Source organism: Citrobacter sp. C348, assembly GCF_047467975.1.
GTDB classification, from domain to species: Bacteria; Pseudomonadota; Gammaproteobacteria; order Enterobacterales; family Enterobacteriaceae; genus Citrobacter; species Citrobacter gillenii.
On the sequence record NZ_JASJUJ010000018.1, the window covers coordinates 1 to 48,256 of the forward strand.

At 52.8% G+C, this 48,256-nt stretch carries 37 protein-coding genes, 1 other RNA gene, 1 pseudogene and 1 other annotated feature; of the genes and pseudogenes, 21 read left to right on the forward strand and 18 right to left on the reverse strand.

Annotated features, from left to right (window positions below):
• Positions 1-303: 303 nt before the first annotated feature.
• From clpB to rluD, 3 genes are all read right to left on the reverse strand, one after another.
• Positions 304-2,877 carry an ATP-dependent chaperone ClpB gene (gene clpB / locus QNN86_RS23000; RefSeq protein WP_096756110.1) on the reverse strand — a complete coding sequence of 858 codons (2,574 nt, stop codon included), beginning with the start codon at positions 2,875-2,877 and terminating at the stop codon, positions 304-306.
• 129 nt (positions 2,878-3,006) lie between these two features.
• The gene (gene yfiH, locus QNN86_RS23005; RefSeq protein ID WP_115257743.1) at positions 3,007-3,738 is read right to left on the reverse strand and encodes a purine nucleoside phosphorylase YfiH; all 732 of its coding nucleotides are present in this window, start codon (positions 3,736-3,738) and stop codon (positions 3,007-3,009) included.
• Positions 3,735-4,715 carry a 23S rRNA pseudouridine(1911/1915/1917) synthase RluD gene (gene rluD / locus QNN86_RS23010; RefSeq protein WP_096756108.1) on the reverse strand — a complete coding sequence of 327 codons (981 nt, stop codon included), beginning with the start codon at positions 4,713-4,715 and terminating at the stop codon, positions 3,735-3,737. The genes yfiH and rluD overlap by 4 nt, the downstream gene beginning before the upstream one ends.
• A gap of 131 nt (positions 4,716-4,846) precedes the next feature.
• Here rluD and bamD point away from each other — a divergent pair, with 131 nt between their 5' ends.
• From bamD to pheA, 4 genes are all read left to right on the forward strand, one after another.
• Complete coding sequence (gene bamD, locus QNN86_RS23015) at positions 4,847-5,584, forward strand: outer membrane protein assembly factor BamD (RefSeq protein ID WP_096756107.1); 738 nt, start codon at positions 4,847-4,849, stop codon at positions 5,582-5,584.
• 269 nt (positions 5,585-5,853) lie between these two features.
• Positions 5,854-6,192, forward strand: coding sequence for a ribosome-associated translation inhibitor RaiA (gene raiA, locus QNN86_RS23020; RefSeq protein WP_096756105.1), 339 nt, complete (start codon positions 5,854-5,856; stop codon positions 6,190-6,192).
• Between the two features lie 103 nt (positions 6,193-6,295).
• Positions 6,296-6,421: a sequence feature (Phe leader region), on the forward strand.
• Positions 6,297-6,344 carry a pheA operon leader peptide PheL gene (gene pheL, locus QNN86_RS23025; protein WP_101706155.1) on the forward strand — a complete coding sequence of 16 codons (48 nt, stop codon included), beginning with the start codon at positions 6,297-6,299 and terminating at the stop codon, positions 6,342-6,344. It overlaps the preceding feature by 48 nt.
• Before the next feature lie 22 nt (positions 6,422-6,443).
• Positions 6,444-7,604: a bifunctional chorismate mutase/prephenate dehydratase gene (gene pheA / locus QNN86_RS23030; protein WP_117343908.1), complete on the forward strand. Its 1,161-nt coding sequence runs from the start codon at positions 6,444-6,446 to the stop codon at positions 7,602-7,604.
• Between the two features lie 47 nt (positions 7,605-7,651).
• Here the strand turns inward: pheA and tyrA are convergent, their stop codons facing one another.
• Together tyrA and aroF are read right to left on the reverse strand one after the other, a co-directional pair.
• A complete protein-coding gene (gene tyrA, locus QNN86_RS23035) occupies positions 7,652-8,773 on the reverse strand; it encodes a bifunctional chorismate mutase/prephenate dehydrogenase (protein WP_096756103.1) in 1,122 nt (373 codons plus the stop codon).
• A gap of 10 nt (positions 8,774-8,783) precedes the next feature.
• Positions 8,784-9,854 carry a 3-deoxy-7-phosphoheptulonate synthase AroF gene (gene aroF / locus QNN86_RS23040; RefSeq protein WP_096756102.1) on the reverse strand — a complete coding sequence of 357 codons (1,071 nt, stop codon included), beginning with the start codon at positions 9,852-9,854 and terminating at the stop codon, positions 8,784-8,786.
• A gap of 215 nt (positions 9,855-10,069) precedes the next feature.
• On the opposite strand from aroF, the gene QNN86_RS23045 reads away from it, so the two are divergent.
• The 4 genes from QNN86_RS23045 to QNN86_RS23060 all read left to right on the forward strand — a co-directional run bounded on the left by QNN86_RS23045 (position 10,070) and on the right by QNN86_RS23060 (position 12,835).
• Positions 10,070-10,444: a DUF2799 domain-containing protein gene (locus tag QNN86_RS23045; RefSeq protein WP_096756101.1), complete on the forward strand. Its 375-nt coding sequence runs from the start codon at positions 10,070-10,072 to the stop codon at positions 10,442-10,444.
• 158 nt (positions 10,445-10,602) lie between these two features.
• Positions 10,603-11,121: a YfiR family protein gene (locus QNN86_RS23050; RefSeq protein WP_096756100.1), complete on the forward strand. Its 519-nt coding sequence runs from the start codon at positions 10,603-10,605 to the stop codon at positions 11,119-11,121.
• Entirely contained in the window at positions 11,114-12,340 is a 1,227-nt protein-coding gene (dgcN, locus tag QNN86_RS23055; RefSeq protein ID WP_115257739.1) for a diguanylate cyclase DgcN, read from the forward strand. The genes QNN86_RS23050 and dgcN overlap by 8 nt, the downstream gene beginning before the upstream one ends.
• 12 nt (positions 12,341-12,352) lie before the next feature.
• Entirely contained in the window at positions 12,353-12,835 is a 483-nt protein-coding gene (locus QNN86_RS23060) for an OmpA family protein (RefSeq protein WP_096756098.1), read from the forward strand.
• 4 nt (positions 12,836-12,839) lie between these two features.
• Here QNN86_RS23060 and QNN86_RS23065 read toward each other — a convergent pair whose 3' ends face one another.
• From QNN86_RS23065 to ffh, 7 genes are all read right to left on the reverse strand, one after another.
• Entirely contained in the window at positions 12,840-14,201 is a 1,362-nt protein-coding gene (locus QNN86_RS23065) for a PepSY-associated TM helix domain-containing protein (RefSeq protein ID WP_414212378.1), read from the reverse strand.
• Positions 14,202-14,264: 63 nt separating this feature from the next.
• Positions 14,265-14,675: a DUF2946 domain-containing protein gene (locus QNN86_RS23070; RefSeq protein ID WP_371414754.1), complete on the reverse strand. Its 411-nt coding sequence runs from the start codon at positions 14,673-14,675 to the stop codon at positions 14,265-14,267.
• A 135-nt stretch (positions 14,676-14,810) separates the two neighbouring features.
• Positions 14,811-15,158: a 50S ribosomal protein L19 gene (gene rplS / locus QNN86_RS23075; RefSeq protein WP_002914145.1), complete on the reverse strand. Its 348-nt coding sequence runs from the start codon at positions 15,156-15,158 to the stop codon at positions 14,811-14,813.
• A 39-nt stretch (positions 15,159-15,197) separates the two neighbouring features.
• Positions 15,198-15,965 carry a tRNA (guanosine(37)-N1)-methyltransferase TrmD gene (gene trmD / locus QNN86_RS23080; protein WP_115257737.1) on the reverse strand — a complete coding sequence of 256 codons (768 nt, stop codon included), beginning with the start codon at positions 15,963-15,965 and terminating at the stop codon, positions 15,198-15,200.
• 44 nt (positions 15,966-16,009) lie between these two features.
• A complete protein-coding gene (rimM, locus tag QNN86_RS23085; protein ID WP_115257736.1) occupies positions 16,010-16,558 on the reverse strand; it encodes a ribosome maturation factor RimM in 549 nt (182 codons plus the stop codon).
• Positions 16,559-16,576: 18 nt separating this feature from the next.
• Positions 16,577-16,825: a 30S ribosomal protein S16 gene (rpsP, locus tag QNN86_RS23090; protein WP_003031228.1), complete on the reverse strand. Its 249-nt coding sequence runs from the start codon at positions 16,823-16,825 to the stop codon at positions 16,577-16,579.
• Between the two features lie 252 nt (positions 16,826-17,077).
• Positions 17,078-18,439 carry a signal recognition particle protein gene (gene ffh / locus QNN86_RS23095; RefSeq protein ID WP_096756094.1) on the reverse strand — a complete coding sequence of 454 codons (1,362 nt, stop codon included), beginning with the start codon at positions 18,437-18,439 and terminating at the stop codon, positions 17,078-17,080.
• A 165-nt stretch (positions 18,440-18,604) separates the two neighbouring features.
• Here ffh and QNN86_RS23100 point away from each other — a divergent pair, with 165 nt between their 5' ends.
• Both QNN86_RS23100 and QNN86_RS23105 read left to right on the forward strand, forming a co-directional pair.
• Positions 18,605-19,396 (forward strand): inner membrane protein YpjD, encoded by a 792-nt coding sequence (locus QNN86_RS23100; RefSeq protein ID WP_181617627.1) that lies wholly within the window; start codon positions 18,605-18,607, stop codon positions 19,394-19,396.
• An 18-nt stretch (positions 19,397-19,414) separates the two neighbouring features.
• Positions 19,415-20,707 carry an HlyC/CorC family transporter gene (locus QNN86_RS23105; RefSeq protein WP_181617628.1) on the forward strand — a complete coding sequence of 431 codons (1,293 nt, stop codon included), beginning with the start codon at positions 19,415-19,417 and terminating at the stop codon, positions 20,705-20,707.
• A gap of 49 nt (positions 20,708-20,756) precedes the next feature.
• On the opposite strand, the gene grpE is transcribed toward QNN86_RS23105, so the two are convergent.
• The gene (gene grpE, locus QNN86_RS23110; RefSeq protein WP_181617629.1) at positions 20,757-21,350 is read right to left on the reverse strand and encodes a nucleotide exchange factor GrpE; all 594 of its coding nucleotides are present in this window, start codon (positions 21,348-21,350) and stop codon (positions 20,757-20,759) included.
• Between the two features lie 121 nt (positions 21,351-21,471).
• Here grpE and nadK point away from each other — a divergent pair, with 121 nt between their 5' ends.
• The 3 genes from nadK to bamE all read left to right on the forward strand — a co-directional run bounded on the left by nadK (position 21,472) and on the right by bamE (position 24,591).
• A complete protein-coding gene (gene nadK, locus QNN86_RS23115) occupies positions 21,472-22,350 on the forward strand; it encodes an NAD(+) kinase (protein WP_096756091.1) in 879 nt (292 codons plus the stop codon).
• Between the two features lie 85 nt (positions 22,351-22,435).
• Positions 22,436-24,097 carry a DNA repair protein RecN gene (recN, locus tag QNN86_RS23120; RefSeq protein WP_414212379.1) on the forward strand — a complete coding sequence of 554 codons (1,662 nt, stop codon included), beginning with the start codon at positions 22,436-22,438 and terminating at the stop codon, positions 24,095-24,097.
• A 149-nt stretch (positions 24,098-24,246) separates the two neighbouring features.
• Positions 24,247-24,591, forward strand: coding sequence for an outer membrane protein assembly factor BamE (gene bamE, locus QNN86_RS23125; RefSeq protein WP_115257734.1), 345 nt, complete (start codon positions 24,247-24,249; stop codon positions 24,589-24,591).
• Positions 24,592-24,642: 51 nt separating this feature from the next.
• On the opposite strand, the gene QNN86_RS23130 is transcribed toward bamE, so the two are convergent.
• Together QNN86_RS23130 and ratA are read right to left on the reverse strand one after the other, a co-directional pair.
• Positions 24,643-24,921: an RnfH family protein gene (locus QNN86_RS23130; protein WP_217439082.1), complete on the reverse strand. Its 279-nt coding sequence runs from the start codon at positions 24,919-24,921 to the stop codon at positions 24,643-24,645.
• A 1-nt stretch (position 24,922) separates the two neighbouring features.
• Positions 24,923-25,366 carry a type II toxin-antitoxin system toxin RatA gene (gene ratA / locus QNN86_RS23135; RefSeq protein WP_115257733.1) on the reverse strand — a complete coding sequence of 148 codons (444 nt, stop codon included), beginning with the start codon at positions 25,364-25,366 and terminating at the stop codon, positions 24,923-24,925.
• 154 nt (positions 25,367-25,520) lie between these two features.
• On the opposite strand from ratA, the gene smpB reads away from it, so the two are divergent.
• The 8 genes from smpB (at position 25,521) to QNN86_RS23175 (ending at position 45,595) form a co-directional block, all read left to right on the forward strand.
• Positions 25,521-26,003 carry an SsrA-binding protein SmpB gene (gene smpB, locus QNN86_RS23140; RefSeq protein ID WP_096759347.1) on the forward strand — a complete coding sequence of 161 codons (483 nt, stop codon included), beginning with the start codon at positions 25,521-25,523 and terminating at the stop codon, positions 26,001-26,003.
• 577 nt (positions 26,004-26,580) lie between these two features.
• Positions 26,581-37,785, forward strand: a complete 11,205-nt coding sequence (locus QNN86_RS23145; protein ID WP_414212380.1) for a BapA/Bap/LapF family large adhesin — start codon at positions 26,581-26,583, stop codon at positions 37,783-37,785.
• Positions 37,786-37,878: 93 nt separating this feature from the next.
• The gene (locus tag QNN86_RS23150) at positions 37,879-39,288 is read left to right on the forward strand and encodes a TolC family outer membrane protein (protein WP_414212381.1); all 1,410 of its coding nucleotides are present in this window, start codon (positions 37,879-37,881) and stop codon (positions 39,286-39,288) included.
• Positions 39,285-41,471: a type I secretion system permease/ATPase gene (locus QNN86_RS23155; RefSeq protein ID WP_414212382.1), complete on the forward strand. Its 2,187-nt coding sequence runs from the start codon at positions 39,285-39,287 to the stop codon at positions 41,469-41,471. Before QNN86_RS23150 ends, QNN86_RS23155 begins: the two co-directional genes overlap by 4 nt.
• A 7-nt stretch (positions 41,472-41,478) precedes the next feature.
• On the forward strand, positions 41,479-42,642 hold the full coding sequence (locus QNN86_RS23160) for an HlyD family efflux transporter periplasmic adaptor subunit (protein WP_181619508.1): 1,164 nt from the start codon (positions 41,479-41,481) through the stop codon (positions 42,640-42,642).
• Between the two features lie 72 nt (positions 42,643-42,714).
• Positions 42,715-43,077, forward strand: a transfer-messenger RNA (tmRNA) gene (gene ssrA, locus QNN86_RS23165).
• Positions 43,078-43,261: 184 nt separating this feature from the next.
• Complete coding sequence (locus tag QNN86_RS23170; RefSeq protein WP_414212383.1) at positions 43,262-44,449, forward strand: integrase domain-containing protein; 1,188 nt, start codon at positions 43,262-43,264, stop codon at positions 44,447-44,449.
• Between the two features lie 159 nt (positions 44,450-44,608).
• Complete coding sequence (locus tag QNN86_RS23175; protein ID WP_000653385.1) at positions 44,609-45,595, forward strand: hypothetical protein; 987 nt, start codon at positions 44,609-44,611, stop codon at positions 45,593-45,595.
• Positions 45,596-45,724: 129 nt separating this feature from the next.
• On the opposite strand, the gene QNN86_RS23180 is transcribed toward QNN86_RS23175, so the two are convergent.
• From QNN86_RS23180 to QNN86_RS23190, 3 genes and pseudogenes are all read right to left on the reverse strand, one after another.
• Complete coding sequence (locus QNN86_RS23180) at positions 45,725-47,296, reverse strand: LA2681 family HEPN domain-containing protein (protein WP_414212384.1); 1,572 nt, start codon at positions 47,294-47,296, stop codon at positions 45,725-45,727.
• A 269-nt stretch (positions 47,297-47,565) separates the two neighbouring features.
• Complete coding sequence (locus QNN86_RS23185; RefSeq protein ID WP_414212385.1) at positions 47,566-48,132, reverse strand: phage polarity suppression protein; 567 nt, start codon at positions 48,130-48,132, stop codon at positions 47,566-47,568.
• A 15-nt stretch (positions 48,133-48,147) separates the two neighbouring features.
• Positions 48,148-48,256, reverse strand: a pseudogene (locus QNN86_RS23190) (hypothetical protein); the annotation flags it as partial.

The following is a 48,256-nucleotide window of genomic DNA, read 5'->3' on the forward strand; positions in this document are numbered from 1 at the left end:
CGCTTCGCTTTTTCTCAGCGGCGCGGGGTGTGCATATTACGTCATCCCGCTACGAAGTCAAGCTTTTATTTTGCTTTCCTCCGGGAAGTTCTCAGTGGAACCCCACTGACCCGGCGGCTTGTAATCCGTTGTTCCGTGTCAGTGGAGGCGCATTATAGGGAGTTATTTCAGGCTGACAAGGGGAAAATACAAAAAACTTATCAACCGATTACTTTTCCATCAAAACTAGTAATGGAAAGTTATTTTCGCCTGGTTTTTAAACAAAAACGAGCCCCGCAGGGCCCGTTTTTAGTATTTTGTGACTTACTGCACTGCCACAATGCGATCGTCATTCACTTCCAGACGAATCGTTTTGCCAGGAACCAGCTCACCCGACAGGATTTGCTGGGCCAGCGGGTTTTCGATCTGTTGCTGGATAGCACGTTTCAATGGACGCGCCCCGTAGACAGGATCGTACCCATTCGCGCTCAGCAGTTTAAGCGCCTCGTCAGAGATGTGGATTTCATAGCCACGATCTTCCAGACGTTTGTACAGACGCTGCAGCTGGATCTGGGCAATAGACGCAATGTGTTGTTCACCCAACGGATGGAAGACAACAACTTCATCTATACGGTTAATGAATTCCGGACGGAAGTTTTGGCTGACCACGCCCAGCACCATGTCTTTCATGTGTCCGTAGTCCAGATCGCCAAAACGTTCCTGAATGAGATCGGACCCCAGGTTAGAAGTCATGATGACCACCGTATTACGGAAGTCGACCGTTCTCCCCTGCCCGTCAGTCAGTCGACCGTCATCCAGCACCTGCAACAGAATGTTGAACACATCCGGATGCGCCTTTTCCACTTCATCCAGCAGGATGACGGAATAAGGGCGACGGCGCACCGCTTCTGTCAGGTAGCCGCCCTCTTCATAGCCAACGTATCCCGGGGGCGCACCGACCAGACGAGAGACAGAGTGTTTCTCCATAAACTCGGACATATCGATACGCACCATCGCGTCGTCGCTGTCGAACATAAAGTTAGCCAGCGCTTTACACAGTTCGGTTTTACCGACACCGGTTGGCCCAAGGAACAGGAACGAACCGATTGGGCGATTAGGATCGGATAGCCCTGCACGGCTACGGCGAATCGCGTTGGATACCGCTTCAACCGCTTCGTTCTGACCAATGACGCGGTTATGCAGATCCTGCTCCATACGCAGCAGTTTTTCACGTTCGCCTTCCAGCATACGGGCGACCGGGATCCCCGTCCAACGCGCCAGTACTTCGGCAATTTCCGCATCCGTCACTTTATTACGCAACAGGCGCATGGTTTTGCCTTCAGACTGAGTGGCTGCTTCCAGCTGTTTTTCCAGCTCAGGAATTTTGCCGTACTGCAGCTCAGACATCCGCGCCAGGTCACCCACCCGACGAGCCTGTTCGATAGCGATTTTCGCCTGCTCCAGTTCAGCCTTAATCGTCTGCGTACCGGAGAGTGACGCTTTTTCCGCTTTCCACTCTTCTTCGAGCTCAGAATACTGACGCTCTTTGTCATCCAGCTCTTCATTAAGCATATCGAGGCGCTTTTTACTCGCCTCGTCAGACTCTTTCATTAACGCCTGCTGTTCCAGTTTGAGCTGGATGATTCGGCGATCGAGTCGGTCCAGTTCTTCCGGCTTGGAGTCAATCTGCATACGAATGCTGGACGCCGCTTCATCGATAAGATCGATGGCTTTGTCCGGTAACTGACGGTCAGCAATGTAACGATGAGATAGCGTCGCTGCCGCGACAATTGCCGGGTCAGTGATCTGCACGTGGTGGTGCAGCTCATAGCGTTCTTTCAACCCACGCAAAATGGCGATGGTGTCTTCCACGCTCGGCTCGGCAACAAACACTTTCTGGAAACGACGTTCCAGTGCCGCATCTTTTTCGATGTACTGGCGGTACTCATCAAGTGTTGTAGCCCCTACACAGTGCAGTTCGCCACGAGCCAGTGCCGGTTTCAACATGTTCCCGGCATCCATGGCACCATCGGCTTTACCTGCGCCAACCATAGTATGCAGCTCATCGATAAACAGAATGACATTGCCTTCCTGTTTCGACAGATCGTTCAGCACACCTTTTAAACGTTCTTCAAATTCACCGCGATATTTCGCCCCGGCCACCAACGCGCCCATATCCAGCGCCAGTACACGGCGGCCTTTTAAACCCTCCGGCACTTCGCCATTAATGATGCGCTGCGCAAGCCCTTCAACAATGGCCGTTTTACCGACACCAGGCTCACCAATTAATACCGGATTGTTTTTAGTACGGCGTTGCAGCACCTGAATGGTGCGACGAATTTCTTCATCACGACCGATAACCGGATCGAGCTTACCCTGCTCGGCACGTTCCGTCAGGTCGACGGTGTATTTTTTCAAGGCCTGACGTTGGTCTTCAGCCCCTTGGTCGTTCACGCTTTCACCTCCACGCATCTGTTCAATTGCCTGAGTGATATTAGCGGTCGTCGCCCCCGCTGATTTTAATAAATCGGTCAGCGTACCGCGTGACTCAAGCGCCGCCAGAACGAACAGTTCCGACGAAATAAAATTGTCCCCACGTTTTTGCGCCAGCTTGTCGCAAAGATTCAGTACACGCACCAGCTCCTGAGAAGGCTGCACATCACCGCCGGTGCCTTCTACCTGCGGCAAGCGGCTCAATGCCTGATCAATGGCTGTGCGTAACTGGCCGGCGTTAATGCCAGCAGACGTTAACAAAGGACGGACCGATCCCCCTTCCTGATTAAGCAGGGCGCTCATTAGATGAAGTGGTTCGATAAACTGGTTGTCGTGCCCCAGTGCGAGTGACTGGGCATCGGCGAGTGCAAGCTGGAATTTATTAGTAAGACGATCCAGACGCATAACTCCTCCCATAACAGGTCAAAATTGCTACTGGAGATTAAATGAGGTCATCCCTCAATTATTCAAGGTGAATGACCTGAATTATGTGAAAAGAAAATTACGCGTACCGGATCGTCTTGATTCTTTAGGTTATATCAGCCAAATAAAACTTGCCATACGACCGGTGGTTTTGTCGCGACGATAAGAGAAGAAAGTCTCACTTTCGCTGAACGTACAGCGGTCACCGCCGTAGAGGTTCTCAACCCCAACATGTGCCAGACGCTGGCGAGCAAGCTGATAAATATCTGCCAGGTACTTTTCACCACGTGGCACAAATGCGCTGTCTGCTTGTGGATCTTTGACCATAAACGCGTCACGCACTTCAGGCCCCACTTCAAATGCACGGGGACCAATTGCCGGGCCTAACCAGGCAATAATGTTTTCGGGTTTATCAGCAAAACACGCAACGGTCTCTTCAAGCACGCCTGCACATAACCCGCGCCAGCCCGCATGAGCCGCCGCGACTTCCGTGCCAGCACGATTACAAAATAACACGGGCAAACAGTCTGCCGTCATCACTGCACACACGGTGCCCGGCGTATTGCTGTAGGACGCATCCGCACGCTTAGAAGAATAAGGCTCGCCGGTAAGTTTCAGAACCTCTTTACCGTGCACCTGTTCGAGCCAGACCGGTTTTGAAGGCAAATTGCCCGCAGCAAAGAGTCGTTTGCGGTTCTCTTCAACATGTTCCAGGTTATCGCCGCAATGGGCCCCCAGATTCAGCGAATCGTACGGCGGCAAACTGACGCCACCAATACGGGTAGAACTACAGGCCGCGACGCCTTGCGGCAGCGGCCACTGCGGGACAATTAGCTTACTCATAGCCAGGCCACATCATCCTTATGCTCTTCGAAATCGGCACGCATCACGGCAATCAGATCAACCATATCTTGCGGAATTGGCGCATGCCATTCCATTTCGATACCTGTGATTGGGTGATACAAGCGCAGCATGGTGGCATGCAGCGCCTGGCGGTCGAACTTACGCAGCGTAGAAATAAATTCATCCGATGCGCCTTTCGGTGGACGTGGACGGCCGCCGTAGACCTGGTCGCCCACCAGCGGATGGGTAATATGCGCCATGTGCACGCGGATCTGGTGCGTACGTCCGGTTTCCAGACGCAGCCTAAGGCGCGTGTGTACACGGAAGTGCTCCATAATGCGGTAATGCGTCACCGCAGGTTTCCCCATGGGATGCACGGACATATGCGTACGTTTGGTGGGATGACGGCTGATAGGCTCTTCTACAGTGCCACCGGCTGTCATATGACCAATCGCTACGGCTTCGTACTCACGCGTAATTTCACGCAGCTGTAGCGACTCGACCAAACGCGTTTGCGCCGGAACCGTTTTTGCTACCACCATTAATCCGGTGGTGTCCTTATCCAGACGGTGCACGATACCTGCACGAGGAACATCCGCAATCGGCGGGTAGTAATGCAGTAACGCATTCAATACCGTGCCATCAGGATTACCGGCGCCCGGATGTACCACGAAATCACGTGGTTTGTTGATGACCAGAATATCGTCATCTTCATAAACGATATCTAGCGGGATATCTTGCGCTTCAAAACGAATTTCTTCGTCAATTTCAGCATTGATGGAGACACGTTCTCCACCCAAAACTTTTTCTTTCGGTTTATCGCAAAGATTCCCGTTTACCAGCACGCGCTGATCGAGGATCCATTCTTTTATGCGAGAACGCGAATAATCAGGGAACAATTCGGCCAAAGCCTGATCTAAGCGTTGACCGAGCTGATTATCGGAGACTGTTGCGGTGAGTTCTACTCGTTGTGCCATAAACTGCTTCTTCGTTTAACGTTGGGTTTTACGGCTTTGCCGTTTAATATAGTGTGCTATTGTAGCTGGTCTTAACCGGGAGCAGGAACAGAGAATCTCCCGTAAAACATTTTGAGGAAAGTCAAAACGTCATGACGCGCATGAAATACCTGGTGGCAGCAGCCACGTTGAGCCTGTTTTTGGCGGGTTGCTCTGGTTCAAAGGAAGAGGTGCCCGATAACCCACCAAATGAAATCTACGCGACTGCTCAGCAAAAGCTGCAGGACGGTAACTGGAAACAGGCAATAACGCAATTGGAAGCGTTGGATAATCGCTATCCATTTGGACCTTATTCTCAGCAGGTGCAATTAGATCTCATCTACGCCTACTACAAAAATGCCGATCTGCCGCTCGCTCAGGCCGCCATCGATCGTTTTATCCGTCTGAACCCGACACACCCTAACATTGATTATGTCATGTATATGCGTGGCCTGACCAATATGGCGTTGGATGATAGCGCACTGCAAGGATTCTTTGGTGTTGATCGCAGCGATCGCGATCCACAGCACGCCCGAGCTGCGTTTAATGACTTTTCCAAACTGGTACGTGGCTACCCGAATAGCCAGTACACAACGGACGCCACCAAGCGCCTGGTATTCCTGAAAGATCGCCTGGCGAAATATGAGTACTCCGTTGCTGAGTACTACACCGCACGCGGCGCGTGGGTTGCTGTGGTGAACCGCGTAGAAGGTATGCTGCGTGACTTCCCGGATACCCAGGCAACACGTGATGCTTTACCGCTGATGGAAAACGCCTATCGCCAGATGCAGATGACTGCACAGGCCGAAAAAGTGGCGAAAATTATTGCCGCCAACAGCAGTAATACCTGATTCCTCGCTGAATGCAAAACGGCAGCCCTCGGGCTGCCGTTTTTTTATCCGTTTACGCCGTAACTGAAGCGGTTTAGCTGCAACGCATCCTATCAAATATGGCCTGCTTTCAGGTATTCCTCAAGTAAAAGATCGCCTGTTCCTGCGGTGCTTCACAAAAAGGTTTTCTTGACAAAAAGCGACAAAATAATGTGATTTAGATCACATATTTTGACATTAGGAAAGGTATGCTGGAATCACCAAGACGGGAAAGACAAGAGGTAAAATTTATGACAATGAACATTACCAGTAAACAAATGGAAATTACTCCGGCAATTCGCCAGCATGTCGCAGACCGTCTCGCCAAACTTGAAAAATGGCAAACTCATCTGATTAATCCACATATCATTCTGTCCAAGGAGCCACAGGGTTTCACTGCTGACGCCACCATCAATACACCGAACGGACATTTGGTTGCCAGCGCTAAGCACGAAGATATGTACACCGCTATTAACGATTTGATCAACAAGCTGGAACGGCAGCTCAATAAAGTGCAGCACAAAGGCGAAGCCCGTCGTGCAACAACTTCAGTAAAAGACGCCAACTTCGTCGAAGCAGAAGAAGAGTAGTCCCTTACATTGAGTGTATCGCCAACGCGCCTTCGGGCGCGTTTTTTGTTGACAGGGTGAAAACAGTACAGGTACTTTAACTGACGTAGCCAAAGGAAATTGACATGAAACTTATTCCGTTCTTCTTCGCATTCTTTTTTACCTTCCCCTGAATGGGAGGCGTTTCGTCGTGTGATAAATAATGCGAAGACGAACAATAAGGCCTCCCACAACGGGGGGCCTTTTTTATTGATAATAAAAAAGGCAACACTATGACATCGGAAAACCCATTACTGGCGCTGCGCGATAAGATAAGCTCGCTGGATGAAAAATTACTGGCCCTGCTGGCTGAGCGTCGTGGTCTGGCCGTCGAAGTCGGTAAAGCAAAACTGCTTTCTCATCGTCCGGTGCGCGATATTGACCGCGAGCGCGATTTGCTGGACCGACTGATCCAGTTGGGTAAAGTGCATCACCTCGATGCCCACTACATCACACGCCTGTTCCAGCTCATTATTGAAGATTCCGTTCTCACCCAGCAGGCGCTCCTGCAGCAGCATCTGAATAAAATCAATCCGCACTCCGCACGCGTCGCGTTTCTGGGGCCAAAAGGTTCGTATTCGCACCTCGCTGCACGTCAGTATGCCGCTCGCCATTTTGAGCAATTTATTGAAAGCGGTTGCGCCAAGTTTGCCGATATCTTTAATCAGGTCGAAACCGGACAGGCGGACTACGCGGTCGTGCCGATTGAGAACACCAGCTCTGGCGCGATCAACGATGTTTACGACTTGCTGCAGCACACCAGCCTCTCCATCGTCGGCGAGATGACCATTATTATCGACCACTGCGTGCTGGTTTCCGGTACTACGGACCTGAATAGCATCGAAACCGTGTACAGCCATCCGCAACCGTTCCAGCAATGCAGCAAATTCCTCAATCGTTATCCGCACTGGAAGATCGAATATACCGAAAGCACCTCTGCGGCAATGGAAAAGGTCGCCCAGGCGAACTCACCGCGCGTGGCAGCGTTGGGCAGCGAAGCCGGTGGCGTGCTGCACGGTCTGCAGGTACTTGAACATATTGAAGCGAATCAGACGCAAAACATTACCCGTTTTGTCGTGCTGGCACGCAAGGCTATTAATGTTTCCGACCAGGTTCCGGCGAAAACCACGCTGTTGATAGCGACAGGGCAACAGGCGGGTGCGCTGGTTGAAGCGCTGCTGGTGCTACGCAACCATAATCTGATTATGACCAAGCTGGAATCGCGCCCGATTCACGGTAATCCGTGGGAAGAGATGTTTTATCTCGATATTCAGGCCAACCTGGAATCGCCGGAAATGCAAAAAGCATTGAAGGAGTTGGGTGAAATTACGCGTTCGATGAAGGTACTGGGATGTTACCCAAGTGAGAACGTGGTGCCGGTCGATCCGAGCTAACGTATGACAATACCGGATGGCGTAGGCATCGCCATCCGGTATCGACGCTACTGGCGGCTATCGTTGGCCTGACGCAGTAGCGTACGGCTTTCGCTCTGGAAGCGTTTGGCATAATCGCCAAACCAGTGCTCAACCTTACGGAAGCTGTCGATAAACGCCTGCTTATCGCCCTGCTCCAGTAAACCAATCGCGTCACCAAAACGCTGATAATACCGTTTGATCAACGCGAGATTACTTTCTGACGACATAATAATGTCGGCATACAGCTGCGGATCCTGGGCAAACAGGCGTCCGACCATGGCCAGCTCAAGACGGTATATCGGCGAAGAGAGTGCCAGTAACTGTTCAAGTTGGACATTCTCTTCTGCTAAGTGCAACCCGTAAGCAAAAGTCGCGAAGTGACGTAATGCCTGGATAAACGCCATATTCTGATCGTGCTCGACGGCACTGATCCGATGCAGCCGCGCCCCCCAGACCTGAATCTGTTCCAGGAACCATTGATAGGCTTCCGGCTGGCGTCCATCGCACCAGACAACCACCTGCTTTGCCAGACTGCCGCTATCCGGACCAAACATCGGATGCAATCCAACTACCGGGCCATCGTGCGCCGCCAGCATCGCCTGTAATGGGCCGTTTTTCACCGAGGCCAGATCGACCAGGATACAGTCAGCAGGCAAGCGCGGTAATTTCGCGATCACCTGCTCGGTAACGTGAATCGGCACGCTAACGATCACCATTCCGGCATCCGCCACAATCTCCTCGGCACGATCCCAGTCCTGCTGTTCAAGAATACGCACCTGATAACCTGACAGCGTAAGCATCTTCTCGAATAGCCGTCCCATCTGACCGCCACCGCCGACAATCACCACCGGGCGTAACGTTGGACAGAGCGTTTTAAATCCTTTGTCATTCTCGCTAGAGTACGACTCACGCATTACCCGACGTAATACATCTTCAATCAGATCAGGCGGTACGCCCAGCGCTTCCGCCTCTGCACGGCGAGAAGCCAGCATAGACGCCTCCCGCTCAGGCACGTAAATCGGTAACCCAAAGCGGCTTTTTACTTCACCAACCTCGGCAACCAGTTCAAGACGGCGCGCCAGCAAATCCAGCAACGCCTTATCCACTTCATCAATTTGATCGCGTAATGCGGTCAATTCAGCCACCATAACCCACCTCTTAAGCCAGGCGCGTCGCCAGCTGGCCGTTCAAGTCTTTATTAATTTCACGCAACAACGCATCCGTCATTTCCCAGCTAATGCAGGCATCTGTTACGGACACGCCGTATTTCATTGCACTGCGCGGCTGCTCGGAAGACTGGTTGCCTTCGTGAATATTGCTTTCAATCATCAGGCCGATGATTGAACGGTTGCCATCTTTAATTTGTGCAACCACTGACTCTGCCACGGCAGGCTGGCGACGGTAATCTTTGTTGGAGTTACCATGACTGCAATCTACCATCAGTGACGGTCGCAGTCCCGCCTGCTCCATTTCTTTTTCGCACTGAGCAACATCTGCCGGACTGTAATTCGGTGCTTTACCGCCGCGCAGGATCACATGACCGTCCGGATTACCCTGCGTTTGCAGCAGTGCCACCTGTCCTGCCTGGTTAATACCCACAAAGCGGTGAGACTGAGCTGCTGCGCGCATAGCGTTAATCGCTGTCGCCAGGCTGCCGTCAGTGCCATTTTTAAAACCAACCGGCATCGACAGACCCGACGCCATTTCACGGTGAGTCTGCGATTCAGTCGTACGCGCACCGATAGCGGACCAGCTAAACAGATCGCCCAGGTACTGCGGGCTGTTGGGATCCAATGCTTCTGTCGCCAGCGGCAGCCCCATATTCACCAGTTCAAGCAACAGCTGACGCGCAATTTTCAGACCGGCTTCAACATCAAAAGAGCCATCCATATGAGGATCGTTAATTAACCCTTTCCAGCCGACGGTGGTACGGGGTTTTTCAAAATAGACACGCATCACCAGATAGAGGCTATCGCTGACCTCTGCGGCAAGGGTTTTAAATCGACGGGCATATTCCAGCGCCATTTCAGGATCATGAATAGAGCAAGGACCACACACTACTAGCAAACGCGGATCGCGACCGGCGATGATGTCAGAAATGGTTTTGCGCGACTGCGCAATTTGCGCCTCTTGCGCCAGACTCAACGGGAATTGCATTTTAAGTTGTTCCGGAGTCATCAGAACCTGTTCATCAGTAATGTGTACGTTGTTCAGCGCGTCTTTTTGCATGGTGGTGATCCTGTTTAGCTCGTTTGCGATAGTTGTTCCTCAGCGAGGAGGTAATTACGATAACACAACGGGTAAAGATTTCAATCCATGTATCGTAAATTTTTATTTACAGCCAGTATAAACAGGCCTAACACGCGCGGAATGTCGTAAACTTAAATTTACATACGCCGTTTAAGAGATCCGCTATGCTTTAAAAAAACTAGGGAGTATCAGCAATGAAGCGACTTATCAACACGGTACTGGTGTTACTGCTAAGCGGATGTCAGATAGATCCCTATACCCATGCCCCCACCTGGACCGGCACCGACTGGTACGATGCCGGGATCCAGGATGCTATTTCAGGGTATGTCATTAAAGATAATGAAACTCTTGCCGACAACTACAATGACCCCGAAATCGATCGTACGGAATATCTTAAGGGTTACGCTGAAGGACAACGTAAAACCTGCCAGCAGGATTTTGTTTACGCCAGGGGACTGGCCGGGAAAACCTTCCCTCCAAGCTGTGATACCGTTGAAAATGTCGACCAATTACACAGTGCCTGGCAAAAAGGTTCAAATGAAGGCGCAGCCTCTATAAGATTAAATTAAACAAGAAGTTATATCCGATAAATCAATAAGATTTAACTTAAATCGATAATGTTATTCATCCAGATATAATGACGCTCTGGTAAAATAATGTTACTTTGTTGCGAACAATCGTGAGTGTATTTCGACGTATTACGGCTAACGCTGGTAGGTACCTTTTCATGAGCTTTTCTTATCGACTCATACTTCTACTGGCACTGCTATTGTCCGGATTACCGCTGTATGCCCAAAACGCTACGGAAGAGGCGAAATCCGTACGCGCCATGGTTTCCGGCATCGTCAGCTATACGCGCTGGCCAGCGCTTTCCGGTCCGCCCAAACTGTGTATCTTCTCTTCATCACGTTTTACCAGTGTGCTGCAGGATACCCATGCCGGAGCGTTACCCTATCTTCCCGTCATCGTTCATACGCAACAAGACAGTGTCGTAGCTCAGTGTGACGGTTTTTATTTTGGCACTGAATCCCCGACATTTCAGGTGGAATTAAAGAGTCAATTTCCAACTAAGGCATTGTTATTAATTGCCGAACAGAATACCGAATGCGTTATTGGTAGCGCTTTTTGCCTCATCATAAATAATGAAGAAGTGAGGTTTTCGGTAAATATGGATTCCCTGTCACGCAGTGGTGTAAGGGTCAGTCCAGACGTATTGATGCTTGCACGGAATAATAAGGATGGATAAGGGTATTTCTCCCATAACACGCCCAACGTTCAAACGGACACTACGGCGTATCAGCATCGTCAGCGTTCTGGTCACTATGACGCTGATCTGGCTGCTGCTGAGCATTTCTTCCGTGCTGGCACTCAAACAATATGCGCAAAAAAACCTCGATCTGACCGCCGCGACCATGACCCGATCGCTGGAAGCCTCGCTGGTGTTTTCTGATAGCGTTGCAGCAAACGAAACGTTGGCTGCGCTAGGGCAACAGGGGCAATTCTCCGTTGCCGAAGTACGCAATAAAAATCAAAAGGTGATCGCCACCTGGCGCTATGACGCCCAGGATACAACAGAAAAGATTAGCGGTCTGATCAGTCACTGGCTATTCCCACAGCCGGTGACAAAGCCTATTTTGCACAATGGCAACGTCATTGGGGAAGTGCGCCTGACAGCCCGCGACAGCGTCATTAGCCATTTCATCTATCTGTCACTGGCTGTGCTTACCGGATGCATTTTACTGGCCTCCGGTATTGCATTAATGCTCACCCGCTATTTGCACAATGGCGTTGTTGAAGCGCTGCAAAATATTACCGAGGTGGTGCACGACGTTCGCACCAACCGCAACTTCTCACGCCGCGTGTCTGAAGAACGCATTGAAGAGTTTCATCTGTTTGCCCAGGACTTTAATAGTCTGCTGGATGAGATGGAAGAGTGGCAACTGCGCCTGCAAGCCAAAAATGCTCAGTTGTTGCGCACCGCGCTGCACGATCCCCTGACCGGACTTGCTAATCGCGCCGCATTTCGTAGCAGCATTAACGCGTTGATGAACGACGAATCCGCTCACAGCAGCTCGGCGTTGTTATTCCTTGATGGCGATAATTTTAAATTTATTAATGATACCTGGGGGCATGCAGCAGGAGACCGGGTATTGATTGAAGTTGCTAAAAGGCTGGCCGAGTTTGGTGGCAATCACCATCAACCGTACCGGCTCGGAGGCGATGAGTTTGCGATGGTGCTATACAGCGTGCATTCGGAGAATGAAGTTCAGCGTATCTGCGCGGCACTATCGCAAGAGTTTAACCGTCCATTTGACCTTCACAATGGTCATCTGGCAAGCATGACGCTAAGCATTGGGTTTGCGCTGACGTGGGAACATGCCTCTGCCGAGAAATTACAAGAACTCGCCGATCACAATATGTATCAGGCTAAACATTTGCGTTCTGAACGCATTATTAAAAAATAAGGAATTACACACATGCTGAAACGTCTATTATCGCCATTTATTCTTATCATACTGATTCTGGCTGGCTGTCAGGCCCCTCAGGGTAAATTCACCCCTGAGCAAGTTGCAGCCATGAAATCATACGGCTTTACCGAAGCATCTGGCGACTGGTCGCTGGGTCTGTCTGATACCATTTTGTTTGATAAAAATGACTATAAGCTGCGTCCTGAAAGTGAAAAACAGATCCAGGAAATGGCAGCTAAACTGGCGGCTACCGGCCTGAATCATGCGCGTCTGGATGGTCACACCGATAACTACGGCGAAGACAGCTATAACGAAGCACTGTCGCTTAAGCGAGCTAACGTCGTGGCAGATGCCTGGGCTCAGGGTGCCAACATCCCACGCACCAATCTGACAACTCAGGGATTAGGCAAAAAATACCCGATTGCCAGTAACCAGAGCTCAAAAGGCCGTGCCGAAAACCGCCGCGTTGCGGTCGTCATCAGCACGCCTTAATGTCTTACTCGGCTGACTGCGCCAACAGATTTTGCGACATTTTGTACCAGCGCAGCCAGTCAATCATCATAAACAGCAGCAGGCTTACGCCCGCTACCGGCATCGCCATCCCCAGCACGCCAGCCACTACCAGCACCGCACATCGCCCCTTCCCGTTGAGCATCAGCCAACACTGCACCAGCGTTTGTGCCGGATTCACCGCCGGTCCGGCGGGTCGGCGTATCCACCATAGCCGATAGCCCAGCACGATCATCAGGCACAGGCCTACACCAAAGACGATCAGCAGCCCCTGATTGAGTACGCCAAACAGAATCCCCATATGGAAATCAACGCCCCAACGCGTCAATTTCGCCATCAGTGGGAAATCGACAAAGCGCGTCTGGTCAATAATCCGCATCGTGGTTGTATCAACAGACACCGCATCCACCTGGGTTGGCCAGCGGCGGTCAATCTCGGTGACAGTCCAACCATGCTGCGCATCTTTCGCCGGGCGGATCTCCAGCTTCCTGGCATCAATCCCCGCCGCCTGCGCCGTGCGTAATACCGCATCAAAAAGCCCGCCGTCAACCACGCTTGCCGATGGCATTACCATGCCAGCGTGATGTCCGGAATGCTCATCATGAATTTGCTGGACGCCATCGAGCTGTGTATTTACCTGCGGCGTCAGCCAGCCAAAGGCTGCCCGCATGCTATCCACATTGCCCCCTGCCCATTGCGACCAGGTTAAACCGGTTGCGGAAAAAAGTAACATCCCGCCTAGCAGAATCCAGCCCAGCGTAACGTGCAGACGACGGCTTTTTTGCAGTCGATTATTCAGACGACGCCTGGGTCGAGTGTAAAACCAAAGCACAATACCGCCCAGCGCCGCTACCCACATCCAGGACGCCGCCAGTTCGCTATAAAGCCGCCCAATATCCCCCAACAGCAAGGAACGGTGCGCATAGTCGATCCACTGGCGCAGAGGCAAGATCCCGCTGGTGCCATAGACAGTCATATCGCCTGTTACCGTAAGCGCAACCGGGTCGATAAAAATCGCCCGATGTTCAGACGGGGCCAGTACAGGGTCTGCAAACATTACCCGGGTCGTCTCTCCTGGCTCAAGCGCAGGGCGTACTGCATACACCGGCAAATGATTGCCGACGACCTGCTGCGCGAGCGCAATTTGAGCAGCCAGCGATTGTGGTTCTCCTTGCTCGGTTCCCTGTAGCGCCTCAGAGTAAAGCGCCTCTTCCAGTTGCGGTGTGGCAACGTAGAGCGTACCGGTCAGTGCCGCGACAAAAATAAAGGGACCCACGAACAGGCCGATAGAGAAATGAAGGCGTCGCAGCAGGGTTACCCATGCCGCACGCGGGGTGCAGGTGGTCATACTTTTCCTTAGAAAAAGCCAAAGAGCGTCATCACGCTAACGCGTACAGACGTATTTTTAGGATCAGGAAAAAGCAGACCGGTACGGTGGTGCACGGGTATTGGGATACAGCCAGGGGAAGTAGAGCCAGAACGTCAGCGTAGGATGTAGTGGCGTTTTTTTCTGTAGCCGCAGCACGCCGCGCAACAGAATAACCAGAGTCAGTATCAGCCCGGGCACGTGCGCCAGCAGCACACAGTAGCCGCATGCTTCGCCGTGATCGACGGGCATCGTCATCGAGGCGCCGTCACCATGTTGTTCAGCATGTTCCACCATCATGCCCATATCATGATGCATACCCGGCATCGCATTCATAGGATCGTGTTGCAAAGAAACAGAGATAAGCGGCGCGATGACGATCAGCAGGATCGCAAACAACGCGAGCCATGCCGCGCAGCGCTGATGACCAAACCGAAAGATTGCACCAATAACCACTGCCCCTCCAATAACGACAGGGCATTGTAAATGATTTATGAATTAATAGTTAATGATGTGAGTTTTATGGCGATAAAAAAAGGGGCCAGCCTTATTGGCCAGCCCCTTCTGACAGGATGTCGCCTGAGCGATATCTTAGTTAAGACGCTCTTTGATACGAGCAGACTTACCAGTGCGCTCACGCAGGTAGTACAGTTTAGCTTTACGAACAGCACCACGACGTTTAACAGCAATGCTGTCAACTACCGGAGAGTGAGTCTGGAAGACACGCTCAACGCCTTCGCCGTTGGAGATTTTACGAACAGTGAATGCAGAGTGCAGACCGCGGTTACGAATAGCGATAACCACGCCCTCGAATGCCTGCAGACGTTTTTTGGAACCTTCAACAACCCATACTTTCACTTCCACGGTATCACCCGGACGGAAGGAAGGTACGTCCTGCTTCATCTGTTCTTGTTCAAGTTGCTTAATAATGTTGCTCATAATTTAATCTCTTATCCTGGGTAAACTGATATTGGGGGCTTACGCCTGCCCATCATGTTTATGTTGCTGTTGTGCGTGTTCCTTTTTGAACTCCGCCAGCAACCTTGCTTGCTCTTCAGTCAGAGCCAGGTTTTCCAGAAGTTCAGGTCTTCTAAGCCAGGTACGGCCCAGCGACTGCTTCAAACGCCAGCGACGTATCTCAGCGTGGTTCCCCGACAGCAAAACTGCCGGTACTTCCATCTGCTCTAACACTTCAGGTCGGGTATAGTGCGGGCAGTCCAGCAACCCATCGGCAAAGGAATCCTCCGTTGCCGATGCTTCATGACCCAGTACCCCCGGAATAAACCGGGAGACGGAATCAATCAGCGTCATCGCTGCTAATTCTCCACCGCTGAGAACGTAATCGCCGATTGACCATTCTTCATCAATTTCGGTTTGAATTACGCGCTCATCTACGCCTTCATAGCGACCACACACCAGAATCAGCTTTTGATTCGTTGCCAGTTCGCTCACGCCCGCTTGATCAAGCTTGCGTCCCTGAGGTGACAGATAAATCACCTTCGCGCCTTCACCTGCCGCGTCTTTTGCTGCATGAATGGCATCCCGTAAAGGTTGCACCATCATTAACATCCCCGGTCCGCCGCCGTAAGGACGATCGTCCACGGTACGGTGCCGGTCATGAGCAAAGTCACGAGGACTCCAGCTCTGGATGTTCAGCAGGCCATTTTTTACTGCCCGGCCAGTTACCCCGTAATCGGTAATTGCGCGGAACATTTCTGGAAACAGGCTAACGATACCTATAAACACAAGCCAATCCCCATCACGCCGACTTTTACCGTTTATCCGGTGGTTTAAAAACCAGGATCCCAATCTACTTCGATAGTACGAGTAGCGAGATCGACTTTCTTGATAACCTGCCCATCGAGGAACGGCACTAAACGTTCCTTGATACCAAACGCATCTTTCAGGTTTGCCTTGATGACGATGACGTCATTCGATCCGGTTTCCATCATATCGACGACTTTACCGAGTTCGTAGCCTTCAGTGGTCACTACCTGGCAACCCATAAGGTCTTTCCAGTAGTAAGTGCCATCATCCAGCGCTGGCAACTGCGAGGAATCTACGACAATTTCACAATTCGTCAGTACATTCGCCGCATCCCGATCCTCAATACCTTTCAGCTTGATGATCAGATCCTGATTGTGGTGCTTCCAGCTTTCCAGCTGTACTTGCTGCCACTGACCCGCCTTCTGGATAAACCAGGGCTGATAGTCAAAAATGCTTTCGGCGTCTTCAGTGGAAGAAAACACTCTGAGCCAACCACGGATACCGTAAGGAGACCCCATTTTCCCCAGAACTATGGGTTCTACGGGCGCCTGTGCGGCGAGTTGCTTGCTCATCATGACCACCGTGACAGATTAAGCTGCTTTGTTTGCTGCTTTGATCAGCGTAGCTACGCGATCAGAAATAGTCGCGCCCTGGCCAACCCAGTGAGCGATGCGATCCAGATCCAGGCGAGTGCCTTCTTCTTTTTCGCTAGCGATTGGGTTAAAGAAGCCAACGCGCTCGATGAAGCGACCGTTGCGTGCATTACGGCTGTCAGTAACAACAACCTGGTAGAACGGACGCTTTTTAGCGCCGTGACGAGCTAAACGAATAGTAACCATAACATCCTCTTGTGTGAATAAAACACCGGGCCCCATCGAGGGAAGGGACCCGGTGTCATATTAAAAGCCCGAAAATTTTACTGATTTCTGAGAAAAAAGCAATCAACAGTTAATAAATCTGCCGTAGAAGGCCGTCGGCGGCGCAGCGAGTTCGGTGCCGGCGTGCGCGCAGCCACCGCAGCGTACACGCAGTACGTGAGGATGGCGAGCACACCCCGGTGCCGAAATAGCCAGTGAGCCAGGCCGGAAAAATTAGCGCCCAGGGAAGCCTGGCGGCATCATGCCCTTCATATTCCGCATCATCTTGGCCATCCCGCCCTTCTTCATTTTCTTCATCATGCGCTGCATGTCGTCGAACTGTTTCAGAAGGCGGTTAACGTCCTGTACCTGCATACCGCAGCCCTGAGCGATACGGCGCTTACGCGAACCTTTGATGATTTCCGGCTTGGCACGTTCTTTCAACGTCATCGAATTGATGATCGCTTCCATACGCACCAGCACTTTGTCATCCATCTGCGATTTCACGTTGTCAGGGATCTGCCCCATGCCCGGCAGCTTGCCCATCAGGCTTGCCATGCCGCCCATGTTTTTCATCTGATTAAGCTGTTCTAAGAAGTCGTTCAGGTCAAAACCATCGCCCTTCTTCAGCTTGGTCGCCAGCTTCTCAGCCTGCGCGCGGTCAACCTTGCTTTCGATATCTTCGATCAGCGACAGTACGTCGCCCATGCCGAGGATACGCGAAGCAATCCTGTCCGGATGGAATGGCTCCAGCGCTTCGGTTTTCTCGCCAACACCGAGGAACTTAATCGGCTTACCAGTGATATGACGAATAGAGAGTGCGGCACCGCCGCGGGCGTCACCGTCGACTTTCGTCAGCACGACACCGGTTAACGGCAGCGCTTCGTTGAAGGCTTTTGCGGTATTCGCGGCATCCTGACCGGTCATGGCATCGACAACAAACAGCGTTTCTACCGGATTGATAGACGCGTGGACCTGTTTGATTTCGTCCATCATCGCTTCGTCAACGTGCAGACGACCGGCGGTATCCACCAGCAGCACGTCGTAGAATTTCAGCTTCGCTTCTTTCAGCGCAGCGTTAACGATATCGACCGGCTTTTGGCCGACGTCAGACGGGAAGAAGTCGACTTCAACCTGCTCAGCCAGCGTTTCCAGCTGTTTGATCGCCGCCGGACGATAAACGTCGGCAGAGACGACCAGCACTTTCTTCTTGTGCTTCTCGCGCAGGAACTTACCCAGTTTCGCCACGCTGGTCGTTTTACCGGCACCCTGCAGACCCGCCATCAGCACCACGGCCGGTGGCTGAGCGGCCAGATTCAGGGTCTGGTTCTCTTCGCCCATCGCCGCAACCAGTTCGCTGCGAACGATTTTGACGAACTCCTGACCCGGGGTCAGGCTTTTGTTAACTTCATGACCAACCGCTTTCTCTTTTACGCGATTGATAAACTCACGCACTACCGGCAGCGCAACGTCAGCTTCCAGCAGCGCCATGCGCACTTCGCGCAGCGTTTCTTTAACGTTGTCTTCAGTAAGGCGTCCACGGCCACTGATATTGCGCAGCGTGCGCGACAAACGATCGGTTAAATTATCAAACATTGTCTCTCGCCTGGGGTGGAAACGGTCGGTCGCTTGCACGACACATCAACAGAATTTTGTCGCAGTATAACATGAAGCCGCCTTTGTTGTTATGCAACGGTTGGAGCAGCGGTCACGTAACGCTATACTGCTTTTCTTTATCACTGGTCAACTGTCGACGCTTATATGCCCGTTTTTGCTTTGTTCGCCCTTGTTGCCTATTCCGTCAGCCTTGCGCTGATCGTTCCCGCTCTGCTGCAAAAGAACAGCGGCTGGCGGCGTATGGCCATCCTTTCTGCGGTTATCGCGCTGGTGTGCCACGCTTTCGCCCTGCAAGCACGTATTTTGCCCGGTGGCGAGAGTGGACAAAACCTGAGCCTGCTGAACGTCGGTTCTCTGGTTAGCCTGATGATCTGCACGGTAATGACCATTGTGGCTTCGCGCAATCGCGGCTGGCTACTGCTGCCGATTGTATATGCGTTTGCATTAATCAATCTGGCCTGCGCCACGTTTATGCCCAACGAGTACATCACCCACCTTGAAGCCACGCCGGGCATGATGATCCACATCGGACTCTCGCTCTTATCCTATGCCACGCTGATCATTGCCGCCCTGTACGCGCTGCAGCTGGCGTGGATCGATTATCAGCTGAAAAACAAAAAACTGGCGTTCAACAATGAAATGCCGCCGCTGATGAGCATTGAACGCAAAATGTTTCACATCACTCAGATAGGCGTGGTTCTGCTGACCCTGACCCTGTGCACTGGCCTGTTTTACATGCACAACCTGTTCAGTACCGAAAATATTGATAAAGCCGTGCTCTCTATCGTGGCATGGTTTGTCTATATCGTTCTGCTGTGGGGGCATTACCATGAGGGCTGGCGCGGACGTCGTGTCGTCTGGTTTAACGTCGCAGGTGCAGGCATTTTGACACTGGCCTATTTCGGTAGTCGTATACTGCAGCAGCTTGTGAGTTAAGTCTTTAAGGAACCCTACGTGGAACACATCTCCACCACCACGCTCATTATTACGCTCCTCATCATGGTGGTTATTTCTGCCTATTTTTCCGGCTCCGAAACCGGAATGATGACCCTGAACCGCTACCGCCTGCGCCACCGGGCCAAGCAGGGAAACCGTCAGGCGAAGCGTGTTGAAAAATTGCTCCGCAAGCCGGACCGCCTGATAAGCCTGGTGCTCATCGGCAATAACCTGGTCAACATCCTCGCCTCCGCGCTTGGTACCATCGTCGGTATGCGTCTGTATGGCGATGCGGGCGTGGCGATTGCCACCGGGGTGCTGACCTTTGTGGTGCTGGTTTTTGCTGAAGTGCTGCCAAAAACCATCGCCGCGCTGTATCCCGAAAAAGTCGCCTATCCCAGCAGTTTCTTACTGGCACCACTCCAAATTCTGATGATGCCGCTGGTGTGGTTGCTGAACACCATTACCCGTCTGCTGATGCGCATGATGGGCATCAAAACGGATATCGTGGTAAGTGGTTCACTGAGTAAAGACGAACTGCGAACGCTGGTGAATGAATCACGCTCGCAAATCTCACGTCGCAATCAGGATATGCTGCTGTCGGTTCTGGATCTGGAAAAAATCAGCGTCGACGACATCATGGTGCCGCGAAACGAAATCATCGGGATTGATATCAACGACGACTGGAAATCAATCGTACGTCAACTATCACACTCACCGCACGGCCGCATTGTGCTCTACCGCGACTCGCTGGACGACACCATTAGTATGCTGCGCGTACGCGAAGCCTGGCGTCTGATGGCAGAGAAAAAAGAATTCACCAAAGAAACCATGCTGCGCGCCGCTGATGAGATCTATTACGTCCCGGAAGGCACGCCGCTCAGCACCCAGCTAATCAAATTTCAGCGCAATAAAAAGAAAGTTGGCCTGGTGGTTAACGAATATGGCGACGTTCAGGGCCTGGTGACGGTCGAAGATATCCTGGAAGAGATTGTCGGCGACTTCACCACCTCCATGTCCCCCACGCTTGCCGAGGAAGTCACCCCGCAAAATGACGGTTCAGTGATTATTGACGGCAGCGCCAACGTGCGCGAAATCAACAAAGCCTTTAACTGGCACCTGCCGGAAGACGATGCGCGAACCGTGAACGGGATTATTCTTGAAGCGCTGGAAGAGATCCCGGTGGCCGGTACGCGGGTGCGCATTGGCCAGTACGATATCGATATTCTCGACGTACAGGATAATATGATTAAACAGGTGCAGGTCTTGCCGGTAAAACCGCTGCGGGAGAGCGTGGCGGACCAGAGATGATAATATCGCGCCGGGTAACGCATCTGCATGACCCGGCGCGACAGGCTGATTAGCCCTTGGCTTTCGCCACAGACACCATCGCCGCGCGGATGGTACGTCCGTTCAACGTATAGCCTTTCTGCATTACCATCAGAACGTTACCGGCCGCAACGTCGTCAGACTCAACCATGGCAATCGCCTGATGCACGTTCGGGTCCATCGGCACATCGATATCCGCAACCACTTGTACGCCAAACTTCGCCACCACATCCAGCATCGACTTACGGGTCAGTTCGATACCCTCGATCATCGCCGACATGGCATCGTTCTCTTTGTCCGCTACTTCCAGCGCACGGTCCAGGCTATCAAGCACCGGCAGCAGTTCGTTAACGAATTTTTCCAGCGCGAACTTATGCGCCTTTTCTACGTCCAGTTCGGTACGACGACGCAGGTTTTCCATTTCAGCTTTCATACGCAACACGCTGTCACGCTCGCGCGTTTCGGCTTCAGTAAGCTGAGCTTCCAGATTCGCAATTTTTTCATCGCGCGGATCCACCTGCTCAGCAGAAGCGTCTGGTTCAACCGCCTCAACTTCTTCGTGCTGATCCATGATAATTTCTTCCGGGGCTTGCCCCTCAGGCGTTTTCTGTTCTTTACTACTCATGAATTTCTCCGCGTTTTTTCGCATTCATCTCGCTAACTTGGCTTATTATGGGGATAAGATTCAGGGATTCAAGGGAAGTACTCACATTGTCACTCATCTTCGCTACAAGGACCTCGAGAAAATGAACAAACATTTCAAGTGTATTGGCATTGTGGGGCATCCACGCCACCCCACTGCACTGACCACACATGAAATGCTTTACCGCTGGCTGTGCACAAAAGGGTATCAGGTTATCGTGGAGCAACAAATTGCCCGCGAGCTGCAGCTGAAAAATGTGCAAACCGGCACGCTGGCAGAAATTGGTCAGCAGGCGGACCTCGCGGTCGTGGTTGGCGGAGATGGTAATATGCTCGGCGCTGCGCGCACCCTGGCACGCTATGACATTAAGGTCATCGGGATCAACCGTGGCAACCTGGGCTTTCTCACCGACCTTGACCCGGACAATGCCCATCAGCAATTAGCCGACGTACTGGAAGGCCATTACATCAGTGAAAAGCGCTTTTTACTTGAAGCCCAGGTGTGCCAGCAAGATTGCCAGAAGCGTATCAGTACCGCGATCAATGAAGTAGTGCTGCACCCGGGTAAAGTCGCGCACATGATTGAATTTGAAGTCTATATCGACGAAGTCTTTGCGTTTTCGCAGCGGTCCGACGGGCTAATTATTTCCACGCCAACCGGCTCTACCGCCTACTCGCTCTCCGCCGGCGGTCCCATCCTGACGCCTTCTCTGGATGCCATTACGCTGGTGCCGATGTTCCCGCACACGCTCTCAGCGCGACCGCTGGTGATCAACAGTAGCAGCACCATTCGCCTGCGCTTCTCGCATCGCCGCAGCGATCTCGAGATCAGCTGCGACAGCCAGATTGCCCTGCCTATCCAGGAAGGTGAAGACGTGTTGATTCGCCGCTGTGATTATCATTTAAACCTGATTCACCCTAAAGACTACAGCTATTTCAATACATTAAGCACCAAACTAGGCTGGTCAAAAAAATTGTTTTAATTTAACGCCAGCCTCTTTACTGTATAAAAAACCAGTTTATACTGTATGTAATTACAGTTATGGTTTTTCATACAGGAAAACAGCTATGTTGGCACAACTGACCATCAGCAATTTTGCTATCGTTCGTGAACTTGAGATCGATTTTCAGAGCGGAATGACCGTCATCACCGGTGAGACCGGGGCGGGTAAATCCATTGCCATTGATGCCCTCGGTTTGTGCCTTGGCGGACGCGCCGATGCCGACATGGTGCGCATTGGCGCCACACGTGCCGATCTATGTGCCCGTTTCTCCCTGAAAGATACACCCGCGGCGCTGCAATGGCTCGAAGAGAACCAGCTTGAAGAAGGCCGTGAGTGCTTGCTACGCCGCGTTATCAGTAGCGACGGGCGTTCCCGTGGTTTTATCAACGGCACAGCAGTACCGCTGTCGCAGCTTCGCGAGCTCGGTCAGTTGCTGATTCAAATCCACGGCCAGCACGCGCATCAACTGCTGACGAAATCTGAACACCAAAAATCCCTGCTGGACGGCTATGCCAATGAGGCATCTCTCATTCAGGAAATGGCGACGCGCTATCAACTGTGGCATCAGAGCTGCCGCGACCTGGCACATCATCAGCAGCAAAGCCAGGAACGCGCTGCCCGGGCAGAGCTGTTGCAGTACCAGTTGAAAGAGCTAAACGAATTTAACCCGCAGGCGGGCGAGTTTGAGCAGATTGATGAAGAGTACAAGCGTCTGGCTAACAGCGGACAGTTGCTCACCACCAGCCAACAGGCGCTGGCTATCATGGCAGACGGCGAGGACGCTAATCTGCAAAGCCAGCTGTACACGGCAAAGCAGTTGGTCAGCGAACTGGCGGGTATGGACAATAAGCTTTCCGGTATTCTGGACATGCTCGAAGAGGCAACCATTCAACTCAGCGAAGCCATCGACGAGCTGCGCCACTATTGTGACCGGCTGGATCTGGACCCTAACCGGTTATTCGAGCTTGAGCAGCGCATCGCAAAACAAATCTCTCTGGCGCGCAAACACCATGTCGCGCCTGAAGCGCTCCCGCAGTTCTATCAGTCCCTGCTGGACGAACAGCAGCAACTTGACGATCAGGCTGATTCACTCGAAACCCTCACTCTGGCGGTGAACACTCATCACCAGTTGGCACTGGAAACAGCAAAGACGCTGCACCACCAGCGCCAACACTATGCTCAGGAGTTAGGGCAGCTCATTACAGAGAGCATGCACGCACTTTCTATGCCGCACGGACTCTTTTGCATTGAGGTGAAGTTTGATGAACACCATCTGAGTGTAGACGGTGCCGATCGCATTGAATTTAAGGTCACCACCAACCCAGGCCAGCCGCTGCAGCCTATCGCAAAAGTCGCATCTGGTGGGGAACTGTCGCGTATCGCACTGGCTATTCAGGTGATCACCGCGCGTAAAATGGAAACCCCGGCGCTGATTTTCGATGAGGTTGACGTCGGTATTAGCGGTCCAACAGCCGCGGTCGTCGGCAAACTACTGCGCCAGCTCGGTGAATCGACGCAGGTTATGTGCGTCACGCACCTGCCGCAGGTTGCCGGTTGCGGACATCAACACTTCTACGTCAGCAAAGAAACCGACGGCGCGATGACCGAAACACATATGCAACCACTGGATAAACGCGCGCGCCTGCAGGAGCTCGCTCGCTTACTTGGCGGTAGCGAAGTGACGCGCAATACCCTCGCAAATGCAAAAGAACTGCTGGCAGCATAAACTTTTTTCTCTTGTAACGGTCTGAGTTCAACATAAAATCGCCGTCCGACCCGACAGCAAAAGGTTTTAAAGTGGTGAAAGGTCTATTATCATCGGCATATTACATATGAGCCGCGTACTGCTCGGGCCCGAAAAGGAATCAAATCACTATGCGCTGTAAAACGCTGACTGCTGCTGCAGCAGTACTACTGATGTTGACCGCAGGCTGTTCCACTCTGGAGCGAGTGGTTTACCGTCCTGACATCAACCAGGGAAACTATCTGACCGCTAACGATGTGTCCAAAGTTCGTGTCGGTATGACGCAACAGCAGGTTGCTTATGCTCTGGGTACACCGATGATGTCCGATCCTTTTGGCACCAACACCTGGTTCTATGTGTTCCGTCAGCAACCGGGACATGAAGGCGTAACGCAGCAAACGCTGACGCTGACCTTTAACAGCAATGGTGTATTGACCAACATTGATAACAAGCCCGCATTGACCGGTAATCAATAAGTAGGTCTTCAGATAACAAAAAAAGGTGCTCGCTGAGCACCTTTTTTATTGCTATTTGTTGGCAGACTTCTCCGCCCGCTTCCTGCGCAACTCTTTCGGATCGGCAATCAATGGCCGGTAAATTTCTACCCGATCCCCATCATGCACAGCATCAGCAAGTTTTACCGGGCGGCTGTAGATCCCCACTTTGTTTTTGCTGAGGTCGATATCAGGGCGCAATTCCAGTAATCCAGACGCGCGAATGGCCTCTTCAACCGTCGCGCCCTCTTGCAGCGTCACGCGCTGTAAATATTGCTTTTCGGGTAGCGCATACGCGACTTCGACGACCATTTTAGCTGACACTGACACTGTAAACCTCTTTCGCACGCACCGTGAAGGCTTGCACCATGTTCGACGCCAGCTCTTTAAAGATACGGCCAAACGCCAGCTCAATGAGCTTATTAGTGAACTCAAAATCAAGCTGAAACTCAATACGGCACGCTTCATGACTGAGCGGCGTAAACTTCCACCCGCCAATAAGTTTTTTGAAGGGGCCATCGACCAGATGCATCAGAATGCTCTGGTTATTAGTCAACTGGTTGCGCGTGGTGAACGTTTTGCTGATCCCTGCTTTAGACACATCCACCGCTGCCGTCATCTGTCCAGGAGTCGATTCCAGTACGCGGCTTCCGGTGCAACCCGGTAAAAACTGGGGATAGGATTTCACATCATTCACTAGCTGATACATCTGTTCCGCACTGTAAGGTACTAAAGCGGTCCGGCTAATCTGAGGCATAACAATTTCCATCTATATCAATCGAACAAATAATACCATTTATCATCCGCTAAAAAAAACGCTATAGCCCAACTCGTGCTAAGATAGCGCCTTGCGCCCCGCTGGATGAAATGGGGTGTTTTTCGATTCCAGATTACCTATACTGAGCGGCATTATGACGAAGAAAAAAGCACACAAACCTGGCTCAGCCACAATCGCGCTTAACAAGCGTGCACGACACGAATACTTTATTGAAGAAGAGTTCGAAGCTGGACTTGCTCTGCAGGGCTGGGAAGTCAAATCCCTGCGCGCGGGTAAAGCCAACATCAGTGACAGCTACGTTATTCTCAAAGACGGTGAAGCTTATCTGTTTGGCGCCAACTTTATCCCGATGGCAGTTGCCTCAACGCACGTGGTCTGCGATCCCACTCGTACCCGTAAACTGCTGTTAAACCAGCGCGAGCTCGACTCGCTGTATGGTCGAATGAACCGCGAGGGTTATACCGTAGTTGCGCTGTCACTGTACTGGAAAAATGCCTGGTGCAAAGTGAAAATTGGCGTCGCTAAAGGTAAGAAACAACACGATAAACGCTCCGATGTGAAAGAGCGTGAGTGGCAGGTGGACAAAGCACGTATTATGAAAAATGCTGGCAGATGACACCTTTATTTTGTGACCAGTCTCTCATTATGGGACTGGTCCTTATTATTTAGTTATTGAAGCCCCATCAATATATTCACCGCACTTATAGTTAAATACTGCTAAATCGTTCAAATATTAATAAAACCACCATGTTATTTCATGATGTCTGTAGTCCAATAAAAATAAAACTTCAAGAATAACCACCATCTATTTCACCTCGTTTTAATAACATTATTATCACTAATGTTTATTATGTACTCACGCCAGAAATTAAAAACAAAACACATAAAATACAATAGGTTAATCAAGTCCTCATTTTGTAGCGGTGTTTTACACGAACCTATCTAAAATATCACTATGTATTTTTAACAGGCAGAAGTTGCAGAATACTTTCTTTCTGACTATATCATCTAATACGAAAGAACTATTCGCGTCGAGGCCAAATTTTATTTGATAAACAAACCGGCATCTCTGTGACCTAATCAATAAAACCACATGTGTAAATTCATCTTCAGGATGAACGGGGCATCTGTCTGCTCGTTTTCCCGGAACGTTGTTGCGGATTAATCCCCGACAAGCCATCAGGAGTGAACATATGCGTCATATCGCCGTTGTATCAAAGTTGACTGGTGTATCTACGAATATTGAAACCTCCGAAGTGAGGCTCAGTACACCGTCCATCGTAAAGCTCTCCGTTTCTCGTGAAGACATCAGCCAAATGACCCGTATTAACCAGGATCTGGTGGTCACGCTCCGTTCAGGCGATGTAATCACGATTAAAAACTTCTATGTCGCAAACGGCAGTGATAAAAGCCAACTCGTTCTCGAAGACAGCAACGGTGCTCTCTGGTGGGTTCAGGATACCGACGGCGCGTTCCACTTCCAGCACCTGGACGATCTCACACCGCTGATGGCGGCTGAAGGCAGTCATGACGGTGGCGCAGTCTGGCCGTGGGTTCTCGGCGGCGTGGCAGCGGCGGGCGGAATTGCCCTCGCGGCGGGTGGCGGTGGTGGTGGTGGTGGTGGTGGTGGTGGTGGTGATAATCCCGGGAACGGGAATGGAAATAATCCGGGAAATGGCAACGGCAACGGTAATAACCCCGGCGGTGGAAATGGCGATGGCGACGGTGGAACCCCACCAACAACGCCAGCGCTCCCCGGCGTTCCCGTCATCACCAGCGTAGTCGATAACCAGGAGCTGATTACTGGCATTGTCAATCAACAGGAGTCCACCAACGACAATACCCCTACGCTTCAAGGGACGGGAACGGCGAATACCACGTTGCATATTTTCGATAATGGCAAAGAGATTGGCCAGATCACCATCGATGCCAGTGGTAACTGGTCATTTACACCATCTCCCCCTCTCGCGGATGGTACCCACCAGTTTACAGTCAGCGCGTCGAACAGCGCGGGCAGCAGTGGCATGTCAAACAGTTGGGTTATTATCATTGATACCCTCGCCCCTGATGCGCCTGCTCTCTCTCAGGAACTCGATGATGTCGGATCCATTCAAGGTTTTATCGCCAGTAACGCCGTGATCGACGATGACACGCCGACGCTCTCTGGTATCGGTGTTGCCGGCAATTTCATCAGCGTCTACGACAACGGTATCCTGATTGGCATGACGCAGGTTGATGAGAATGGTAACTGGACATTCACACCGGATACGCCGTTGAGCGAAGGCGTTCACAATCTGACGCTGACGCAAACCGACCCTGCAGGTAACGTCAGTGCAAAAACCACCGTGCCCAGCTTCACTGTCGATATCACCCCGCCTCCGGCGGCAGCGATTACCAACGTCAACCCGGAAGGGACAACGGTCACCGGCAGCGCAGAGCCAGGCAGCACGGTCAGTATTATCGGCAGTAATAATCTGCTGCTGGGTTCGGCCGTTGTAGGCCAGGACGGCACTTTCAGCATCGCGATTTCACCGTCGCAGACCCACGGTGAATCACTTACCGCAAAAATTCATGACGAAGCCGGCAACGTCGGGCCAGACACCCCATTCAACGCTCAGAACTCAGGCTATCCTGGCGTACCGGTTATCGTCAGCGTGATGGATGACGTCGCCCCGTCAACCGGGCCGTTGAGCAATCATCAGGCGACTAACGATAACAAGCCCACGCTTTCCGGTACCGCTGACGCCAACAGCACGGTGAATATTTACGACAACGGCGTAGCGGTCGACAGCGTACAGGCTGACGGCAACGGCAACTGGAGCTGGACATCAAGCTCACCGCTGGATGACGGCCCGAACGCCTTTACCGTCACCGCAACCAACCAGTCGGGTACCGGGGGAATGTCGACCGCATTCAACATTAATATTGATACTCTGCCGCCGTCTGCGCCTGACGATCTCAACGTCTCGGCAGATGGTGCTGTCGTAACCGGGAAAACCGAGCCCGGCAATACCGTGGTGATCACCGACAGTAAAAATATCCCCATTGGCAGCGGCGTCGCCGGGCCGGATGGTTCATTTACCATTACCATCAAACCGCCGCAGACCAATGGCGAAACGCTTACAGCCATCTCGACCGATCCCGCAGGAAACTCAAGTCCGCCAGAAACGGCAGTTGCGCCGGACATCACCGCCCCACAACCGCCTACAAACCTGGTGATTAATGGCGCGGGCAACGAGGTCACCGGCAAGGCCGAGCCTGACAGTACGGTCAATATTCTGGATCCACGCGGCAATATCATTGGCACAACGACAGCCACTGCAGAGGGGGACTTCACCGCAGCGCTGGTACCGCCGCAGACGAATGGTGAGATCCTGACGGCAAACGCGACCGATGCAGCAGGTAACAAAGGGGGCAATGCCTCCGTCACCGCGCCGGATACCACGGCACCGGATGCACCGACAGATGTTATCGTCGCTGGAAATGGAGGGTCGGTGAGCGGCCACGCCGAGGCCGGAAGTACCGTCACCGTCAAAGACAGCGATGGTCATATTATTGGCAAGGGCCAGGCGGACAGCGGCGGCAACCTCACCGTGTCAATCGCACCGGCGCAAATCAACAGTGAGACGGTTACCGTCACCGCCACGGACGGCAAAGGCAACGAAAGTCTGCCAACTTCAGCAATAGCACCAGATCTCACTGCACCCGAACAGCCGATTATTATCGCCGTCACAGACGATGTTGCGGATTACACTGGCCGCATTGATGACAATGGATTGACCAACGACGATAAACCCAAAATTGAAGGCACTGCCGAGGCCAACTCTCAGGTTAAGATTTACGATAACGGTAACCTGATCGCGACCGTCACCGCCGATCTCAACGGCAACTGGAACTATACGCCCACCACCGCGCTGGCGCAGGGTGCGCACGTCTTTACGGTGACAGCTACCGATGCCGCCAGTAACACCAGCAGTGCCGCCAGCTGGAAAATCATTGTCGACAGTATCGCCCCCACCGTGCCGGCCATTACGCTTATCAACGATGACGTCGGCAGCATCACCGGTAACGTCGCGAACAACGGGGTCACCAATGACAAAACCCCAACGTTCTCGGGAACCGGTGAACCCGGCTCGCTGGTGACGCTGTATGATAATGGCCTGCAGATGATGGTTATTCTTATCGACAGAACAGGCACCTGGAGCCATAGCGTGCCAGCCAATGAGGCCCTTAGCGAAGGCACCCACCGTTTTACGCTGACCGCAACGGATGCCGCCGGTAACGTCGTCACCGCCCCCCCTGTCATCATAACGGTCGACACCAAAGCGCCCGATGCCCCCATTATTTCGAGCGCCACGGACGACGTAGGCAGTCTGCAAAGCGACCTGGCCAATGGCGGACGTTCAGACGATACCCTGCCGCTGCTGAAAGGCACCGGAGTCGCAGATTCCACGATCACAATTTACGATGGGGCTACCCCCATAGGCACTGCCACAGTGACGCCGGAAGGAAGCTGGAGTTTTCAGGTCACTCAACCGCTGAGTGAGGGTCCACACGCGCTGTCAGCTATTGCGACAGATAAAGCGGGTAACGCCAGCAGTGCCGGTAATTTCACGCTGACGATTGATACCACGCCGCCAGCCGCCCCTGTTATCACCTCGGCGGAAGGACTTATTGGCAGTGAGACAAAACTGCTGGCTAACGGCGGGAGCACCAAAAGCGACAACCCCAAGCTGTCAGGCACCGGCGAGCCGGGTGCGACAATTACCGTTTTTGATAATGACGTCCGTCTGGGTACGGCCACCGTGCAGCCAAACGGCACCTGGACCTTTACTCCAACGTTGCTTACAGACGGTCCACACAAATTCACCGCCACAGCGACGGACATGGCTGGCAACACGGGGATCCCGTCCGCCGGCTTTACGCTGACGGTAGATAACCTGCCGCCCACGAAGCCAGAGCCGCCAACCATCACTGATGATGCCAATCCGATAACGGGCATTATCACTAACGGCATCACCAACGATACCACGCCAACCTTCAGCGGAACCGGGAGTGCCGGAGATGTTATCGCCATCTATCTTGACGGCAGAACAGAACCGCTAGGCACGGCGACGGTCGGGGCGGATGGCACCTGGAGCTTTACGCCAACCGACCCGATTAATCCGGACAGCTATCAAGTCACCCTCACCGCCACCGATCCGGCGGGCAACGTCAGCCCGCATTCGGATGCCGTCACCCTGGGCATCGATACGACGCCGTCCGCGCCGCCGGTTATCACCGCGGTTAATGATGACGTCGGCGATGTCAGAGGCGATCTCGCCGCCGGCGCGGTGACGGATGACACCACGCCGACCATCCGCGGAACCGGCTCCAACGGTGACATCATCACCCTGTACAATGGCAGTACGGTAATTGGCACAGCTACCGTCGCAGGCGGCATCTGGAGTATCACGCCCAGCCCGGCGCTAACCAACGGCAGCTACACGCTGACCGCCATCGCCACCGATGCGGCAGGAAATGCCAGCAACGCTTCAAACAGCGTCTCGTTTACGGTAAACAGCACCCCACTCATCGTGACCAATATTGAGGACGATCACGGTGTCATTACCGGGGTATTGAGTACCGGTAGCGTAACGGACGATAACTCTCCGGCTATCAGTGGAACCGGTATTGCTGGCAGTACCATTTACATCTATAGCAATGGGCTACCTGATGCCATAGCGTTCGTTCAGGTCGGCGTCGACGGATCATGGAACATAAATGTACCGCTTAGTGAAGGTGAAAATACGCTCACTTTTGTTGCGAAAGACAGCAACGGAAACAGTATTTCCACTACGACCCCCGTCACGCTAAACCTTGATACCCTGGCCCCAAATGCACCATTAATTACACTCATTGACGCAGATGGAACGCGCGTCAGCGGAACAGCTGAACCCGGTAGTACCGTCATTATTTCAAGTGGGTCGACGGTATTAGGCAGCGCAACTGCCGATGCTATAACGGGACAATTCACCGTCACCCTTTCTCCAGCACAAACATCAGGGGCGTCGCTGACCGCTATTGCACAGGACCCCGCCGGAAATCAAAGCGATGAAACGTCATTTTTAGCATCGAACTCAGGACAGCCGATTCCTCCGACCCTTGAGATCGTTGATGACGTCGCGCCCATCATGGGGGTGATTGGCAATGGTAAAACCACCAATGACACCCTGCCACTGTTGCAAGGAAAAGCCACCGCGGGGGCAACGGTAAATATCTATCAAAATGGAACCCTGCTCGATACGGTGACCGCCGACGCCACCTCCGGCGCATGGAGTTATCAGTTGTCCACGCCACTGACAAACGGTACCGGGTATAACTTCACCGTGTCGCAAACTGTGGGGGTCGCAGAGAGCGGCCAGTCGCCCAATTACACCATCACCATCGATACCGACGCCCCGCTGGCACCCACCATCACCAGCATCATCGACGACGTGTCGCCCGGCACGGGCTCGCTGGATAAAGGGCAAATAACTAACGACTCGCGTCCAACCTTCAACGGTACCGGTGAACCGGGCGCAACCATCACGCTCTACGATGGCAATAATATTTACGCCACCACTACGGTCAACAGCAGCGGACTCTGGAGCTATACCCCGACCAACGCGCTGGGCGAGGGCCCGCATGACTTCACCGTGCGCGCAACGGACGCCGCGGGCAACCAGAGCGCGGCCTCCGACAATTTCCGCATCATTGTTGATACTTTACTCCCGGACGCGCCGTCCATTGTGACGGTGACGGACAACGTCGGCGGCGCTCAGACGCTCACCTCCGGGCAGTCAACCAACGACAACACCCCAACACTGGAAGGCGTGACCGAGGCGAATTCGGTCGTCACTATTCTTGATAAAGGTACGGTAATCGGCACCACCACCAGCGACGCAGAAGGCAACTGGAGCTTTACGCCCGATCCTGCTCTTGGTGAAGGCAGCCACTCGTTAACCGCAACCGTCACCGATGGCGCGGGCAACATCAGCCCGGCAACGCCACCGTTCTTGCTGGTTGTCGATACACTGGCGCCAGCCGCGCCAATCATCACCTCGGTGATTGACGACCAACCAGGAAATACCTCACTGACGAACGGGCAACTGACTAACGACGCGCAGCCAACACTGAACGGTAAAGGGGAAGCCGGGGCGACTATCTCGATAAAAGATAAGGGTGTCGAAATAGGTACCGCGCGGGTAGACGAATCCGGTAACTGGACCTTCACACCGGAAAACGCGCTGGGTCAGGGGCAGCATGTCTTCACCGCAACAGCCACAGACCAGGCCGGTAATACGGGTGGGGCCTCCTCCGCCTTTACCCTTGAACTGGATTCCGTTGCCCCACTGGCACCGGTCATCAGCGTGGTGCAGGACAATACGGCGCCCACTACCGGCCCAATCAATAGCGGTCAGGCAACCAACGAAACCCGTCCAGCACTGAGCGGAACAGGTGAAATTGGCGCAACCATTACCGTCCTGAGCGACGGTCAGCCCATTGGCACCACCATTGTCGGCGCAGGCGGTACATGGAGCTTTACCCCAACGAATGCGCTGAGTAACGGTCCGCATACGCTGACCGCCACTGCCACCGACAGCGCGGGCAATACCAGCCCGGCCTCCAGCGGCTTTACGTTCACGGTTGATACGGTATCACCGAACACGCCGGTTATTACCCAGGTCAGCGATGATGTCGGCCCACTAACAGGAAATCTGAACAACGGTCAGGCGACAAACGATGCGCGCCCTACCCTTAACGGCACAGCGGAGGCCAATTCAACGGTTAAAATCTACGATAACGGTGCGCTTATCGGCACGGTTTCCGCAGACGGAAACGGCGCATGGAATTTCACACCGGAAAACGCGCTGGGTAACGGCAATCACGCGTTGACGGTGACATCCACCGACGCGGCCGGCAACGTCAGCACGTCATCTGCCGGGTTTGCCTTGATTGTGGATACCGTCGCCCCGCTGGCACCCACCATTATCCAGGCCTTTGATGACGTACAACCGGGCACAGGCACGCTGTCAAGCGGTGCCTGGACCAACGATATCCGCCCCGTGCTGAGCGGTTCTGCGGAGGCCAACGCCCGGATTGCCATTTACGACAACGGCACGCTGCTGACAACAGTTACTGCAACAATAGACGGTACCTGGGAGTTTATGTCCACTACGCTGGGTAACGGCCAGCATGTCTTTACCGCCATCGCCACTGACGCGGCCGGAAACGTCAGCGCCTCCTCAAGCGGATTTATTCTCAACGTTGATACCGTTGCACCATCAACGCCGATCCTGACCTCAGTGATGGATGACATCACTGGCGGCGTGTTTAATGCCGCACTGAGCAACGGGCAACTGACCAATGACGCCCGCCCTACGCTTAACGGTACCGCCGAAGCGGGCAGCACCGTCAATATTTATGACGGCAGCACGCTGCTCGGCACCGCCCTCGTGCAAAGTAACAACAGCTGGTCGTTTACCCCAACGACGCCGCTGGGGAATGGTTCGCACACCTTTACCATCACCGCCACCGACCCCGCGGGCAACACCAGCGGTGCAACGGCGGGCTTTACGATTAACGTGGACACCACCGCCCCCACGCTGCCATCGATTAGCAGCATTATTGATGATGTCGGTCCCAATACCGGGTCGATTGGCAACAACCAGCCCACCAATGACGCGCGCCCCACGTTAAACGGCACCACGGAGGCCAATGCCCGGGTTGATATTTATGACAACGGCAACTTTGTCATCAGCGTGACGGCGGATGGCAGCGGCAACTGGAACTACACCCCGCCTGCCGCGCTGGGTCAGGGCACGCATACCTTTACTATCAGCGCAACGGACAGCGCGGGGAATACCAGCGGCATGTCGGCTGCCTCGTCGATTGTGGTCGATACCGTCGCTCCAGGTATTCCCACCGCTCTTGCGGTTAACGCCAACGGTACTGTGTTGACCGGCGTTGCGGAAGCCAACAGCACGGTGATCGTCACGACCAGCAGCGGCACCGTGCTCGGCACCGCCACGGCCAACGCCGCCGGCAACTTCACCTTTACCCTCAACCCGCCACAGATCAGCGGACAAACGCTACAGGTTAGCTCGCAGGATGCCGCCGGGAATACCGGCACACCTGGCAACGCGCTGGCCCCGTTTACCGGGGTGCCACCCGCTCCGATTATCGCCAGCGTTTTTGATGACATTGGTACTGTCACCGGCAACGTCGCCGCCGGAAAAACCACCAACGACACCCGTCCGATGCTCAGCGGCACGGCACAAGCTAACGCCATCGTCAGCCTGTACAACAACGGAACATTGATGGGCACCATAACCGCGGACGGCAACGGACTGTGGAGCTTTACCCCTTCCGGCGCGCTCAGTGAAGGCAACCACGCGTTTACCGCCAGTGCGGCTAACGCCAACGGTTCCGGTGTGTTGTCTGGCGCGTTTAACGTCATTGTCGATACCACGCCACCACCGCCGCCATCAGTGCTGATCAGCGCCGACGGCGGCACGGTCAGCGGCATCGCCGAAGCAGGCAGTACGGTCACTATCTCCCTGCCCGGAGGCGGCAGCATCACAGCGGTCGCCAACAGCAGCGGGGTCTACAGCATCACCCTGCCGGTACGCCAGATTGAGGGCCAGTCGTTGTCCGCTACTGCGACCGACGCGGCAGGCAACACCTCAACGCCGACCAGCATCCTCGCACCGGTCTTACCGCTGCTGGCTGAAGACAACGTCACTCGTCTGGCGCTACAAACCGACTTCACGGTCACCAACGAGCACAAAAGCGATTATGGCTTCCTGCTGGTCGGTGCGGTGGATAATGTGCTGAAGGTGCTGGGAGACAACACCGCCCTCGTCAACTTCAACATCCAGACCGGCGGCAGCGGCACCATCACCATCAACGCGGCAGCAACCGGCATTGTGCTGTCGCTGCTGAGTACCATGGAGATTGTTATCCAGCGCTTTGACTCCACGCTCAACGCCTGGGTGACGGTGGTCGATACCGGTAAAGCCGATTTTGCCGACCTGCTGACGCTCAGCGCCTCCGGCGTGACGCTCAACTATAGCGGGCTTACCGGTGGGGATTACCGTGTCGTCAGCTACAACACCAGCCTGCTGGCAACCGGGGCCTTCACCAGTCTGGACGTGGCGGTGGTCAAAACCAGCGCCGGAACGATAACCGGCGGCACCAGCGAATCCGGCAATATCATCACCGATACCGACCCCACCAACGGGCAGGATAACGCCCCATCCGGCACCCGGGTGACGTCGATTACCGATGGCAACGGTAATGTGGTGAACATTCCGCTGGGCGGGGCTGATGTAGAGGGTAAATACGGTACCCTGCATATTAATCAGGACGGGAGTTATACCTACACCCTTACCGATAAAAACGCCTCGGTATACGGTCGCTCTGAAAGCTTCACCTATACGCTGACGCACGGTTACGACCACTCTTCGGCGAAGCTGGTGGTGGCACTGGGACAGGGGCCGACGACCAGCACGGTAACGGCGGCAGACGATGTGGCCTCACTGACCTACGGCACCGAGGTCAGCGTGGTCGACCACGGACCATCAAAACAAACCGGCTTTACACTCGCCAGCGTAGGCCTGGAGAATGTGCTGGACGTCAGCCTGGTCGACGGGTTAACCAACCCCATCAAGTTCAACGTTGAAGATGGCGCCACCCGCACGCTGACGATTCAGGCCGACGTTCTCGGCGTAACGCTCGGCGGCTTTGATCTGTACGTCTACCGTTTTAATGACGCTATTCAGCAATACGAGCAGTATCGGGTACAACCCAACTGGGTCACGGCAGTATTGGGTGGAAAATCAAAAGATTACACCATCACGCTGCCGGGCGGTGACTACCTGTTCCTGCTGAACGCCGGCGGCGGTCTAGCGCTGTTAACCAGCTACACCCTGAATATTCAGGCCGATCACACCTATGCGGTGGACAGTCTGAGTGCCTCAACCAACGGTAATATTCTGGCCAATGATTCCGCGCCCGCCGGTACGGTTATCACCGACGTGAACGGCGTCGCAGTCAATTTAACAGGCACAACCCGTATTGAGGGACAGTACGGCACACTCACTATCGATGCGAAGGGGAACTACAGCTACACGCTGAAAAGCGGACTGGGCGCGGACAGCATCAATACGCCGGACAGCTTTGTGTATACGGTCAAGGCGCAAAATGGCGATACCGGCAGCGCATCGCTGAACATCAAACCAACCCCGCTGGCGCTGGACGCGGTGAACGACACCAGCAGCCAGATGGCGGTCACGACGTTGCAGGACACGTCTCAGCCCTTTAGTGATACCAGCGTGGGATCGGCCAGTTGGACCACTGTGCTGGGACCCAGCTCGAAAAGTGGTACCGGAACAGTTGAAGTCGCAGCGGGTACAGCGGTGCAAAACGTGGTGCTGCATTTTAACGTGGCATCAGGACTGACGCTGGGTGGACTAAACGTAACCTGGGCGCTGTACGACAGCAATGGCGTTAAAGTTGCCGGGGATACTTTCAACGGCGGGCTCCTGATCGGCGGCAATCTTGATATTGCCCTGAACGGACTGGTGCTGCACGCCGGGAACTATCGCCTCGACTATACCGGCAACGCTGGTGCACTGGGGCTAGGCACCATCACCATCACCCCCAGCGTGAAAGGGACAATAATCGATCTCGATAACTTCGAAACCGCGGGCGTCAATAGCGTCACCGGCAACATCTATGACGGCGACCATATCGCCAGCGTGCACACCTTGCTGACGGTGAACGGCGCTGGCGGCAGTACCGCCACGCTGGATCCACTGGGCAGCAGCACCGCCAGCGCCACCATCAATGGACTGTACGGCAAACTGACAATGGGCATTGATGGGCATTACACCTATACCCTCAACAGCGATGTCTCACTGGAATCCATCAAGACCAAAGAGACGTTTAACTACACCCTTAACGACCAAAAAGGACATACCGATAGCGCCACGTTGACCATCGATATGAATCCACAGGTGATCAGCACCGCGGAGGCCGATCGGGTTATCGGCAGCGCGTACGGCGATACGCTGATTTACCACCTGCTCAGCGCCAATAATGCAACCGGCGGCAACGGAACCGCGGACACCTGGAGCAACTTCTCGCTGGCGCAGGGTGACAAAATCGATATCGGCGACCTGCTGGTGGGCTGGAACGGGCAGAACGCCACGCTCGGCAATTATCTCACCGTGTCCACCAGCGGTAACAACACCGTGGTGTCCATCGACCGCGACGGTACGGGCGCCACCTATCAATCAACCAGCCTTGTGACACTGGAGAACGTTCACACCACGCTCGATGAGCTGATCCAACAAAATCATATTGTGACCTGACGTGAGCACCAAAACGCCATAACAACAGCCCCGGATGCTATGACGTCCGGGGCAATAACAGTCGTCACTGCCGTATTTTGAAAGGGATATACGATGAGAAATGTCGCCTCTGTTACGTTGCTGCTGGCATTCACGCTCTGTTCCTTACAGGTGAATGCCGAAGATGAACCGCAAATCATTACGCCGGAAGGGCTGGCCACCAGCCAGATGCTCCCCTCTCTGGATGGGTCGGTGGCCGAACTCCCGCTGAGCGCCGCCGCGCCCGGCAACCTGACGCTTAACGATGCGGTAAGCCGCGCCGTAAGCTGGCATCCTGCGATCCGTGAATCGATCGGCAAACTGCTCTCGCAAAATGAGCAGATCGACGTGGCGAAATCCAAATACTATCCGCAGGTCACGGCCGGGGTGAACAACGGCTACAGCAATACCTATAACGATCATGGTTTCAGCCCGTCGCTGGTGATCTCGGTCTCGCAAATGCTGTATGACTTTGGCAAAGTCGCCAGTCAGGTACGCGCCGAGACTGCGGGGGCCGCCCAGCAGCAGGCTAACGTCTTACTCAGCATTGACACCGTCGCCCACGAAACCGCCAACGCCATTGTGCAGGTACAGTCCTGGCAGCAAATGGTCGACGCCGCCGAAGCGCAACTCTCCGCTCTGAACGGCATTGGCAGGCTGACCCGGCAACGCAACGATGAAGGAGCCACGTCGCTCTCTGACGTGGTACAAACTGACGCGCGTATCGAATCCGCTCGTTCGCAGCTGGCGCAGTATCAGGCGAACCTCGACAGCAGCAAGGCGACACTGATGAGCTTTCTTGGTTGGAATTCGCTCAACGGCGTCAGCAACGCGTTCCCGGTGAAACTGGACAGCAGCTGCGACATCACCAAGCCTGATGACAGGCTGGTACCTGCGGTGCTGGCAGCCTGGGCGCAGGCTAATGTTGCACAGGCCAATCTGGATTACGCCAACGCGCAGATGACGCCCACTATCTCTCTTGAGCCTTCCGTGCAACACTATCTCAATGACAAATATCCCAGCCATGAGGTGCTCGACAAAACACAGTACTCCATGTGGGTAAAAGTCGAGATGCCGCTGTATCAGGGAGGCGGACTCACCGCCCGACGCAACGCCGCAGGTCATGCGGTAGACTCGGCGCAGTATTCCATCCAGCGCACCCGCCTTGACGTGCGCCAGAAACTGCTCGAATCCCGCAGCCAGGCGATGAGCCTTGCCACCGCCCTGCAGATCCTGCGCCGCCAGCAACGGCTGAGCGAACGCACGCGCGAACTGTATCAACAGCAATATCTGGATCTCGGCTCTCGTCCGCTGCTCGACGTGCTTAACGCCGAGCAGGAGGTATATCAGGCCCGCTTTGCCGAACTACAAACCCAAAGCCAGCTTCGTCAACTCCAGCTGAACTGCCTCTACAATACCGGCACGCTGCGCCAGGCGTTCGCCCTCAACAATCGCAGCATCCAGTCAGTGGAGATCCAGCTATGAGCCACGTCGAGCCGGGTGTAGAACAGACGATTAGCGAGTCCGCCCTGAACCTGTGGGCGCAGGCCATTAGCCACATTGCCAGCCACTATCGCGTCTCCTGCTCGCCCGGCGCGATTCAGGCCAACGCTCCGTGGTTTGCCGGAAAAAATAAGCCCCTCGCCCTGACGCAACTCGCGCGCCAGGCGGGGCTGTCGTTTCATGCGCTGGATACCACAAAACAGCTGTTCAGCCAGTGGCGTTTACCGGTTGTGGCGGAGCTGCGCGACGGCCAAATTATGGTCATAGAGCACTTCAACGGTGAAGATGCGCTGGATGTGTTTATCATCGCCGAAGAAGGCCTGCGCAACCGGCTGGCGATTGCCGAGCTGCTGCCGGAGATCCACACCATTACCGCCCTGCGCCCGCTGTCGGCGCTCAAAGACAGTCGGGTCGACCGCTATGTTTCGCGCTTTAAGCCGGACTGGATGCGCGACCTGGTGCTACAGGACATCCGGCCTTACCTGCCGGTGATGGTAGCCGCGTTCCTGATTAACGTTCTGTCGCTCGCCGGGATTATCTTCTCGATGCAGGTTTACGACCGGGTGATCCCGGCCCAATCGTATCCCACGCTGTATGTGCTCTCGACCGGCGTGCTGGTGGCGGTGCTGTTCGGCTTTTTACTGCGCGAAGCCCGTACCCATATCATGGATGTGCTCGGCAAGCGCGCCGACATGCGCATTTCCGATCGCGTGTTCAGCCACGCACTGCGCCTGCGTAACAGCGCCATCCCCCGCTCCACCGGCAGCTTTATTTCCCAGCTCCGCGAACTGGAGCAGGTACGGGAGATGATCACCTCCTCAACCCTGTCGACCCTTGTCGATCTGCCCTTTTTCTTTCTGTTTATCGTCGTACTGGCCTGCATCGCCCCGTCGCTTGCGTGGATAGCGCCCGTCGCTGCGATCCTGATGATCCTGCCAGGCCTGCTGTTACAGAAGAAGCTGGCGGTGCTTGCCAACCAGGCTGCGCACGAGTCCACGCTGCGTAACGCGGTGCTGGTCGAAAGCGTGCAGGGGCTGGAGGACATCAAGCTGATGCAGGCGGAGAACCGCTTTTTACAGCAGTGGAACAGCTACATCCGCATTACCGGCGAGTCCGGACTGCGCACGCGAAAATTGACCCAGGGGCTGATTGGCTGGGGCATGTCGGTACAAAGTCTGGTCTACGCTGCGATTATTATGTTCGGTGCGCCGATGGTCATCGAAGGCACCATGACTACCGGCGCGGTCGTGGCGGCCTCAATGCTCGGCTCAAGAATGATTGCCCCGATGGCAAATCTATGCGGCGTTTTGGCGCGCTGGCAGCAGGTCAAGGCAGCGAAGACGGGGCTGGACAGCATTATGCAGCTCCCCACCGAAACCCAGCACGATGAGAATCGGGTACATCAGGAAATCTTTCGCGGGCACTATCTGTTTGAGAACGCCCACTTCCGCTACCACAGCGACGATCAGCAGGTACCGCTGCGCATTTCTCGCCTCGAAGTGATGCCAGGGGAACGCATCGCCATCCTCGGGCGTAACGGCGCGGGGAAATCCACCCTGCTACAGGCCATGGCGGGCAGCGTGGAGCTTATCCGGGGCGACGTCCGGCTCGATAACCTGAGCCTGGCGCAGATCGATATGGCCGATTTACGCCGCAACATCGGCTTTCTCAGCCAAAATGCACGCCTGTTTTTTGGCACGCTGCGTGAGAACCTGACCCTCGGCGCGCCGCATGCCAGTGATGCGCAGATATTCGACGCGCTGGAAGTCAGCGGCGCAGCCACCTTTGTTAAACAGCTCGCCAAAGGGCTGGGACACCCGATTATGGAAGGCGGCAACGGCCTCTCCGGCGGGCAGCGGCAATCCATTCTGCTGGCAAGAATGCTGCTGCGCTCGCCCAATATTGTGCTGCTCGACGAACCCAGCACCTCGCTGGATGAACATACCGAGCGGGAGTTTATTCAACGGCTAAACCAGTGGCTCGGCAACCGCACGCTGATCGTCGCCACCCATCGTGTACCGGTTCTGGAACTGGTCGAGCGCGTGGTGGTGTTAAAAGAAGGTCAACTGGTGATGGATGCCCCGAAAGCACAGGCGCTGAACGCGAGTCGCACGCCTGCACAGACTCACGGTCGGGAGTGGAAAAATGAAAACCAATCCGCATGATGCCGCCATGGACGACCTCGACATCCGCCACGAACAGCGCTTTTCTGGTGCCAGCCGAATCATCCTGCTCAGCACGCTGCTGTTTGCCATCCTGGGCATCTGGGCCTACTTCGGGACGCTGGATGAAGTCTCCACCGGCAGCGGCAAAGTAATCCCCAGCTCGCGCGAACAGGTGTTGCAGTCGCTTGACGGCGGGATCCTCGCCGAACTGACGGTGCGCGAAGGAGACAAAGTGCAGGCCAATCAGGTGGTGGCTCGTCTCGACCCTACCCGTTCGGAATCTAACGTCGGCGAAAGCGCCGCCCGATACCGCGCCTCGCTGGCCTCCAGCGCGCGACTCAATGCCGAAGTCAACGATCTGCCGCTGACCTTTCCCGATGCGCTGAACGCCTGGCCCGACCTTGTCGCCTCCGAAACCCGGCTGTACAAAAGCCGTCGGGCGCAGCTCGCCGATTCGATGGTAGAGTTACAGGATGCACTGGTCTCGGTAAACAAAGAACTGGCGATCACTCAGCGGCTGGAGAAAAGCGGTGCCGCCAGCCATGTGGAAGTGCTGCGCCTGCAGCGACAAAAAAGCGACCTCGGACTAAAAATCACCGACCTGCGCTCACAGTATTACGTGCAGGCGCGGGAAGCGCTGTCAAAAGCCAACGCCGAAGTGGATATGCTGGCGGCCATTTTGAAAGGACGCGAAGATTCCGTCACCCGCCTGACCGTGCGCGCCCCGATGCGCGGCATCGTGAAAAACATCCAGGTCACCACCATTGGCGGCGTGATCCCGCCCAACGGCGAGATGATGGAGATTGTACCGGTCGACGATCACCTGCTGATAGAAACACGCCTGTCACCGCGCGATATCGCCTTTATTCACCCCGGACAGCGAGCACTGGTGAAAATTACCGCCTATGACTACGCCATTTACGGCGGACTGGAAGGCGTGGTCGAAACCATCTCCCCGGACACCATTCAGGACAAAGTAAAGCCAGAAGTCTTCTACTACCGCGTGTTTATCCGCACCCATCAGGACTATTTGCAGAACAAACTGGGCCGTCATTTCTCGATCGTTCCGGGCATGATTGCCACCGTGGATATCAAAACCGGTGAAAAAACCATCGTCGACTATTTAATCAAACCGTTTAATCGCGCAAAAGAAGCGCTACGGGAGCGCTAAATCGTTGAGGATAAGGGGTTGCAGGGGCTGGTCACGCGTGTCACAAGTCTGTTATACTTGCCTTAACACATTGGGGCTGATTCTGGATTCGACGGGATTTGCGAAACCCAAGGTGCATGCCGAGGGGCGGTTGGCCTCGTAAAAAGCCGCAAAAAAATAGTCGCAAACGACGAAAACTACGCTTTAGCAGCTTAATAACCTGCTAAGAGCCCTCTCTCCCTAGCTTCCGCTCTTAAGACGGGGATAAAGAGAGGTCAAACCCAAAAGAGATCGCGCGGATGTCCTGCCTGGGGCTGAAGTGCTAAAACTAATCAGGCTAGTTCGTTAGTGGCGTGTCTGTCCGCAGCTGGCGTGCGAATGTAAAGACTGACTAAGCATGTAGTGCCGAGGATGTAGGAATTTCGGACGCGGGTTCAACTCCCGCCAGCTCCACCAAATGATGATCCGGATACGTCCGGTGAAGTACAGAAAGCCCGCATAGCACAAGCTCTGCGGGCTTTTTTGTGTCTGTAGTTGTCCGAGAACATCCGGCTAAATCCGGTGATTATTGGTATACGTTTAGGTATACGGTAGGATGTATACCTAAAAGCGTATACCAATTCATGAAGGAGCGGCCACAGTGGCACGGACAACACGCCCCCTGACCAACACCGAAGTTCTGCGCGCTAAAGCGTTAGAGAAGGATCTAACGCTGCATGATGGCGATGGCCTTTTCCTGATAGTGAAAACCAGCGGGAAAAAGCTCTGGCGTTTCCGTTATCAACGTCCGGCGACAAAACAGCGGACAATGATGGGGCTAGGTGCTTTCCCCGCCCTCTCACTTGCTGACGCCCGAGGGTTAAGAGCGGATTACCTTGCCTTGTTAGCCAACGGAATTGACCCGCAAATTCAGGCCGAAGTTGCAGAGGAACAGCAGCAAATCGCTCTGGACAGTATTTTTTCAACGGTCGCCGCTAACTGGTTCCATCTCAAAAGCAAAAGCGTTACCCCTGATTACGCAAAAGACATTTGGCGTTCACTGGAGAAAGATGTATTCCCTGCCATCGGTGAGATCCCCGTTCAGCAAATCAAAGCCCGAACTTTGGTTGAAGCCCTTGAGCCAATAAAAGCACGTGGGGCGCTTGAGACTGTACGTCGACTGGTGCAGCGCATTAACGAAATCATGATTTATGCCGTAAACACTGGTCTGATTGATGCCAATCCAGCATCCGGTGTTGGCATGGCCTTTGAGAAGCCCAAAAAGCAAAACATGCCGACGTTGCGGCCAGAAGAATTGCCGAAGCTGATGCGTTCTTTAGTCATGTCAAATCTGTCTGTTCCGACTCGCTGTCTAATCGAATGGCAACTCCTGACCCTTGTGCGCCCTTCTGAGGCTTCCAGTACCCGGTGGGCAGAGATCGATCTTGATGCAAAGCTCTGGACAATTCCTGCCGAACGGATGAAAGCTAAGCGTGAGCACATAGTCCCACTATCTCCTCAGGCGTTAGATATTCTGGAAGTGATGAAACCAATCAGCGCTCACCGTGAACATGTTTTTCCCAGCAGAAATAACCCTAAGCAACCAATGAATAGTCAGACTGCTAATGCCGCACTTAAGCGTATTGGTTATGGTGGGAAATTAGTTGCTCACGGGTTACGGTCCATCGCAAGTACTGTACTCAATGAAGCCGGATTTAATTCTGATGTTATTGAAGCAGCATTAGCACACTCAGACAAAAATGAAGTTCGAAAAGCTTACAACCGTTCAACTTATTTACTTCAAAGAGTTGAGTTGATGGATTGGTGGGGAGATAAAGTAAATCATTAAAAATTTTTGCTCAGTATGTCTGTGAGTTAGCACTAACCGTTGCCACGGATATAATGTATTCTTACATGATGATCGGCTTTAAGCGATAATGGTATAACTTTGTAATATGTTAATGACATATAACTTATTGAGTTCGAACTAAACCTATAGGGAGCTACCTTGAAAGATAAGCCGACAGATTTAGAGAGACTTATACATGAATCTCTAGAGCAACTGGGTTGGGAGGCTGACGCTAAGGCTATCGCTGAACGTGTAAATAGACTTAATATTGGCCTCCCGTTAGAAGACGAGTTTTCGATTATCTGTGGTTGGCTAGGTCAATGCAACCTAGTCCATAAATTGGATCAACAGCAGTATCCAACTACTTCTAACAAGACTTTTCAGGTTCCAGATTTACTAGCAAATTTTAATGTGCGTGGCGCAGGCAAGACTACTGTTTTGATTGAAGTTAAATCTTACATGGGAAATGTTTTGTCTTTTCGTCCAGATTACGTGTCCAGATTAAGAGCTTACGGCCAATTATTAGGGCTGCCCGTTTTAATTGCCTGGAGAAGACATGGAATTTGGAGCCTGGTAGATCTAGATTTATTTACAAAGGCAAAAACAAATTTCAACCTTAATTTCAATGATGCAATGCGTAATAGCTTAATGAGTAAAGTTTTAGGTGACTTCACCTACACTCCACAAGTTAATTCAGGTGTTCATATAAGTTTCAAGAAAGAAAATATTATTGAAACCATTGAAACAGATGAAGGGACACAAGAAAACTGGCATACCGTCATAGATGATGTTTACTTCACTAACGGAAGAAATGAACAAATAAGGGATCTGTCACCAATTGCTCAGCAATTATTTCATTCTTGGGATCTTTCTACGAAAGAATCATATTCTGATTCCCACGTGGTTGCCCATTATACAATCGATGAACAATCAGGAATGTTCGCACATATGGCTCTAACCCGATTGTTATCTTTTCATAGTCGAGAAAAAGATGTTCACTGGCGACATCATTTACAACATGATGCAACAATCTCAAGTATTCTAGATTTCAGGAAAGGAATTGAGGAGAACCTAAAAGCCGGAATCATTAAATATATTTTTGACCTTGAACCAGCTAATATCCCAGATTTTCTCAATATAACATAATAAGTATATGTTACCAGAGACAGACTTTCAGCCCCTGGCATAGAACCGCCTATGAGATTGGGGCTTTGTGCCAGAGGTGTGTCAGGTCAAAGTTGAACGAATACAAGATATACTTGCAACGTAATGTTTTCATATTTTCCAATCTAGTGAGTTTGATATCAAAAATGAATCCTTGTTACTTTTACCCCCCTCTTCTCTTACCATAAAGGTAAAAAGAAAAATTGCTGAGCGTACTATTTGCAATAACACTTTAAAATGTCTAGTAAAATCAGACTCCGATATCAACCTAATATTCTTCATGTAACCGTAGGAATTATATATATCTAAAGGCTCGCAATCTTTATGAACGATCACTATATTATGTTCCAAATCATTTCTCCAATCCTTATAAAAGGATAATTCACCATTCTTTCTATCATTTAGGTCAGTAGCTAGACTATATAAAGCCAGTAAAGCTGGAGTTTTTATTTCTTCAAACTTATCCCTTCGCCCATTTTGGTTTAATTGCCAAAAATTTTCAAAGTACACTATGTTATTGGCTGGATAAACATCGTATAACTCACATATTGCAATAGCTATTTTATCTAATACACCAAAACATATACGAAATGCATTTCTTATCTTCTCAACACCAACATTTAAAACTTCATCGTTATACAACTCTGAATAACAGGCCACATCATCAACTTCCTCCATGTACTCATACTCGAATAACGAGCGCCTTGCCAAAGCATATTCAGACTTTAGCCTATTCAAAACCATTTCCATGGGAATAATAAAATCACCAGAAACACCATTATGTGTTGGTAATATTGTTAGGTTATCTTTAGCCCCTACTACGCAAGGACAATACACCCCATGCTCAGAAAGAACAAAGTGGTTATCTAAAACGAATTTTTGATAATTATTAAGTTTGCTATATTCTTCTAGCGTCTGTTTTTCATCAAGCTCATCTTCTTTTTCAAAAAATGGTTTTCCCGACATTTCGATTATATCTTCCGTGAGTTTTTCAGCACGTGATTGAAAGTGTGGTTTCCATGGCGGTGGCATCTCTGTTGATTCAATTGCTTTCATATATCCAAGTCTTATCTCTCTTATATGCTTTATAGTATGAGAACCAGAGAGTTGCAGCAATAGCATTAAGGCTTCAGACCTGTTAATCCATGCTTGCGGTATATCTTCCCCCGAGGAAATAACATCATCATAATATGAAATAGACTCTACAACTCTAAACTGTTGCTTGAGTGAGTTTGCTAAATTGACCTTCAGTTCTTTGCTATATATAGTATTATCATCACCGAGTAATTTAAATGCCTTCCAGTATAAATTTTTTACATCCACCATATCCTCAATTGTTGTAAACGTTTGTTTAAAAACACTGCCTTTTTCAACCAAGTTTGACTTTGCGTTTGCTAGGTTATAATAGAGCGTAGATTCATCCATAATTTTAGAAAAAGAGTCAAAGTGCTCATTCATTAAGTTATAGCCTAGCAGAGAAGCCTCTTTATTCGGTTGCATTCCTCCTATATCAACAAAATTCGCAGCCATATTATAAAGAAGTATATAGTAATTATCCCCAAAGATATTTTCGTCAAGGGATTTATAAATCTGCAACGTGAACTCATACGCCTTTTCAAACTTGCCATCAGAAACAAGCTCTCTGGCTATATTACATAAGTGCTGCATATCACTCGCCTTCATCACACGCATCCTTTTTTATGGCTATATGGTTAATTCTATCCTTCTTCATTAATTAATTATATATCGCTTGGCGCGCAATGCTCTCCCCGCCACGCCTGCCCGCTTAAGAGGTCGCTTTTAATGCAGATGCATGAACCGTCTCAGGCCGCGCCGGTACTGGTGTTGCGTGGGATAAAAAATACGGGGATTTGCATGCAAAACCATGCACCTTATGGATGCATGGCTTTTTTCGGGAAAAATAGCGGAATTTTCGGGGATTTTTTCGCGTGCTACCGTGCAGTCAGTTCTGCACGTCGGCGGGTGTAAATCAGGTTCTGTGCCGGGGTGAATTTCTCGCGATTATCATCCCGCGAAGCCGCATCAGGCCTGAGTCCGATGGCCGTTAAAATGTCGCTGTCCTGCTCGGAATAATTAATTTTTTCACCGGCGGCCAGCCACACCGACAGGGCTTCACGCAGATAATCAACCGAGTGCTGCATGGCGCTCTGTTTTACTGTGGGAAGCTGTTCGTGATATCCCATCAGCTCAGGTGCCAGCGTGGCGGCCAGCTCCGCGCCGTGCTGCTGCATAAAGTCATGGAGACGGTTGCGGATGCTGATGTGCTGCACCTCCTCATGTGAGCGGATATAGAGACCGGCGGCCTGATTAATTTCCCATTTTTTCACATCGATATTGTCGCGCAAATCCTGCATTCTGCGCGGGATTTGTTCGTCACCGGCAAGGAGCTGTTCACGGTATTCCCGTTCAAGGTCTGCAAGTTCGGCTTTACGTTTCAGCCAGGTATTTTTGTTCGTCTGACAGGCCTCAAAGGCCTGCTGTATTGTCACAGTGGTCACGTGTCTCTCTCCTGATTAATGCCGGAACGGCGAACTGTAGCAGCCCTGTACTTTACGCGGCGGCGGTGGCGCCACCGGCGCGGGGTCGGGTTTCTCCGGTGCGGCACGTATCACACCGTCAACC

Coding starts and splice junctions, on each gene's coding strand:
- clpB (WP_096756110.1), bottom strand. CDS start 2,877: ATGCGTCTGGATCGTCTTACTAATAAATTCCAGCTTGCACTCGCCGAT.
- yfiH (WP_115257743.1), bottom strand. CDS start 3,738: ATGAGTAAGCTAATTGTCCCGCAGTGGCCGCTGCCGCAAGGCGTCGCG.
- rluD (WP_096756108.1), bottom strand. CDS start 4,715: ATGGCACAACGAGTAGAACTCACCGCAACAGTCTCCGATAATCAGCTC.
- bamD (WP_096756107.1), top strand. CDS start 4,847: ATGACGCGCATGAAATACCTGGTGGCAGCAGCCACGTTGAGCCTGTTT.
- raiA (WP_096756105.1), top strand. CDS start 5,854: ATGACAATGAACATTACCAGTAAACAAATGGAAATTACTCCGGCAATT.
- pheA (WP_117343908.1), top strand. CDS start 6,444: ATGACATCGGAAAACCCATTACTGGCGCTGCGCGATAAGATAAGCTCG.
- tyrA (WP_096756103.1), bottom strand. CDS start 8,773: ATGGTGGCTGAATTGACCGCATTACGCGATCAAATTGATGAAGTGGAT.
- aroF (WP_096756102.1), bottom strand. CDS start 9,854: ATGCAAAAAGACGCGCTGAACAACGTACACATTACTGATGAACAGGTT.
- QNN86_RS23045 (WP_096756101.1), top strand. CDS start 10,070: ATGAAGCGACTTATCAACACGGTACTGGTGTTACTGCTAAGCGGATGT.
- QNN86_RS23050 (WP_096756100.1), top strand. CDS start 10,603: ATGAGCTTTTCTTATCGACTCATACTTCTACTGGCACTGCTATTGTCC.
- dgcN (WP_115257739.1), top strand. CDS start 11,114: ATGGATAAGGGTATTTCTCCCATAACACGCCCAACGTTCAAACGGACA.
- QNN86_RS23060 (WP_096756098.1), top strand. CDS start 12,353: ATGCTGAAACGTCTATTATCGCCATTTATTCTTATCATACTGATTCTG.
- QNN86_RS23065 (WP_414212378.1), bottom strand. CDS start 14,201: ATGACCACCTGCACCCCGCGTGCGGCATGGGTAACCCTGCTGCGACGC.
- rplS (WP_002914145.1), bottom strand. CDS start 15,158: ATGAGCAACATTATTAAGCAACTTGAACAAGAACAGATGAAGCAGGAC.
- rimM (WP_115257736.1), bottom strand. CDS start 16,558: ATGAGCAAGCAACTCGCCGCACAGGCGCCCGTAGAACCCATAGTTCTG.
- rpsP (WP_003031228.1), bottom strand. CDS start 16,825: ATGGTTACTATTCGTTTAGCTCGTCACGGCGCTAAAAAGCGTCCGTTC.
- ffh (WP_096756094.1), bottom strand. CDS start 18,439: ATGTTTGATAATTTAACCGATCGTTTGTCGCGCACGCTGCGCAATATC.
- QNN86_RS23100 (WP_181617627.1), top strand. CDS start 18,605: ATGCCCGTTTTTGCTTTGTTCGCCCTTGTTGCCTATTCCGTCAGCCTT.
- grpE (WP_181617629.1), bottom strand. CDS start 21,350: ATGAGTAGTAAAGAACAGAAAACGCCTGAGGGGCAAGCCCCGGAAGAA.
- nadK (WP_096756091.1), top strand. CDS start 21,472: ATGAACAAACATTTCAAGTGTATTGGCATTGTGGGGCATCCACGCCAC.
- recN (WP_414212379.1), top strand. CDS start 22,436: ATGTTGGCACAACTGACCATCAGCAATTTTGCTATCGTTCGTGAACTT.
- bamE (WP_115257734.1), top strand. CDS start 24,247: ATGCGCTGTAAAACGCTGACTGCTGCTGCAGCAGTACTACTGATGTTG.
- QNN86_RS23130 (WP_217439082.1), bottom strand. CDS start 24,921: ATGGTCGTCGAAGTCGCGTATGCGCTACCCGAAAAGCAATATTTACAG.
- ratA (WP_115257733.1), bottom strand. CDS start 25,366: ATGCCTCAGATTAGCCGGACCGCTTTAGTACCTTACAGTGCGGAACAG.
- smpB (WP_096759347.1), top strand. CDS start 25,521: ATGACGAAGAAAAAAGCACACAAACCTGGCTCAGCCACAATCGCGCTT.
- QNN86_RS23145 (WP_414212380.1), top strand. CDS start 26,581: ATGCGTCATATCGCCGTTGTATCAAAGTTGACTGGTGTATCTACGAAT.
- QNN86_RS23150 (WP_414212381.1), top strand. CDS start 37,879: ATGAGAAATGTCGCCTCTGTTACGTTGCTGCTGGCATTCACGCTCTGT.
- QNN86_RS23155 (WP_414212382.1), top strand. CDS start 39,285: ATGAGCCACGTCGAGCCGGGTGTAGAACAGACGATTAGCGAGTCCGCC.
- QNN86_RS23160 (WP_181619508.1), top strand. CDS start 41,479: ATGGACGACCTCGACATCCGCCACGAACAGCGCTTTTCTGGTGCCAGC.
- QNN86_RS23180 (WP_414212384.1), bottom strand. CDS start 47,296: ATGAAGGCGAGTGATATGCAGCACTTATGTAATATAGCCAGAGAGCTT.